General features: G+C 63.7%; 55 protein-coding genes and 1 tRNA gene (2 of these 56 only partly in view). 27 read left to right on the top strand and 29 right to left on the bottom strand.

Annotation, left to right across the window (positions count from 1 at the left end; all coding sequences use genetic code 11):
- Positions 1-204 carry the end of an Lrp/AsnC family transcriptional regulator gene (locus DES45_RS09440; protein ID WP_114769736.1) on the top strand. 234 nt of this gene lie to the left of the window's left edge, so 204 of the gene's 438 nt are visible here — the last part of the coding sequence; its start codon lies beyond the left edge, outside the window; the stop codon is at positions 202-204.
- A 279-nt stretch (positions 205-483) separates the two neighbouring features.
- Entirely contained in the window at positions 484-3,324 is a 2,841-nt protein-coding gene (locus DES45_RS09435) for a cytochrome P460 family protein (RefSeq protein WP_245571643.1), read from the top strand.
- 140 nt (positions 3,325-3,464) lie between these two features.
- On the opposite strand, the gene DES45_RS09430 is transcribed toward DES45_RS09435, so the two are convergent.
- From DES45_RS09430 to DES45_RS09365, 14 genes are all read right to left on the bottom strand, one after another.
- On the bottom strand, positions 3,465-4,589 hold the full coding sequence (locus DES45_RS09430; protein ID WP_114769734.1) for a DUF2778 domain-containing protein: 1,125 nt from the start codon (positions 4,587-4,589) through the stop codon (positions 3,465-3,467).
- A 221-nt stretch (positions 4,590-4,810) separates the two neighbouring features.
- A complete protein-coding gene (locus tag DES45_RS09425) occupies positions 4,811-5,686 on the bottom strand; it encodes a class I SAM-dependent methyltransferase (RefSeq protein WP_114769733.1) in 876 nt (291 codons plus the stop codon).
- The gene (locus DES45_RS09420) at positions 5,679-6,686 is read right to left on the bottom strand and encodes a GNAT family N-acetyltransferase (RefSeq protein WP_114769732.1); all 1,008 of its coding nucleotides are present in this window, start codon (positions 6,684-6,686) and stop codon (positions 5,679-5,681) included. The genes DES45_RS09425 and DES45_RS09420 overlap by 8 nt, the downstream gene beginning before the upstream one ends.
- Positions 6,683-7,735, bottom strand: a complete 1,053-nt coding sequence (locus tag DES45_RS09415; protein ID WP_114769731.1) for a glycosyltransferase — start codon at positions 7,733-7,735, stop codon at positions 6,683-6,685. The genes DES45_RS09420 and DES45_RS09415 overlap by 4 nt, the downstream gene beginning before the upstream one ends.
- Positions 7,726-8,640, bottom strand: coding sequence for a PIG-L deacetylase family protein (locus tag DES45_RS09410; protein ID WP_114769978.1), 915 nt, complete (start codon positions 8,638-8,640; stop codon positions 7,726-7,728). Before DES45_RS09410 ends, DES45_RS09415 begins: the two co-directional genes overlap by 10 nt.
- 239 nt (positions 8,641-8,879) lie before the next feature.
- On the bottom strand, positions 8,880-9,701 hold the full coding sequence (locus tag DES45_RS09405) for an alpha/beta fold hydrolase (protein ID WP_114769730.1): 822 nt from the start codon (positions 9,699-9,701) through the stop codon (positions 8,880-8,882).
- 163 nt (positions 9,702-9,864) lie between these two features.
- Positions 9,865-11,496 carry an MFS transporter gene (locus DES45_RS09400; protein WP_114769729.1) on the bottom strand — a complete coding sequence of 544 codons (1,632 nt, stop codon included), beginning with the start codon at positions 11,494-11,496 and terminating at the stop codon, positions 9,865-9,867.
- Positions 11,493-11,918, bottom strand: a complete 426-nt coding sequence (locus tag DES45_RS09395; protein ID WP_114769728.1) for a DoxX family protein — start codon at positions 11,916-11,918, stop codon at positions 11,493-11,495. Before DES45_RS09395 ends, DES45_RS09400 begins: the two co-directional genes overlap by 4 nt.
- Positions 11,919-11,929: 11 nt before the next feature.
- Positions 11,930-13,894, bottom strand: a complete 1,965-nt coding sequence (locus tag DES45_RS09390; protein ID WP_173949622.1) for an amidohydrolase — start codon at positions 13,892-13,894, stop codon at positions 11,930-11,932.
- 128 nt (positions 13,895-14,022) lie between these two features.
- On the bottom strand, positions 14,023-14,667 hold the full coding sequence (locus DES45_RS09385; RefSeq protein ID WP_114769727.1) for a hydrolase: 645 nt from the start codon (positions 14,665-14,667) through the stop codon (positions 14,023-14,025).
- A gap of 35 nt (positions 14,668-14,702) precedes the next feature.
- Positions 14,703-15,107 (bottom strand): response regulator transcription factor, encoded by a 405-nt coding sequence (locus tag DES45_RS09380; protein ID WP_114769976.1) that lies wholly within the window; start codon positions 15,105-15,107, stop codon positions 14,703-14,705.
- 126 nt (positions 15,108-15,233) lie between these two features.
- The gene (locus tag DES45_RS09375) at positions 15,234-15,860 is read right to left on the bottom strand and encodes a response regulator transcription factor (protein ID WP_114769726.1); all 627 of its coding nucleotides are present in this window, start codon (positions 15,858-15,860) and stop codon (positions 15,234-15,236) included.
- Complete coding sequence (locus DES45_RS09370; RefSeq protein ID WP_114769725.1) at positions 15,857-17,464, bottom strand: sensor histidine kinase; 1,608 nt, start codon at positions 17,462-17,464, stop codon at positions 15,857-15,859. The genes DES45_RS09375 and DES45_RS09370 overlap by 4 nt, the downstream gene beginning before the upstream one ends.
- A gap of 130 nt (positions 17,465-17,594) precedes the next feature.
- Positions 17,595-18,506 carry a LysR family transcriptional regulator gene (locus DES45_RS09365; protein ID WP_114769724.1) on the bottom strand — a complete coding sequence of 304 codons (912 nt, stop codon included), beginning with the start codon at positions 18,504-18,506 and terminating at the stop codon, positions 17,595-17,597.
- A 267-nt stretch (positions 18,507-18,773) separates the two neighbouring features.
- Between DES45_RS09365 and DES45_RS09360 the strand changes: the two genes are divergently transcribed.
- A complete protein-coding gene (locus tag DES45_RS09360; protein ID WP_114769723.1) occupies positions 18,774-19,706 on the top strand; it encodes a ring-cleaving dioxygenase in 933 nt (310 codons plus the stop codon).
- A gap of 105 nt (positions 19,707-19,811) precedes the next feature.
- Positions 19,812-20,423, top strand: a complete 612-nt coding sequence (locus DES45_RS09355; RefSeq protein ID WP_114769975.1) for an alpha/beta hydrolase — start codon at positions 19,812-19,814, stop codon at positions 20,421-20,423.
- Positions 20,424-20,480: 57 nt separating this feature from the next.
- On the opposite strand, the gene DES45_RS09350 is transcribed toward DES45_RS09355, so the two are convergent.
- From DES45_RS09350 to DES45_RS09340, 3 genes are all read right to left on the bottom strand, one after another.
- A complete protein-coding gene (locus DES45_RS09350; protein WP_114769722.1) occupies positions 20,481-20,864 on the bottom strand; it encodes a hypothetical protein in 384 nt (127 codons plus the stop codon).
- Between the two features lie 109 nt (positions 20,865-20,973).
- Positions 20,974-21,048 (bottom strand) — tRNA-Trp (locus DES45_RS09345).
- 132 nt (positions 21,049-21,180) lie between these two features.
- Complete coding sequence (locus DES45_RS09340; protein ID WP_147282376.1) at positions 21,181-22,209, bottom strand: carboxylate--amine ligase; 1,029 nt, start codon at positions 22,207-22,209, stop codon at positions 21,181-21,183.
- A 623-nt stretch (positions 22,210-22,832) separates the two neighbouring features.
- On the opposite strand from DES45_RS09340, the gene DES45_RS09335 reads away from it, so the two are divergent.
- A complete protein-coding gene (locus tag DES45_RS09335; RefSeq protein ID WP_147282375.1) occupies positions 22,833-24,101 on the top strand; it encodes a GNAT family N-acetyltransferase in 1,269 nt (422 codons plus the stop codon).
- Positions 24,102-24,143: 42 nt separating this feature from the next.
- Here DES45_RS09335 and DES45_RS09330 read toward each other — a convergent pair whose 3' ends face one another.
- The gene (locus DES45_RS09330; protein ID WP_114769719.1) at positions 24,144-25,478 is read right to left on the bottom strand and encodes a lipopolysaccharide biosynthesis protein; all 1,335 of its coding nucleotides are present in this window, start codon (positions 25,476-25,478) and stop codon (positions 24,144-24,146) included.
- A gap of 422 nt (positions 25,479-25,900) precedes the next feature.
- Between DES45_RS09330 and DES45_RS09325 the strand changes: the two genes are divergently transcribed.
- The 3 genes from DES45_RS09325 to DES45_RS09315 all read left to right on the top strand — a co-directional run bounded on the left by DES45_RS09325 (position 25,901) and on the right by DES45_RS09315 (position 27,398).
- Complete coding sequence (locus DES45_RS09325) at positions 25,901-26,125, top strand: hypothetical protein (RefSeq protein ID WP_114769718.1); 225 nt, start codon at positions 25,901-25,903, stop codon at positions 26,123-26,125.
- A gap of 141 nt (positions 26,126-26,266) precedes the next feature.
- Entirely contained in the window at positions 26,267-26,776 is a 510-nt protein-coding gene (locus tag DES45_RS09320; RefSeq protein ID WP_114769717.1) for a DUF2165 family protein, read from the top strand.
- 58 nt (positions 26,777-26,834) lie between these two features.
- Entirely contained in the window at positions 26,835-27,398 is a 564-nt protein-coding gene (locus tag DES45_RS09315) for a GNAT family N-acetyltransferase (RefSeq protein WP_114769716.1), read from the top strand.
- Positions 27,399-27,479: 81 nt separating this feature from the next.
- Here the strand turns inward: DES45_RS09315 and DES45_RS09310 are convergent, their stop codons facing one another.
- The 4 genes from DES45_RS09310 to argH are packed head-to-tail and all read right to left on the bottom strand — an operon-like array spanning position 27,480 to position 31,471.
- A complete protein-coding gene (locus DES45_RS09310) occupies positions 27,480-28,313 on the bottom strand; it encodes an ABC transporter substrate-binding protein (protein WP_114769715.1) in 834 nt (277 codons plus the stop codon).
- A 30-nt stretch (positions 28,314-28,343) separates the two neighbouring features.
- Complete coding sequence (locus DES45_RS09305) at positions 28,344-29,108, bottom strand: amino acid ABC transporter ATP-binding protein (RefSeq protein WP_114769714.1); 765 nt, start codon at positions 29,106-29,108, stop codon at positions 28,344-28,346.
- 3 nt (positions 29,109-29,111) lie between these two features.
- Positions 29,112-30,026: an amino acid ABC transporter permease gene (locus tag DES45_RS09300; RefSeq protein WP_114769713.1), complete on the bottom strand. Its 915-nt coding sequence runs from the start codon at positions 30,024-30,026 to the stop codon at positions 29,112-29,114.
- A 20-nt stretch (positions 30,027-30,046) separates the two neighbouring features.
- Complete coding sequence (gene argH / locus DES45_RS09295) at positions 30,047-31,471, bottom strand: argininosuccinate lyase (protein WP_114769712.1); 1,425 nt, start codon at positions 31,469-31,471, stop codon at positions 30,047-30,049.
- Positions 31,472-31,625: 154 nt separating this feature from the next.
- Between argH and DES45_RS09290 the strand changes: the two genes are divergently transcribed.
- On the top strand, positions 31,626-32,492 hold the full coding sequence (locus DES45_RS09290) for a LysR substrate-binding domain-containing protein (protein ID WP_245571642.1): 867 nt from the start codon (positions 31,626-31,628) through the stop codon (positions 32,490-32,492).
- A 19-nt stretch (positions 32,493-32,511) separates the two neighbouring features.
- Here the strand turns inward: DES45_RS09290 and DES45_RS09285 are convergent, their stop codons facing one another.
- Complete coding sequence (locus DES45_RS09285; protein ID WP_114769710.1) at positions 32,512-33,921, bottom strand: serine/threonine protein kinase; 1,410 nt, start codon at positions 33,919-33,921, stop codon at positions 32,512-32,514.
- Position 33,922: 1 nt separating this feature from the next.
- A complete protein-coding gene (locus tag DES45_RS09280; RefSeq protein WP_114769709.1) occupies positions 33,923-34,663 on the bottom strand; it encodes a metallophosphoesterase family protein in 741 nt (246 codons plus the stop codon).
- A gap of 265 nt (positions 34,664-34,928) precedes the next feature.
- On the opposite strand from DES45_RS09280, the gene DES45_RS09275 reads away from it, so the two are divergent.
- Positions 34,929-36,701, top strand: coding sequence for a chloride channel protein (locus tag DES45_RS09275; RefSeq protein ID WP_170151438.1), 1,773 nt, complete (start codon positions 34,929-34,931; stop codon positions 36,699-36,701).
- Positions 36,702-36,714: 13 nt separating this feature from the next.
- Here the strand turns inward: DES45_RS09275 and DES45_RS09270 are convergent, their stop codons facing one another.
- The 3 genes from DES45_RS09270 to DES45_RS24755 form a co-directional block, all read right to left on the bottom strand.
- A complete protein-coding gene (locus DES45_RS09270; protein ID WP_245571641.1) occupies positions 36,715-36,930 on the bottom strand; it encodes a DUF7696 family protein in 216 nt (71 codons plus the stop codon).
- A gap of 103 nt (positions 36,931-37,033) precedes the next feature.
- Entirely contained in the window at positions 37,034-37,336 is a 303-nt protein-coding gene (locus DES45_RS09265) for a hypothetical protein (protein ID WP_147282374.1), read from the bottom strand.
- Positions 37,337-37,408: 72 nt separating this feature from the next.
- Positions 37,409-37,618 carry a hypothetical protein gene (locus DES45_RS24755; RefSeq protein ID WP_147282373.1) on the bottom strand — a complete coding sequence of 70 codons (210 nt, stop codon included), beginning with the start codon at positions 37,616-37,618 and terminating at the stop codon, positions 37,409-37,411.
- A gap of 537 nt (positions 37,619-38,155) precedes the next feature.
- Between DES45_RS24755 and DES45_RS09260 the strand changes: the two genes are divergently transcribed.
- Positions 38,156-38,938: a helix-turn-helix domain-containing protein gene (locus tag DES45_RS09260; RefSeq protein WP_170151437.1), complete on the top strand. Its 783-nt coding sequence runs from the start codon at positions 38,156-38,158 to the stop codon at positions 38,936-38,938.
- Positions 38,939-39,040: 102 nt separating this feature from the next.
- Here DES45_RS09260 and DES45_RS09255 read toward each other — a convergent pair whose 3' ends face one another.
- Positions 39,041-39,499 (bottom strand): hypothetical protein, encoded by a 459-nt coding sequence (locus tag DES45_RS09255; RefSeq protein ID WP_114769704.1) that lies wholly within the window; start codon positions 39,497-39,499, stop codon positions 39,041-39,043.
- A gap of 127 nt (positions 39,500-39,626) precedes the next feature.
- On the opposite strand from DES45_RS09255, the gene DES45_RS09250 reads away from it, so the two are divergent.
- The 4 genes from DES45_RS09250 to DES45_RS09235 are packed head-to-tail and all read left to right on the top strand — an operon-like array spanning position 39,627 to position 41,815.
- Positions 39,627-39,962: an ArsR/SmtB family transcription factor gene (locus DES45_RS09250; protein WP_114769703.1), complete on the top strand. Its 336-nt coding sequence runs from the start codon at positions 39,627-39,629 to the stop codon at positions 39,960-39,962.
- Between the two features lie 34 nt (positions 39,963-39,996).
- Entirely contained in the window at positions 39,997-40,422 is a 426-nt protein-coding gene (locus tag DES45_RS09245; protein ID WP_114769702.1) for a YeeE/YedE family protein, read from the top strand.
- A gap of 3 nt (positions 40,423-40,425) precedes the next feature.
- On the top strand, positions 40,426-40,887 hold the full coding sequence (locus DES45_RS09240; RefSeq protein ID WP_114769701.1) for a YeeE/YedE family protein: 462 nt from the start codon (positions 40,426-40,428) through the stop codon (positions 40,885-40,887).
- 34 nt (positions 40,888-40,921) lie between these two features.
- Positions 40,922-41,815 carry an MBL fold metallo-hydrolase gene (locus tag DES45_RS09235; RefSeq protein WP_114769700.1) on the top strand — a complete coding sequence of 298 codons (894 nt, stop codon included), beginning with the start codon at positions 40,922-40,924 and terminating at the stop codon, positions 41,813-41,815.
- Between the two features lie 8 nt (positions 41,816-41,823).
- Here DES45_RS09235 and DES45_RS09230 read toward each other — a convergent pair whose 3' ends face one another.
- A complete protein-coding gene (locus tag DES45_RS09230; RefSeq protein WP_245571640.1) occupies positions 41,824-42,828 on the bottom strand; it encodes a LacI family DNA-binding transcriptional regulator in 1,005 nt (334 codons plus the stop codon).
- Positions 42,829-43,134: 306 nt separating this feature from the next.
- On the opposite strand from DES45_RS09230, the gene DES45_RS09225 reads away from it, so the two are divergent.
- The 12 genes from DES45_RS09225 to DES45_RS09170 form a co-directional block, all read left to right on the top strand.
- Complete coding sequence (locus DES45_RS09225) at positions 43,135-44,208, top strand: ABC transporter ATP-binding protein (RefSeq protein ID WP_114769699.1); 1,074 nt, start codon at positions 43,135-43,137, stop codon at positions 44,206-44,208.
- 68 nt (positions 44,209-44,276) lie between these two features.
- Positions 44,277-45,539 (top strand): ABC transporter substrate-binding protein, encoded by a 1,263-nt coding sequence (locus tag DES45_RS09220; RefSeq protein WP_114769698.1) that lies wholly within the window; start codon positions 44,277-44,279, stop codon positions 45,537-45,539.
- 77 nt (positions 45,540-45,616) lie between these two features.
- Positions 45,617-46,555, top strand: a complete 939-nt coding sequence (locus DES45_RS09215) for a carbohydrate ABC transporter permease (RefSeq protein ID WP_114769697.1) — start codon at positions 45,617-45,619, stop codon at positions 46,553-46,555.
- Between the two features lie 5 nt (positions 46,556-46,560).
- On the top strand, positions 46,561-47,412 hold the full coding sequence (locus DES45_RS09210; protein ID WP_114769696.1) for a carbohydrate ABC transporter permease: 852 nt from the start codon (positions 46,561-46,563) through the stop codon (positions 47,410-47,412).
- 11 nt (positions 47,413-47,423) lie between these two features.
- A complete protein-coding gene (gene araD, locus DES45_RS09205) occupies positions 47,424-49,157 on the top strand; it encodes an L-arabinonate dehydratase (RefSeq protein ID WP_114769695.1) in 1,734 nt (577 codons plus the stop codon).
- 7 nt (positions 49,158-49,164) lie between these two features.
- Positions 49,165-49,971 carry an HpcH/HpaI aldolase family protein gene (locus DES45_RS09200; RefSeq protein WP_114769694.1) on the top strand — a complete coding sequence of 269 codons (807 nt, stop codon included), beginning with the start codon at positions 49,165-49,167 and terminating at the stop codon, positions 49,969-49,971.
- Positions 49,972-49,981: 10 nt separating this feature from the next.
- On the top strand, positions 49,982-50,863 hold the full coding sequence (locus DES45_RS09195) for an SMP-30/gluconolactonase/LRE family protein (protein ID WP_114769693.1): 882 nt from the start codon (positions 49,982-49,984) through the stop codon (positions 50,861-50,863).
- A gap of 13 nt (positions 50,864-50,876) precedes the next feature.
- Positions 50,877-51,641 (top strand): SDR family NAD(P)-dependent oxidoreductase, encoded by a 765-nt coding sequence (locus DES45_RS09190; RefSeq protein WP_114769692.1) that lies wholly within the window; start codon positions 50,877-50,879, stop codon positions 51,639-51,641.
- Between the two features lie 8 nt (positions 51,642-51,649).
- Positions 51,650-53,665 carry an alpha-glucosidase gene (locus DES45_RS09185; RefSeq protein ID WP_114769691.1) on the top strand — a complete coding sequence of 672 codons (2,016 nt, stop codon included), beginning with the start codon at positions 51,650-51,652 and terminating at the stop codon, positions 53,663-53,665.
- A 3-nt stretch (positions 53,666-53,668) separates the two neighbouring features.
- Positions 53,669-54,439: a sulfite exporter TauE/SafE family protein gene (locus DES45_RS09180; protein WP_114769690.1), complete on the top strand. Its 771-nt coding sequence runs from the start codon at positions 53,669-53,671 to the stop codon at positions 54,437-54,439.
- 276 nt (positions 54,440-54,715) lie between these two features.
- The gene (locus tag DES45_RS09175) at positions 54,716-55,780 is read left to right on the top strand and encodes a hypothetical protein (RefSeq protein WP_147282372.1); all 1,065 of its coding nucleotides are present in this window, start codon (positions 54,716-54,718) and stop codon (positions 55,778-55,780) included.
- A 215-nt stretch (positions 55,781-55,995) separates the two neighbouring features.
- Positions 55,996-56,304, top strand: partial view of a type I secretion system permease/ATPase gene (locus DES45_RS09170; RefSeq protein WP_114769688.1) — the beginning only. The gene runs 1,521 nt beyond the window's last position; the window shows 309 of its 1,830 coding nt (coding positions 1-309); the start codon lies at positions 55,996-55,998; its stop codon lies beyond the right edge, outside the window.

Genomic DNA, 56,304 nt, shown 5'->3' with positions numbered 1-56,304 from the left:
GTTGTGGATGCGCTGGCCGGTTTCCCTGAGGTCAGCGCCATCCATACGACCAATGGCCGATGGGACCTTGTGATCGAACTCGGCGCCACCAGCCTCACCGAATTCGATGGGATCCTGAGGCGCATTCGCTTGATCACCGGCGTCATCGCGTCCGAGACCAATCTGCTGCTCGCGACACCGCGCTCCGCACGTGCTCGATTGTGAGATGGCCTCTCCGGGTATCGACCGAACCGACATCGGGCTGAGGCACTGAGACTGCGTGCATAGTGCCGCTTCGGGCGTCGATGACGCACCTACGCCGTACTTGCCAAAGTCTCACAATTTGCGAAAGAAGTCCTGTTCTCCGAGTCCAGGTCTCTCATGCGCCGTACGTTGATTGCCGCTGCAGCCCTCTGCCAAATCCTGCTTGCTTCACCCGCGGCATATGCGTCGGAACAATGCCCGGCAGAGCAGGAAGTCGCTCAGCTGCCCTTAGATCTGGCTTTGTGCGCCAGCCTCGAGGATGAGGTTCGAAAGCCGAGCGGGCTCTCCCTGGACGTCTACCAGCAGAAGCTAGGGGCGTATCTGCGCGCTTACTGCCATCGGAACCCCGGATCGGGATGGGCTGTCGACAAGGCCATTCGCGATACGGGACCGTTCACCGCCGCGCTAAAGGACGGAAAGTGGGTCGGGACCTACCATGGAACCCATGCTCCGGTCGTCATCTGGTATTCGCCGGAGATGTATGCCTGGCTGAAAGTGAACAGGCCCGCGGACGAGCATCTCACACCCGCCAGCACGGCTCCGGTTCCGGATGGCGCCATCATGGTCAAGGAGATGTATCCGGCACCCGCCGCTGCCTGCCGAGGCATCGACGTCAGCCGGTTGCAACCGACGAGCGGCGCCGCCGTGATGGTTCGCGACAGCAAGGGATCCCATGACGGCTGGTTCTGGGGCTGGTTCGGCTGGGAGGGTTGGGAGCCGGATTGGCCGGCTCAGGCCGGCAACGGCTATCCCAACATGGGTTTCGGTCAATACTGCGTGAACTGCCACGCCTCAGCGAAGGATAACTCGACGTTTGCGGCCCTGCGCAACATCAAGGGTGAACCCGGAAAACCTTTGACGTTTCTCAGCCAGCACTGGTTCCAGGGCCGGACGACGCAGCAGGACGACAACTTCGCCGCACTGCTCAACCATCTGCGCGTCGTTCAGGAATCGGACGATCGAACGCCTCAGGGGGCAGCGGCCTTGCCCGCATACAATCCTCACTTCGTGAAGTTCTATGGACTGCCGTTTACGAGGCCTGACCAGACGTCTCCTCTGGCCATGCCGTCGCAGACCTACGACAACGTCTGGGCAAAGGCGGGTACACCCAAGGCGCTGCAGCCGTTTCTGACATCGGACCAGTGCATCGGATGCCATGATGCGGGATCGACAGGCCTCCAGTTCGATATGACCGAGCCCGGCCCCGGTGGGAAGCTCCTGAACCTGTCTCCGTATGGGACGTGGAGCACGTCGCCGATGGGGCTTGCCGGACGCGACCCGGTGTTCTTTGCTCAATTGTCCAGCGAGACAGAGACGTTTCACCCTGAATCGTCCAAGCTCGTGGAGGACACCTGCCTTGGGTGCCACGGCGTGATGGGCCAGCGGCAATTCAAGATCGACCAGAAGGCAGCGGGGAACGGCTGCGAACTCTTCTCGCGGAGCGCGCTCAACGCCACGCCGTTTCCGGCAGGGCCTCATGCCAAGAACGCGACATACGGCGCGCTCGGCCGGGACGGGGTGTCCTGCACCACGTGCCACACGATGGCCCTGACTGAAGCAGAGCGGGCGAAGGCGGTACAGGAGGAGCAGAACAGCTGCGTCGCCGAGCGGCAGGCGCTGCTCAATCCCGCCAATAAGGGCTTTGCGAAAACCTTTACGGGAAGCTTTCTCACGGGCGCACCCGACAGGATTATCGGACCGTTCATGGATCCGAAGGCGAAGCCGATGGAAAACGCTCTCGGCCTAACGCCCACCCACAATGCCCATATCCAGTCTGCGGAAGTCTGCGGAAGCTGCCACACGGTCCATCTTCCCGTGCTGAACAAGGGCAAGGTGATCGGCCACACCTACGAGCAGACCACCTACGCCGAATGGGCGTTCAGCGATTATCGGACCGGCCGCACACCCGATGGACCGCTGCCAGCGGGGCAGGGCGCGGCGGTGGAAACCTGCCAGGGCTGCCACATGCCGAGCAAGGATGCCGAGGGCCGTCCTATCCGGAGCAAGATCGCGAGCATTCAGGAGCACAGCAATTTTCCGGAAGCCGATCATACCCTCGATCCGGAGGACATCGACCTCGAGGTTCGGGAAGGGTTCGCGAGCCACGTGCTGGTAGGGCTGAACACCTTCCTCATCAAGATGGCCCAGCAGTTTCCGGACATCATGGGCATTCGAACGCAGGACCCGATGCTCACCCGGAAGGGGCTCGACCCGCTTCTCTACACCGAGCAGGCAATCGCGCATCAGGCGGAGGCGAAGACGGCCGACATTCAAATCAATAGCCTCACGGTGACCGAAGGCGGACTTGAAGCCGATGTGCGCGTGACCAACAAGGCGGGGCACAAGTTCCCGTCCGGTGTCGGCTTCCGCCGCGCCTTCGTCGAGTTCCAGGTCGTCGATCGGGACGGCAGGATGCTTTGGTCCTCCGGTCGGACCAACGCCATGGGCGTGATCGTCGACGAGAAGGGACGGCCGATCGATGGAGAGGTGTGGTGGAATGAGGACTGCTCGGCGCGGGTCAATCCGCTCTCCCATCAGCCTCATCATCAGGTCGTCACCCGGCAAAATCAGGCTCAGATTTACCAGGAGCTCGTGTCCTCGCCGCCGGCGAACGGCCCGGCGCAATGCGGGCTGGGATCCAAGCCGTCAGGCCAGCTGACCACCAGTTTCCTGTCGATCTGCTCGAACGTGAAGGACAATCGCCTGCTTCCCAAAGGCTTCCTCAAGCGGGACGATCGCGTCGCCGTCGCGCAGGCGCTCGGCGCTGGTCCCGAACTCGCCGACGAGTCCGGCCCCGCCCAGGTCGGAGACGATCCCGACTACCAAGATGGCGGTGGCGACACGGTGCGCTACCGGATCGACCTATCGCAGATCGACGGCGCTCCTGCGGCCGTCCAGGCGACCCTCTACTACCAGGCAACTCCGCCGTTCTACCTCCAGGATCGCTTCTGCACGTCGAAAAGCAACGACACGAAGCGGCTGTACTTCATGACGGGTCATCTGGATCTCAAGGGATCCCGAGCCGAGGACTGGAAGCTCCGAACGGTCAGCACGGGACGTGTGGCGATACCTCAACCGTAAGGGCGCCCCACGTCTCGTAAATCAGACGCACGGGAGGGGTGTCCCGCCAGACGGTACTGATGTGGTCCGTTTCAGGGCGCTACCAGCCTTGTACGATGCGCTCAGCCCGGCTTGGATCGAGATTCGACTAACTGCTTTCCTTAGGACCTGTGGGGCATGCTGCTGCCATCATTGACCATGCGAGGCAAAAAATCCTGCTTGCGGCCAGCAACCACCACCATGCGTTTCACGTCGCCTCGTAAGAAGGCCTGAAGGAACCGGTCGTAGTTCTTGAAGGAGACGCAGCCGTTTGAATCCCCATTGGGTCCAAGCATGTAGGTATGGGCCAGCAATCCGTCACGACCATGGATGGCTGCGCTGCCGCCGACCGGATTGAGGCGGATGGCGCGCACGCCGTGGAAGAGATGCTCCCGTTCGGTGAGGGTATAGGTGCCAGGTGGCGTCGCGCCGCGCATCCGCACGTGCACATAGCGTGGATCATCGAGCATGCCGCCCAGGCCTGAATGGGCCTCCAGCCGTTCGCCGTTCGGCATGTAGACGACCTGAGCGCTGATGTCGTAGACGGCCGTTGCGGAATCTGCCGACGGGATCGAGCCGAGCCCGGAGCGGGCACCCGGCGCCGGAATGCCAGGGCTCTCCAAGGCAGCGTAGCTCAGGGCCGAAGGTGGCGGCGTTGTGCGCTGAATTCCGAAGAGCTTCTCGATGAAGGAGCGGTCGTCCGCCGGTGTGATCGCCGCAACTGTTCTCGTCACCGGCTTCATCGCTGGTGCGGCTGCCGTCCTCGGAACTTCTGCCGACTTCACGGCCCGGAACTCCGGCGGGCGCGGTACCGGCAGCGGCACCAGCTGCGCGACCTCGGCGGCCTTCACCGTCTGCGGAGGCTGTGGTGGCGCATCGGGCTCCGGCTGTGGTGAGACAACGGGTGGCTCAGCTTTCGCTTCCAGCTGCCTCGGCGATGACTTGAACGCTGTCGCAGGCAGGACATGGCTCACCGGGGAGAATGTGCTCGGCTGTACGACCGGTGACGGGTCGACCATCGACCTGTCGTAGGTCACGGCCGGTGTGATCCCCGCGACCTGCTGCATCTGCGCCCGGTCCGATGAGACGCTTGCCGAAACAAGGGGCGGCCCGTCGCTACGGTCTATGCCGCCGACAAAGAACAGGGCCGGGCTCAGCGACGCGGCTGCCAGTGCAGCCGTGAGAATAAGATTGCGCCGGCCTGGGCGCTTGGCGCGACGGCCGGACGATACGCGATTCTGCACCATGAGAAACTCGACGCAACACTCGCCCACGCACGCTGTAGCCCGGCCGGTTCAGGAAATCGGGAGCTGACACCGGCAACCGGGAAAGCCGTGCGTAACGGACATTTTCACTGCGTCCGATTAAAGCAGCAGCTTGGTTAATTTCAGGATAAAGGCCGGGGAGGATCATCGTTTCGACGTTCGTGAGGCGGACCCAAGGCCTCGCCCAGTACGCCGCCGTCTTTTCAGCCCTTCACGAGATGAAAGGCCGGAGCATCCCAGAGGCGGCAGAGCCGTTCATTCGCACGCCGAACGGTCAATCCCGATGCAGCGCCGAACCGTGCGAGATCGGCGAGATCCTCCGTCGGGTCGTCTCTGTAGGACAAGTTGAAAATGACGAGGTCGCCTTGAGGCCGGAGCACGCGCGCTGCTTCGGCCACGTGCCGAGCGGCCAGATCACCACCCGAGAGAACGAGGTATGGGAACGTATCCACGAAAAGCACAAGGTCCACGCTTGCATCTTCGACCATGACCAAGTCTCGCCCGGAGCCGAGGATGAAGGACACGTTGAACAGTTCTGCGCAGCGTTGCCGTGCCTGCTCGATCATGGCCGGTGCGATGTCGACACCGACGATCGACCCGACCCGTCCCGCGAGCACCGAATCGAGCCGACCAATACCGCACCCGACGTCGAGAACCGCCCGTCCTGGACCCAGCACGTTCCAACGGTCGAGCACGCCGACAAGCTCGTCGGTGACCTTTGTGAGGAGCTCCGGGCTGCCAAGGGAGTAAAGAGCAACGCTGCCCTCAGGCGAAACCTGGACGGCGTTGTCGAAGAGGCGCGCCCAATGTTCGACCGGGTCGTCAGACGGAGTCTCGTGCCGTACGGCCGCGCCGATCGCATGAATTGTGCTCCATGCACTCGGGTGCTTCGCGACGAGGCGCGCAACGTTCCTGATGCGTGGGTTGGCGCCCAATTCCACGTCGGCGCGGGCAAGGGCTGCCTCTGCGCTTCCGAGGCTTTTCGCCTCCATGAGGAGGCGCATGGCGGCAACTGGCGGGGGCAGGGTGCCGGTCGCACATTCTGCGAGAATCGAATCCAACCGCTCCTCATCACGCATGGACGGCCTCCCGCGTCAGGGTGCGGCGGAGCGACCATCGGTCGATTGCACCCCATTCGTACTTGTACGGCTCTCTTCCGCGCAGGAAATGCAATTCGCTGCAGCCCTCGGCTATTGCAGCCTCGATCGCTTGTCCCATCAGGATCGTGCCGGGACTCTCGAACGCGAACTCCGGGTCGAAACCCCCGAGATAAGCAAATGCCTTATCACGATGGCTGAAGCCGTAATAGGCGCCGGCGATCCGTCCTTCGAGCGACATGAGCAACATCCGGGCGAGCCCGGCGCGAGCAAGCGCAGGGGCTGCGGCTTCATGAAAGCTTCGGACGCAATGCTCCGCCAGCACCCCGGTCTCTCCCTGCTGTTGCCAGCGTGCCCCGTGAAGTCGAAAGAGCTCGTCAAGGAAAGTCCTGGTCCCAGAAGGGTCGACGGCCGAGATCGAAAAGCCTTTCCGGCGGGCAGCGCGGTTGCGTGCCATGCGAAGCTTCCTCAACTTGCGCGCGGGCACGCACTCTCCCAGATGCTCGACCACGTCGGGCAGCACCAGGACAGGGCAGGCGCTCTGACGCATCGTCTTGTCATTGACGTTCGCTATCGGGAAACGTGAGAGGAGCGCCGAGCCCGGGGCAAGTTCCTCGAAACTGCAGCTGTCCCAGACGATGTCGGCCTGAATGGTCTCCAGGATAGCCTCGGCGGCGCCGGGATGGGCAGGGTCGACAGGAGCGTCGAGATAATCGCTGAGAGAGATCCCAACCGGCAGGAGCCTCAGTCCCCATCGCCCGTCCTCAAGGTAGAGCGGCGCCAGAGCCACAAGGCGCTCGCGATCATGAATCGCCACTGCTCTGAGGGTGCCGGGATGAAAAACCCGCCACCAGGACAGGACCCATGCCGGGGACTGGAACGGCGTTGCGCTTGGCGTGCGGCGCCACAAGTCCCACCAGGCTGGCTCGAGCCGGAGGAGGTCATCATCATCGTGGATGACGCTGCTTGCGTATGCCGTCATGCCCTGTCCCCACCAGATCGTCCGCAGAGCCGGTGATAGATCTCGAGATAACGTGCGCTCATGATGTCCTCGGAGAAATGGTCCCGGGCCGCCTGGCAACAAACCGCCGGATCGATCATGCCTACATGCTGTATTGCGGACGCCATGTCGTCCACATCGGACACCAGGAATCCGGTCCGACCATGTTCGATCGCTTCGGGGAGAGCTCCCCGGTCGAACGCGATCACAGGTGTTCCGCATGCCAGAGCCTCGCGTGCCACGAGCGAACTCGTCTCAGGAACGAGGCTTGTCAGAAGGAGGCAGCGGGCTGCCGTGAGCAGAAGCGTCTTCCGCAGGAAGTCTGCCGGCCCGATATAGCGGCGTTGCTCGTCGAGACGCGGCAGAATTTGCTCTTCGAGATAGGTTTGGTGGCGCTCGTATGGGAAAACTTCGCCCGCAATGACGAGCGGGACACCTGCCATCCTGGATGCTTCGATGGCCAGATGCTGACCTTTCTCCGGGCAGATCCTGCCGAGGGACAGGAGGAACTCCTGCTTGGGGCAGGAGGCCTGAAGTGCGTCGACCGGCACGCCGTTTTCGATCGGACCCAATAGGGTCCGGCTCTTTGGGCAGTGCAGATGTTGGTCGTGCGAGACCGTGTTGAACCAAGTGTCTGGACGGGACGGAAACAGCGCCTGCCGAGGATACCAATTGGGGGGCATGTGAAGCGTGATCAGGGTTGGCGGCCCCGGCGGCGGCAAGTAGGCGTGAAAGTCGATCCCGTGCATATGAATGAGATCGACCGGGCAGCGGGCGAGGGTCTCCTGAATGGCAGCCCGCTGTCGGCGATGCATCTCCCTTTGCTTGTCGGCATCCAACTGTCCGGCCGGAACGGGTAGTCCGATCAACTTCCCGGAAATATGGGAATCCTCGCGCGCGATCACGACGGAGCGATGACCGCCGGCGACCAGCGCATGATCGAGAGCAGCCAGGATCTGTTCCGCACCGCCTGCGGTATTGCGGCTCACCGGTGCCATGGAATAGGCCACGCTGAGGACCGTCAGGGGCACGGCTCTTCCTCCTGGCCCAGGATGTTTAACGCCGTCCGGATCGCGTCGAGCCATCTTGCCCCCGTCATGCCCCAGTTCTGGTCCTCATAGAGAAGCAGTCCACTATTGGGCAGCCGGGTGAAATCGTAGGACGGGGAGCAACGGAAGCGCTCGACCTGGATGGGGAACAGGGAGAGCACGGCTGCCTGCGACGAATGAGCCGCGAGCATCGCCCTCTTGAGACGTTGCTCGTGAGATCGAAGCTCGATCACTGTCTCGGACGAGCGTGCATCGTCGAAACGCTGCACGCGCCAGCCGTTCCGACCGAGCGTGTAGTAGGGCATCTCGATCAGACACGGGGGCTCAAGTCCTCTCGCTCTTAGGATCCCACACGCAAGATGGACTGCGGCGGCGCAGGCGTCATGGTCGGGGTGGCCGCCTTCGAATGCGTGGGTGAGGACGTGCCTGATCGACCGTTCGTGAAACAGCACCGTGAGCCGCCGCGCAATCTCTGCGATTCGGTCCGTTGCTTCCTGATCGGGGATGTCAAAGGACACAAGCGCATCGGCTGGCACGCGGGCGAGAGCCATCGCGGTGACGAGTTCTTGTCGGCGGGCATCGGCATAGTCCCGCCATGATGCGTATCCCCGATCCGCGACGTCATGGCCGGAACGTGGAGCACCATCCGTCACATGCACGATGGTGATCCCATCGAGCCTCGGAAGCTGCGCACCGAGACCGATCGTCTCGTCATCCGGGTGTGCGACCACGACGGCGACGCGAGACGCTTCGAGTTGACCGCATTCGGGATCCGACAGATCGCGGAGGAAGGAGGCGCAGGGATCGGGATTTGTGGCCTTTGGAGGGCAACCCGGCACATTGGGCTGAACGATCCGGCTCGCGATCGGCTCCTCTCCGCTCGGCATCTTGAGGGGCGCAGCTTCGTCAGGCCTGCCGTCGATGTTTCGAACGCCTCTGAGAGGGGCTTCGCTAAGGACCTCCGGGGCGTTGTCATTCAAACTGGCCATAGCGGCCATCAACGGAAGCTGCTGCAGGTTTGTTCCAGCCGGAGCTTGCGGCCTTGGGCCACGGGCGCCGCGACGGACCGGTGAAAGGCCGGCCCGTCGCAGAGCGTCCGCTCAGGAACCCGCGCTCCGGCTAGTGCTTAAGCTCGGATGAACGCCAGCACGTCCGCATTGAATTTATCCCCTTCGACCTGTGCGAGGCCATGCGCGCCACCGGGATAGACCTTGAGCTCGGCACCCTTGACGATCTTGGCGGTTTTCTCGGCCGATGCCTTGATCGGCACGATCTGGTCGTCGTCGCCATGGATGACGAGGGTTGGCTTGTCGATCCTCTGGAGATCAGCGGTGTAGTCGACTTCCGAGAATTCCCGCACGCAGTCGTACTCTCCCTTGACACCGCCCATCATGCCCTGGAGCCAGAACGACTCGCGCAGGCCTTCGTTGACCTTGGCGCTGTCGCGATTGAAGCCATAGAACGGCATGGTCAGATCCTTAAAGAACTGCGAGCGATCGGCGGCGGTGTTCTTGCGGATGCCGTCGAACACCTCCATCGGAGTTCCCTCCGGATTGGCTTCCGTCTTGAGCATCAGGGGCGGCACCGCGCCGACCAGGACCACCTTCGCGACCCGATCGGTGCCGTGGCGGCCGATATAGTGCGCGACTTCGCCGCCGCCCGTGGAGTGGCCGATCATGACGATGTTGCGAAGGTCGAGCTTCTCGATCAGTTCGGCGAGATCGTCAGCGTACTGATCCATATTGTTGCCGTTCCAGGTCTGGTCGGACCGTCCGTGGCTGCGCCGGTCATGGGCGACGACGCGATAGCCCCGCTGACCGAAGAACAGCATCTGGTAGTCCCAGGCATCCGCCGTCAACGGCCATCCGTGCGAGAACAGGATCGGCTGTCCCGTTCCCCAGTCCTTGTAGAAGATCCTCGTCCCGTCTTTCGTCGTAATCATGCCCATCGGGGCTTCTCCTCTTGCTCGAGTCAGTGTCGTGGCCGCGTGGGACGGCCTGGGGAAGACTGACGAGGCTGCCAGAGCCGTCGTCGCCAGTAACGTGTCGCGGCGCGTCGAAAACATGGCAAATGTCGGCAACGGCGCCATCATCATGGCCCCGTTGCGGACTTCAATGACGCTTCCGGCGAGGTCGCTCGACTGCGAGAAAGTGCTGGACCGTGGGAGGCTCCGTACCTTGATGGTATCGGCGCGCCTCGGCTTGGATATCCGCATCCGCCTTCGATACCCGCTTGTGCTGTCGCAGATGCTCGGCCCAGGACTCGACGAAGAACCATTCGACGACATGCTCCGGATCTGCCGCGTTTTCGGATATGCCCCACGCATAGGCACCATCCCGCCAACGCTCCTCCGAAAGCCGCTCGAGAGCTGCGAGAAAGGTAGGTCGATCGGCTTGTGGAACCCGGTAGGTCACCATCACCATCACGGGGCCGCGATCGTGCGCGACGGGTTCGGCCATGGCAGGCTCGGGCCAGTGCAGCGACGGCGTCAGATCGCCCTCTCCGCCAGGCAGCGGAGCCCGGTGAGCCACCAAGGCGACGAGGACGAGACCGATGCCGGACAGGATCAGCGTGGCGTCCGTCCCAATCTCTTGGGCGAGAAAACCCCATCCAAGGCTGCCGGCCGCCATCGCTCCGTTGAACGCTGTGAGGTAGATCGCCAGTCCGCGTCCCCGGATCCAGTTGGGCAGGATCGCCTGCATGGTGCTGTTGAGGGTGGTCAGCATCGCGATCCAGGCGATGCCGAGCACGAAGGTTGCGGCAATCGCCACGATTTCCGAGTTCGTCAGGGCGAGCAGGGTTGTCGCACCGGCGGTCACGAGTGACATCAGGAGAACGAGCCGATCCTGCCCGAGCCGGGTACGGAGCCGAGGCAGCACGACGGCACCCGAGATTGCACCTGCCCCGACGCTGCCGAGCATCAGGCCGTAGAACCCCGGCCCTCCACCGATCTCCTGCCGCGCTACGATCGGAAGGAGCGCCCAGACGGCGCTGGCGAACGCGAAGAAGAGGACGGCTCGCCAGATAATGCGGTGGAGGTCACGACTGGCACGTGCGTAGCGAAGGCCTGCCCGCAGCGCTCCTCCAAACCGTTCGCGCAGGCCGTCGTCCGCATCGGGTTCACGCCGCCACCACAGCAGGGCGACGGTGACCACGACGTAGCTCAGCACGTCGAGCCCATAGACGGCCGCGGCGCCGAGGGCCGCGAGGAGGAAGCCACCCAAAGCCGGGCCGATCGACCGCGCGATGTTGATGCCGAGCGAGTTGAGCGCCACAGCCCCCTTGAGGTCGGACCGGGGGACGAGTTCCGGCGTGATTGCCTGCCAAGCCGGCGTTGCAAGCGCGGCACCAACCCCCCCGAGGAAGGTCAGCAGGACCAGGCCCTCCACAGTGACGGAGCCCGTCAGTGCCAGAAAAGCCAGGAGGGAACTGACGGTTCCGAGGCCGATCTGAATGAGGACCAAAAAGCGGCGGCGGTCGAGGATGTCCGACAGAACCCCTGCTGGAATCGCCAGGAGAAAGATCGGCAGAGTTCCAGCTGTCTGGATCAGGGCAACGGACGCAGGCGAGGCGGAGATCTCCGTCACCAGCCAGGAGGACGCCACGTCGCGCATGAAGGTGCCGATGTTGCCGAGCACCGTCGCCATCCAGATAACTGCGAAGAGGCTGTGGTGCAGCGGCGCAAAAGTGCCGGGCGAGGGAGAGGCCGCCCCTTCGGTGACAGTGTTCTGGGCTCTGGTCATGACTCCTCACTTCGGCCGTTGACGAACAGGGCCGCGAGGGCCAGTCCGCCCACGAGCGCGACATGCTCGAAGAAGGTAGCTGCCTGGCGGGCGCGATCGGCAGCGTCGAACGTCCAGAAGGGGTGGGCGAGAAGAGTGGCGAATGCCGTGAAGACCGCGAGGGTGCCTGCGCCGAGCCAGCAATAGCGTCGCGTGAGGAACAGAATGGATCCGCCGAGCTGGATGAGGATGACGGCGACAGCGGTCGGCGCCGCCGGCCGAAGTCCGAGGGCTGCGACCTCGTTCATAGCCTCACCGAAGTCGACGAGCTTCATGACTGCGCTGATCAGGAACGGCGAGGCCAGCGCAAGGCGCGCTGCCATATGGAGGCGGGGCAGAGCGAGAATATCGGCGATGGGGCGGGGAGCGGCGAGGTTGGTCATGGCTCTCTCCGTCAGAAGGCCCAGCACGAGCAGCCGAGCACGCCCCAGAACGAACGCGCGTCCGAGGTCGGCAGGTTGGCGCCCCAGGCACCGGCATGGGAATGGCCATGCACGCCGCAGGCGTTGGCGCAGGCACAGGCGGCCGACGCGAACGCATATTTGCGATCGTCGCTCGCCTCTGCCCGCTGCTGATACCCGCCATAGTGGCGCACCGGCGACCAATCGGGCATCGCTGCAGGAAGGGGCGGCGCCAGATTCTTGAACTCTGCATCGCCATGGACGGGGTTCCCGCCCAGGAGGGTGAGCACGGACGTGATATCCTGAATCGCGGGCTCAGCAACGGCGAAATAGTCGTCGGAGAGCACCGCCACATCCGCGAGCTGCCCCTCCTTAATCAGTCCCTTCTTGTCGGTATCGTTGGAGAACCACGTGTTGGCCTCGGTCCACAGCCGTAGGGCCGCTTCGCGGTCCAGGCGGTTCGCCGCCGGGTAAAGGGTCAGTCCTCCGACGGTCTTGCCGGTGACGAGCCAGGACAGCGAGACCCATGGGTTGTAGGAGGCGACACGTGTGGCGTCGGTGCCCGCGCCGACTGGGAGGCCTGCTTCGAGCATGCGGCGGATCGGCGGGGTTCGCTCCGCTGCCCTGTTGCCGTAGCGCCCGACGAAATCCTCGCCCTGGAACGCCATGCGGTGCTGAACCGCGATGCCGCCGCCGAGGGCAGCGATGCGATCGATGTTGCGGTCGTCGATGGTTTCGGCGTGATCGAAGAACCAATTCAGCCCGTCGAAGGGAATGTCCCTGTTCACCTTCTCGAAAACGTCGAGCGCACGGCTGATGGTCTCGTTGTAGGTGGCGTGCAGGCGCCAGGGCCAGCGGTTCTCAGCCAGCAGACGAACGACAGGCTCGAGATCGGTCTCCATCGAGGCCGGCATTTCGGGACGTTCAACCTTGAAGTCTTCGAAGTCCGCAGCGGCATAGACCAGCATCTCGCCCGCGCCGTTGTGCCGATAGAGATCGTCGCCCTGGCCGGGCCGAACCTGCTTCGCCCAGGTATCGAAATCCTTCAGCTCCTCCTTCGGCTTCTGGGTGAACAGGTTGTAGGCCAGTCGCAGCGTGAGCAGTCCCTCCCGATGCAACTCCTCGATGATCGCGTAATCGTCAGGGTAGTTCTGAAAGCCGCCGCCGGCATCGATCACCCCGGTCACACCGAGCCGGTTGACCTCCCGCATGAAGTGTCGCGACGAGTTCTTCTGGTACTCCGGCGGAAGCTTCGGCCCTCTCGCCAATGTGGCGTAGAGGATGGTGGCGTTGGGTTTCGCAATCAGCAGTCCAGTCGGGTTGCCTTGTCCGTCACGCTGGATTTCGCCACCCGGCGGGCTCGGCGTGTCCTTGGTATAGCCTGCTGCACGCAATGCCGCAGCATTCAAGAGGGCCCTATCGTACAGGTGCAGGATGAAGACTGGGGTGTCGGGAGCAACAGCATTGATCTCGTCAAGCGTTGGAAGCCGTTTCTCGGCGAACTGGTGCTCCGTGAAGCCGCCGACCACGCGCACCCATTGCGGGGCAGGGGTGCGGTCCACCTGCTCCTTAAGCATGCGCATGGCGTCGGCGAGGGAGCGGACCCCGTCCCAGCGCAATTCCATGTTGTAGTTGAGGCCACCGCGGATGATGTGCATGTGGCTGTCGATCAGGCCGGGAATAACCCGACGGCCATTGAGGTCGATGCGCTGCGTGTTGGGAGCCGCAAGCGCCATGACCTCTCGCTCGTCGCCCACGGCCATGAACCGGCCGTCTCGGATCGCGGTCGCGGAGGCTTCCGGCTTCTGTCGATCGAGGGTCGTGATCTTGCCGTTGAACAGGATGAGGTCGGCAGAGGTGTTCATAGGCTGCGCCTCCAAGGCATGAGGTAGAGCAAGCCCGGCGGCGAGCGCCCCGAGCCCGCCGACGACGGTGCGGCGGTCATGGGTCTTTGACATGATCGTTGTCTCCGCGTCCTGCTCAAGCGGCTCGGCCGTCATCCACGGATCTGCAGGGGCAGGCGCACCGGCGCCTGCCCCTGAGAATTCTACTCGGCGGCAACGGACGTGTTCGATCCGTGGGCGCCTTAGCTCGCTCCAAACATGGTCTTGGCGTAGATGATCCCAAGGCCGTAGGCGCCGCCGAACTTCTTGGCGATGCCGGTCGTCATGTCATAGGTCTCGGTACGCGCCCAATCGCGCTGAAGCTCCAGCATGTATTGCAGGGACGTCATCGGCCGGACGCCTGCCTGGACCATGCGGTCCATGGCCCGCTCGTGCGCCTCTTCCGAGACGTCTCCACAGGCATCGGCAATGACGTAGACCTCGAAGCCCTGGTCGAGTGCCGAAAGGGTCGGCCCGACGATGCAGACGGAGGTCCAAAGGCCGCAGAACACGAGGCGCTTCTTGCCGATTGCATTGACCTCATTGATGACTGCGCCGTCTTCCCATGTGTTCATCGATGTCCGGTCGAGGAGGGGTTGCCTCGGAAACGCCTCCGTGATTTCGTTGAACATTGGACCTGAGAACGTCTTCTCGGCGACCGTCGTCAAGATGGTCGAGACGCCAAATCCGGCCGCCGCATGGGCGACCAAAGCAGCGTTGTTGCGCAGCAGAACCGCGTCGATCGACTTCGTCGCAAATGCCATCTGGGACTGGAAGTCGATCATGATCAGCGCATGGTCTTGCGGCGAGATGAGCAGCGAACCGGGGGTCGGCCTGGCCTGTGTCATGGGGTGCTTCCTGTTCTTCGTAGAGAGTTTCTGTTTCAATGAGGCCGCGGACCTTGCCGGGCCGGTTCGTCGCGATGCTCGATTGCAGACCGGACGCAGGCGAGCAACTGGTCGGCCTCGAGCGGCTTTTCGAGGTAAAAATCGACCCCTGCCTCCACAGCACGCTCGCGCATGGCCTCGTCCCTGTAAGCGGTCATGAGCACGGTAGGGGGCGGCGTGCCGGACGCGGAGAGCTGAAGGTAGAGGTCGAGGCCGTTCATTCCCGGCATCTGCACATCCGCAATCAGGCAGGTCATCCGTCCTCGCTCCTCCGATTTCAAAAGATCGGCCGCAGAGCAGAATTCCACCGCCTGAAACCCCAACGCTCTCACCAAGTCTCCAGTGGCTTCACGAGCCGACTGGTCGTCGTCCACGATCACGATGAGCAGGTCGTCCGACATTCCGAGAGCTTCCATGGCCCGGCCTATCATGAGACCAGGCCGAGATGCCGGCACAGGACGTCCGACCTCCTCGAGAAGGTGGCAGGGAGCGACGGGGCGGATCAATTGAACTGTGGTGTCGTTCGCCTACGCCCTTGTGGTAGCGCTGCTCAAATGGTCGGCAATCCGCACCAGTTCAGGCAGAGATTTTGCATTCATTTTGCGCATGACCTGAGCGCGATGCACCTTCACGGTCATTTCGCTTAGGCCCAGTTCGCCTGCGATCTGCTTGTTGATCTGGCCGGCGACGACCAAATCCATGATTTCGCGCTCGCGGGATGTCAGGGAGGCGTAGCGCTCCTTCATGCCTGCGAGGATCGCGAGTTCGGTGCGGCGGCGGCGGTCGAGTGCAATTCCCCTATGCACGGCATCGAGCAGGTCCTGGTCACGGAACGGCTTTGTCAAAAACTCGATAGCTCCCGCCTTCATGGCCGCCACGGACATGGGAATGTCGCCATGGCCGGTGATGAACACGGTCGGCAGGTGAAAGCCGGACTCTGCCTGTTCGCGCTGGAACTCGAGCCCACTTGTGTTCGGGAGCCTGACATCGAGAATCAGGCAGCCGGGAAGATCAACTCTGGGCGCCTGGAGAAACGCGTCGGTCGTCCCGAACGCCTGAACGTCATGTCCGACCGACCGGAACAGATCCTCGATGGCCTCACGAACATAAACGTCATCATCGACAATGAAGACGATCGATTGATCTCTGGTCATTGTCGAAGCTCCGTGTCCGATGCTCCCGTCCAATCGCTGCAGGGGAGCGTGAACCTAAATATCGCTCCAGAAGTAACCGTATCTTCTACCCAGAGCTTGCCGCCGTGGCTTTCGACGACCGATCGGCTGAACATCAGTCCCATTCCCATTCCGTCCGGCTTCGTGCTGAAGAACGGCTCAAAGATCCTGTCCTTCAGGGTGTCTGCGATCCCTGGGCCGCTGTCCTCCACCGAGACGAGGATCTCCCGAGAGGCCCGAAGGCGTGTGATGATACGCACGATCCGCGGCCGGCCTGTGACAGCGCTCGTCGCATCGACGGCGTTTGCGACCAAATTCGAGATGACTTGTTGAAGTTGCAGCGGGCTTCCTGTGGCGAGCGGTAGATTCGGGTCGAGATCCGATTCGACCGACACGCGACCGAACCTAGCTTCGTCGGCACTGCGTCTCAAAACGTCCTTGATGAGGCTGTTCATATCGACCGATGTCCGATCCTGTGTTCCCTTTCTGAAAAGCTGCCTGATCCCGTCGACCACATCGCGCGCACGATGACCGTCGCGCACGACACGCTCCAGTGCGGCTTGCGCCTCCACGATTCGCGGAATCTCCTTGTCGAGCCAGCGCAGGCCGGCATTGGCGTTGGTGACCATGCTCGCCAGCGGCTGGCTGATCTCGTGAGCGATGGAGGCAGACAATGCTTCCATGGCTGTCAGTCGGCTCTCCCGCGCAAGACGTTCCGAATGGATCGACCGGGCAAGCCTCGCCTGCAACGTAGCCGTTTCGGAGAGAAGGACCAGCAGAACCATGCTCGCGGAAGCCAGCCCGTAGAGCCTTCCGGCCCACCACCCGACGCTCAGGCGGGCGCCTCCTCCGAGATAGGAAAGGAGCGCAATCTCGATGACGAGCGTGCAGAGGACGATCATCAGCCACAAGTCGAGTGTCGATTGGCGACGGAGCCAGAGAACGACGAGACCGACGAGGTAGAGACCTATTGCTGCAGCCGGAACGTATCGCCAGAGCGGCGCGACATCTCTCGCGTCCACCATGAACGTGGGGAGTTGGTCCGCTTGGATGATCGTCCAGGTAAGTCCGGCAGCAAGTCCGGCTATCAGGAGGACCTGAGCGGCGATCACTGTCCGAATGGATGCACGAGGCCAGAGAGCGAGGTCCTCTTGATCCTTCAGGGCGGCATAAGCAAGGACGAACACGGGAAAGCTCAACCGCCGGACGGCTGCGATCGCGGCCGTGCTCTGCAAGCCGGCATCCAGCCCGAAGGCGGTGAAAATGCCGGGAAAGGTGAGGGCCCAGGGGATGACCAGGAGTCCCGAGAAGAGATAGCCGGCGGACAGCACAAGGACGGCACGGGACTTCTGGATGGCGAACAGGGACAGGAGGAGTGCAGCGGTGAGCACTTCCACGAAGAGAACGGCGGCTGCATAAGCCAGGAGCAGGGGGGCTGTTTCAGCCAACCGTATGCGGGAAAACGGAGCGGTGACCACCAGCGCGATGACGAGGATCGCCAATACCCAGCCCGCCAGTCGCCGCTGGCTGCGGTTGGGCGGGATCGTCGATAGCAAAAGCGGAACGTTACCCTGTTTATCGATCATGGGTGTATCTCGGCCTAGGGGCCTCGGTCGAGGTTAGGGCCGTTTCGGGCTCAGCGAAATACTTCGCCGTCGCGCAGCCGAATGACGGTATGTTCACTCGCTGCAAAGCACTCAGGCGCGGCGAACGATGTTACTCTGCGCCTTCAATGAACTTGCGCTGCTTTCCGATCTCCGTAGCCAAAAAATCGAGAAAGATACGAACGCGCGGTGAATGGCGCAGATCCGGATGGGTAAGAAGCCACAGGTCGGTGGCGAAATCGGGATCAGGCTTGCTGAGCCGGGCGAGGCCGGGGCGTGTGTCGCCGATGAAGCATGGAAGATGCCCGATGCCGAGCCCTTGTTCGATCGCTTCCGCCAGTCCCAGAACGGTGTTGACCTTATAACCGATCCGCTGGGGCACGACATGCTCATGGACGAACTTCACCGCCTTGAGCGTCGCGAGATTGTCACCGAGGGATACCCAGTCACGCTCGTAGAGGCCTTCCAGATTGATTCCTGACGGCTCCGGGAAATCCTCGCCTCGGCCGTAAAGAGCCCAGGCGATCGTGGCAACCCGCCTGCCGACGAGGTTTTCGGGCGGGTGATCGGTGGCACGGATCGCCACGTCGGCATCGCGCCTCGACAGGTTCAACTCCTGGTTCGCCAGGACGATGTCGAGGCGCACGTCGCGACATTGCCTGCGGAATTTCACGAATAGCGGCGTAAGCAGATGGACCAGAAGGGAATCGTTCGTGGTGATGCGCAACTCGCCTGCAGGCGCAATCTCTCGCCCGGCCATCTTCCGGGTGAAGGTCGTGATGTCCTCATCCACGCGCTGCGCGAGAGACACCATCTCCTCGCCGGGAGTCGTGAGGGCATAGCCGCTGCGATGACGCTCGAACAGCTTGGCGCCGAGAGCCTCCTCAATCTGGCCGAGACGGCGGAAGACGGTTGAGTGGTTCACCCCCAGGAGAGCGGCGGCCGCAGGCAGGCTGCGCACTTCGGCGACCACTTTGACGAGGCGGAAATCGTCCCATGCCAAGTTCTTGAAGGGTTCGCCCACGCTGCTCTCCCGGAGATATGTCGCCTGCCCGGCGCAGCTTCGGCGCCGGCAGTTGCGAGGCGACACCGCTTAGCCGATCTGCAGGCGGCAGCGCCATACTTGCTTCGATGTCCGCAAGGCTGATCCTGCCCCTGATGCAATGCAATCGAGCTTTCGACAATTATGAGATTGCATCAGTGCAATCAAAATGACGTGGCGCCAATGACGAACCGGCTTATCTCTTGGACAGCACCGGGGCGCTGGCTGCCCCTTCAAAGGACGACGACAATGCGTCAGAACGGCATTCACCACATCACCGCCATTGCCGGCCCCGCGCGCCGCAACCTCGACTTCTACACCCAGACCCTTGGGCTGCGCCTGGTGAAGAAGACCGTCAACTTCGACGACCCGAGCACTTACCACTTCTACTATGGCGACGAGGCCGGCCAGCCCGGCACGATCCTGACCTTCTTCCCTTGGGAGCATGCAGCTCCTGGCCGGCTCGGCGTGGGCGAGACGCAGGAAACGGTCTTCCGGGTGCCGGAGGGCTCGCTCGGCTACTGGATGCATCGCCTTGTCGAGAAGGGCGTGCCGCACGAGGTGCCCGCAAAGCGCTTCGGCGAGACCGTGCTTGCCTTCAAGGATCCCGACGGCATGCGTCTGGCGATCGTCGCCGTACCTGCCATCGGGAACGAGCCCGCGTGGAGCGACGGTGAAATTCCGGCCGAGCATGCAATCCGTGGCTTTCACAGCGCCAGTCTTCTCCTGGCCAGGGCCGCTCCGACGGGAGCGATCCTGACCGATGTCTTCGGCTTCACCGAGGTGGCGCGTGAGGGATCGGTCGTACGCTACAAGGCGGGCGACACGGCGCTCGGCGGCATCGTCGATCTGCGTGAAGCAGGCGATTTCCTGCACGGCCGCCCCGGGGCAGGAACGGTCCACCATATTGCCTTCCGGGCCGCGAGCGATGCGGTCCAGGCGGAGATGGTCGACAAGCTGCTGCGCAACCACGGCATCCGGACGACGGAGCAGAAGGACCGCGACTACTTCCGGGCGGTTTACTTCCGCGAGCCTGGAGGTCTGCTGTTCGAGATCGCTACCGACGACCCTGGCTTCGAGGTCGATGAGCCCTCCACTTCGCTGGGCCAATCCTTGAAGCTTCCGCGCTTTCTGGAGCCGAGCCGGGGCGAGATTGAAGCCGTACTGCCGAAGGTCGCCTGACCTGTCGACATGCGCCCCGTCGCCTGATTTAGGCAGGCGGCGGGGCCTTTCATCTTGGTTCGAATTGTGGGCTGCACTGCCCGTCCTGAGGTTTCGATGAACGCCATGACCGAACTCTCATTCATCCACCGCTTCAAGCCAGCTACGGAGTCGGGGCGTCCACCGCTCCTGCTGCTGCACGGAACGGGCGGCAATGAAGATGATCTGCTCCCTCTCAGCAACATGATTGCGCCGGGCTCCGCGCTGCTCTCGCCGCGAGGCAAGGTGCTTGAGGGCGGCATGCCGCGCTTCTTCCGCCGTTTGCAGGAGGGCGTCTTCGACGAGGAAGACGTGCGCCGGCGCGCCCAGGAACTCGCCGACTTTATTGCACAGGCCCGAGAGGCCTATGGCCTGTCTGCTCCGGTCGCGGTCGGCTTCTCCAACGGTGCTAACATTGCCGCCGCCGTGCTTCAGCTCCGTCCCGACGCTCTCGCGGGAGCGGTTCTGCTCCGGGCCATGGTGCCGCTCCAGGACCCGCCGGCCGTCGATCTGGCCGGAAAGCCGGTCTTGATTGTGTCTGGCGCCTCGGACCCGATCGTGCCGGCGGAGAACGCCAAGCGGCTCGCATCGCTGCTGACCGGGGCAGGAGCCGTGGTCAGGCACCAGATGCTCCCGACAGGTCACGGCTTGTCGCAAGCCGACCTGACCGTCACCAGGGCATGGATCGACCAGCTCTGATCAGCGCGGCGGGCGGCTCGCCCCATCCGCCGCGCGCGTCGCTTGGAACCGAACCGGTCACGCTTTGGTGGACGGCGACGTGAAGGTCATGATGAGCATTCGGCCCGCGACCGCGCCTCCTAGCGCTGGCGTGAGGTTGACCGGGGTGCAGGCATCGAGCGAGGCGAGGATCCGGTCCATGATGATCCTTTGCTCCTCGTCGGTCCCATTGAAGGTCGAGTAGGTGATCATCGGCTTGCCAAGAACTTCGCCGCTGCGCTTTAAGCTGAAGCGGATCGTAACCTGGAAATTCTGCGTATCCGGCGGCGGGGTCCAGCAGGACCAAAGCGCAGTGCCCATCTCCTGAAGCGTATTGACGGGCGGCCCGACCGGCGCCTGTTGTGCAACGGCTGCGGTCGATGCCAGCAAAACGGCCGTAAGGCCGAAAGCGAGCTGTTTCATTGTTCTCCCCCCGCGGGGAAATTAGCAGCAGCGCTTCAAGAGTCCAGTCCAGGCCAACCGGCCGTGGGTCAACCGCCAGACAGCGGCTTCCAGGACCGGATTCCGGAATTGGCAGGGGAGGCAAGACTTGAACTTGCACCATCCGGCGTTGGATACCGGTGCTCTGGCCTTGAGCTACCCCCCTATCGGCGCAGATGGCGTCACGGCTCGTTCACCAGCGCCCGCAATGCGAGCTGCCGTTCACGGCGCCAGTTGCCGATCTGCTCCTCGACGACCTCCATTCACCTCGTTGATAGACCACCCCGATCGCCCACGCTTACGAGATCCGTTGGTACGACGGGAGCTGATTCAATGGCCACAAGCCTCCGGCAGCACGACCCAGGCGCCGGAAGCCACGGCCCGCGAAATCGGATGCAGCCGAAAGCGCTGGAAACGGGTCGTCCCAGCGCCAGAAGGCATTGTGAATGCGATGTCTTGGCGGATAGGCGCAATCCGTCCCCAGCATACGGGCCGCGAGGGCGTCCGTAAATTCGTCCCGCCACACATGGGTCGGGTCGAGCCGCAGGGGCGGTCGTGGAAGTCCGGCCAAATCGCAATAGGCGACGTGGCAGAGATTGATGCCGCAGAGAGCGGAGATCTCGATCTGACCGTTGGTTCGTCCGACCGTAGGCTCCACCATCAGGAACCGGCCATCACGCTGGTCGCGCTTGAACTCCATGCTGCAGAAGCCGTGCGTGAAACCGACATGGCGGAAGTAGCGGACCGTCAGATCCTCCAGCTCCTCCGCTGCTTCCGGTGCGGCCCAGCAGCTAGCCGTGACGCCGATCTGAGGGGGCCATGAGCGGCCCTTGCGCCCGGTGAAGACCACGGGCTTTGAGCGCGTCATGTAGCAGAGCGAGAAATAGATCGAGTCATTCGTGCCCTCGATCCACTCCTGAACAAGGACTTCGCCGGTGACGTCCAGGATACGCGCGCAAAGCGCCTGCGCCTCGGCGTGGCTCTCGACCCGATAGGCCTTCTTGAACGTTCTTTCGTAGATCTTGGAGTGCCCGTTCTGCTTGACGCACAGTGGAAGACGCAACTGGCTGATCCCGCTCAGGTCGCCGTGGCTGCGCACGAGAAGCGTCGACGGAACGGGAAACCGACCCTCCTGAGCCACCTGAAAGAACCGGTCTTTATGGCCAAGCTCTACCAGCTTCTCATGGGGCGGAAAGTCCTGAAACTTGAAGTGAGGCGCCAAACGTTCCCGGTACTTCGAGATGGCGAGCAGAGGCGCATCCTGCGCGCAGATCAGCACAGGCCCAAAGGCCAGTTCCTGCCGGAGCCGCAACAACTCGTCGACCAAGGTTTCATTGTACTCTGGAACGAGATGGGGGCGAACGTATCGCGATCTCGTCGCCAGATCACGATCATTGCTCACCAGGATGGGCCGAATTCCAGCCTTCGCAAGGCTCCTGACGACGCTCAGTCCGTTGACCAACCCGCCCAGAACGATGGCTTCGGGCCGCCCAGTTTGTACTGCTCCTGTCCCGGCGTGACGTGCAACTCGCATCCTGGCAGTCCTGCTTTGTCTCGGTGCGTTCTCGTCGACGCTGTCAAGCCGGATTCAGCTCACGAGCGACGGTCAGGCAGAGATTAGATCCACCGCTTCTGGGCGAGAAAGTGGTCTTTGCGGATAATAGCAGGATTTTGTCTGGCCACATGAGGTAGCCATTCTTATCGATGGTTCTTATGTCGTGGAACACGCCTGGAAACCTCGGTCGGTCGGCGTTTTCTGCGTATATTCGGTATTACGATGAGCAGTTCTCAAGAGAGTAACTTGAACAGCTCTGCTCATAATGTAATCTTATCTTGTCGCTGGCGTATAAGCTCAAAACAGACCTGCAGGAATGTTAGCGGCCTATCGGCCGATTGCCTCGCAGATTAGGGCGTGAGTAGCGACTTCAACCAGAGGGAGTGCGCTCAATCTTGCAGGGAGCCAATGTAGACGCCGCAGATGTTCTCGAACATTTTCGAGAACATGCTCACCCTCCGCCGTATCGCGACCTTGAGTTGCGAGCGGTTACCGTTCAGGACTTCGAGGGGCTGCTGCCCCACATTGCCGCGTGGAACGATCTTGCCGTGCGCGTTCCTCAGGCTGTTGCCGGTGCCTTGCCTGCCTGGGTGAGTGCCTTCATGTGCCACCGGCTTCGGCCTGGGGACCGATGGCTCTGCACCTTCGCCTATAGGGGCGATCGGCTTGTGGGTGTCCTCCCCCTGGTCTGGCGATCGAACGGAATTTTCAGCCAGAGTTTGCCCGTCCTGGAGACGCCTTTCGATCAGCATACACCATCCGGCGACATCCTGCTGGAACCCGACATCGGCGCTGCAGCGCTGGATACGCTTCTCATGGATGTCGATCGCTGCATACCGAATCATATCGGAATCGACTTCAAGGCGATTCGTCGAAGTTCGGCTCTGTGGCGTGCAGCCGGGAAGAACTCGAGCGGCTACTTGGTGCGTACCGGGCTGAGCACGATGTATTCCTACCTCGATGCTCGCGGCAGCTTCGACGGGTACATGGCCGAGCTCGGCAGTATCCGCAAGAACGTCAGGCGCTATCGCAGGAAGCTGGATCAGCGCGGCACGGCTTCCTTCGAAGTGAGGCGAGGGGACATCGGCAATGACGGCTTGTTGGCCGAATATATGGCCCTCGAGGCGGCCGGTTGGAAGGGTCGTTCGGGCTCCGCAATGGTGCACGATCAAAAGACGGTCGAGTTCTACTCCGAGCTTATCGGCGGGCTCTCCCGTCACAACCAATGGGAATGGCATACGATCCGCGTGGACGGACGCCTCGTCGCGGCTCAGATGGGCGTCGTCTGCGGGCGGACCCTGATCCTGCCCAAATATACCTTCGACGAGGATTTCGCCGAATGCAGACTCGGCAGTCTTCTAACGGAGGAGGTCTATAGGGATGCCTTCTCGCGGCCGGGCATCGACGAGATCAATCACATGAGCCTGTCGGGTCCTGACCAGCACTGGAGAATGTCTCAGGACGAATACGCGGACCTTCATCTCGTACGGCGCGAGGCTCTTCCCATCCTCATTCGGACGCCTGGCATCGTCGCAAAGGCGGTCTACCAGGATGTGATCCGCCCGCGAATTCCGGCGGCGCTGAAGGAGCTTTACCGCAGCTTCCGGCGTCGTGGTGACCGCAAGCCGCGCCGGGCCGCTGCGAACCTGCAAGGGCAATCCTGACGAACAACGCGCTTGGCCAAGGATCGGCGACGTTCCGCCTGATCAAACGGCCTGTCGAAGTTGAGCGAGGTCGTCCCGGGAGCGGACGTCGCAGCTCGCCGCGCACCAGATGATCTGCGTTCCGTTGACCACGGCGCCGACGATCGACAGCAGAGCGATCGCGAGGACGTCGTTCCCGAAGTAGATTGCGCCTGCCGCCAACGCTCCGGCGCGCAACGCGAGCACCGCGATCTGGTACACCAGAAAATGTCCTTGCAGGCCGAGGACAGGAATGGCGTGGAAGGACGGCGCCGCAATGAAAGCGAAATAGAACCAGAGACACAGCCACCGTGCATATTCACCGGCCGGCTCCCATCCGGCGCCGAAAACGAGGCTGAACAGCCACGGCCCGAAGGCGACGATGATCCCGAAAGGCACCAGACCGGCTGCCGCGAGCGCCGCCGTTCCCTTCAGCAGAAGCGGCCTCAGCCGTTCCGAACCATGAGTGGCTTCGACGAAGCGCGTCAGGAATATCGGGCCGATCGCGCCGGAGATGACGGTGATCGGGAGCACGACGACCCGGCGCGCCAGGAGGTAGAACCCCGCCGGAACGGGTCCTAGAGCCGCGGCAAGGATGAGCGGTGGGATGCTGTTCGAAATCATGTTGAGCCAGTCGTTTGGCGCCTTGAACAGCGGAAAGTCACGGAAGCGGCGAGCGACGTCCCTCAGTGCAGGCGAAGGGGTCGTGCGCTTCGTTGACTGATCCGGAGCGGCGCAGCCCATCAGCGTGTGCCGCGCACTCGCCCAAAGCAGCGACACCTGGAGCGCGGATGCGAAAACCGATGTGGCAAGGAGCGCAGGCACCGTTGCCGCCATGGTTCCGATCCCGACCTTGGCCAAGCCGTTTGCCGCGGCTTCGATCACGGCTGCCCGCGAAATGACCCCGAACTTCTTCATCCGATAGAGCCAATGGTGGAGCGGCTCGGCGACGGCAGACAGCATCACCATGACAGGTGCGATCAGAAGCAGGTGCGGATCGGCGGTGAAGCCGATCGCTTCCGCGATCTCGGCGCCGAAAGCTGCAACGACGATGAACGAGAGGATGGCCATGATCAGGCCGATCAGCGCAGCGAGCTTGAAAAGTGTCCTGGCTTCGTCGTCCGATTCCGGCAGCACGATCGCGGCGCCGTAGGACAGGTTGGCAAGCGGCGTGACAAGAGCCAGGGCGGCCGTGAACACCCCGAAGACCCCGAAGATCTCCGGCCCATACAGCCGAGTGATGAGGGGCGACACGGCAATCGTAATGGCCTGGGCAGCAGCGGTTCCGCCCACAACGACGGCGACCCGGCGGAGAAAAGGATGCGACCTCAGGTGGCGTATCAGGTCCGGTGCCGTCAAGAATGTCTCTCCGCCAGCAAGGCGTCAGGTTGATAGATGCGCTTGCTCTGTTCCGTTCCAAACATGTCGAGCATGCTTCTTGTTGGCCTTATGGCGCCGCAAAATTTGAACACCTTTCCACTCCGCTCGTCGGGGGCGGTAGAGGTCAGAGCCCGTCAGGATTTATAACTGTCCGGCAGGAGGATCGTGTCATCTTAAAAGGGGCTACTCCTCATTGTGATCACTCGGTCCCGGCCCCGGCGCTGATCTGTCTCGCCGCTAAAGTTCCAATGTTATTACATACGAAGTGCCGCCTTCATCGCTAATCACAACGTTGTGCGCCGCCGCACCCCACGGGTTGCCCGCGTGCAACCGCTCGTCTCCAGCCGGGTTGGCTTGGTAGAACGCATCGGACCGATGCATGAACGCACAGGAATTTCCTCATGCTGACCGCTGGCGGATCGCACGATGGGCTGCGGATCCCGAACACGCTCACTCTCACGCCCAACCATGCTGCTGCCGTCATCGGTCAGATCCTAAAGAGGATCTATACGGTGGAGCTTCAGAACGAGCCCGATTACCCGGCGCACCTGAAGCCGTTGATCGACCGGCTTCAGAGCCTGGACCCCCGTCCGGCTGGCCATAACGGCTGTGCTGATGTCTCGTGACGGCAAAGTCGAGCCATGAGCGGATAATCTCCGACTCGCCAGTGATTGCAGAACCGGCTATCTCATCCTGAACGTGAGCGCCGGAGAGATCCTCCGTCTTTAAGGCAGTCTCGCAAGACACCTTTCAGGGCCGGGGGCAGAATGGTCATCGTCAGGGCGTCCAAGACGGCTATGGTGGCGGCCATCGCGCTATGGGCAAGCCTCGTCGCATTCGGCAACATCACCGACTACGGCACCAACCTGGCGTTTGTGCAGCACGTGCTGACCATGGACACCGTGTTTCCCGACACGACGATTCGCTATCGCGCCGTTGCCAGTCCTGCCCTGCACCATGCCGCCTACATCCTGATCATCGCAGCCGAGAGCCTCACCGCCATTCTTTGCTGGATCGGCGCCGCCCGGATGCTTCGGGGCCACAGGCTCTCCGCTGCTGCCTTCAACGGTTCGAAGGGCTATGCGGTCGCTGGCCTAACGCTCGGCTTTCTTGTCTGGCAGGTCGGGTTCATGGCGATTGGCGGCGAGTGGTTTGGGATGTGGATGTCTCAGCAATGGAACGGCGTCCCGTCCGCTTTCCGATTCGTCATAACGATCGTCGCAGTTCTGATCTATCTGGTCCTGCCGGATGTGGACGAAAGGGGACGCAGACCGTGAGGATCATCCAAGCCTGCAGCCACAGGAACTATCCGGCAGTTGTTTGGAACGGCGCGTCATGAACGTCACGATTCGTCCGGCACGACCCGCGGACGGGCCGGCCATTGCAGCACTGCATTTCCGGATGTGGCGCGAGACCTATCGGGATCTTGCTCCGGAGGACGCTCATCGGGTTCTGACCGAGCCGGTCAGGGCATCCCGCTGGCAGGCTATGCTGGCAGGGGACGGTCTCGGACATACGATTCTCGTGGCGGAAGGCGAAGGGCGCCTAGCGGGCTTCGGAGCCGCAGGACCGTCCTCGCACGACGCGTTCGAAGGACGAGCGGAAGTGAAGTTCCTCTACGTGGATCGCGCTTTCAAGCGGCGGGGCATAGGTCGCATCCTGCTCGGCGCGCTTGCGAGCGACATGATGGGCTTCGGCTACCACGGCATAGCCCTCGGTGTCGTGGCAGGCAACGATCCGGCGATCGCCTTCTACGAGTCCATGGGCGGCCGCAGGGTCGGGGCTTATACCGATCCCGGTCCTGTCTGGCGGTCTGAGAACTTCGTTTATGCCTGGGACGATCTGGAGGCGCTCGTCGCGAGGAGCCCGACAATCAACCGGGTGCCGAAGGAAGCGTGAGCGAAATGTGAATGTGCGGCGGGCCCACGAGATCCCCCATGGGCCCGCCGCCGAAGTGTGATCGGCAGGACTGACCCGTCGTCAGTCCTGACCCTGGTTGATCCCGATCGGCGAGAGCTTGTTCGCCTGCAGGCCGTACTTCTTCAGGATTTCGTCGTAGGTGCCCTTCTGCTGCAGTCGCTCGAGGCCCTCCTTCACGGCGTCCCGGAGCTGCGTCTCGGTCTTCAGGACCGGAATGCCCGAGAGCGACGTCGTGAAGGCCTCGCCGATCAGCACATAGGTGTTGGGCTCCTGCTGCTGGAAATAGGGCAGGGTCTCGTTGCCCTGGACCGCCGCATCAAGGCGCTGGGTCTTCAGCTGAGTACGTGCATCGGCCGAGCCTTCGGTGCCGATCGCTTCGATCGCGGGCTTGCCCTTGGCGACGCAGTTCGCCTGGCTCCACTCGGCGATCTGGCGGGGCCAGTTGGTCGAACGGCTCGCGCCGACCTTCTTGCCGCAGAGATCCTCGGGCGTCTTGATCGTCGCCGCCATGGCCGGCGAGGTATAGAACTGGGCGCCTGACTTCATGTAGTCGACGAAGTCGACTATCTCGCGCCGGGCCGGGAGGTCGCTCATGCCGGCGAGCGCCAGATCCACGCGTGCGGTCTGGAGCGAGGGGATCATCTGAGCGAAGGCGATCTCCTGCCATTCAATGCCGACGCCGAGCTCCTTCGCGAGGGCCTCGCCGAGATCGATATCGAAGCCCGTGAGCTTGTTCGTGGCCGGGTCCTTGAACGTGATCGGGGCGTAGTTCGGCATCGTCGCCACGACGATCTTGCCCGCCTTCTTGATCCTGTCCGGAAGTTCCGCAGCGTTCGACGCCGTGGCGAAGCTAAGGGCGAGGGCGCTCGCCAGCAATCCTGCAATCAATTTCATGTTCGTCGGTCCTTTCCTGGGAACGGATTTTCACGCAAGAACCGCGGCGATGAAGTCGCGGGTGCGCTGTTGTTGCGGATGCACGAGCACCTCCTGCGGCGAGCCCCGTTCCACGATGGCTCCCCGATCCATGAACACCACCTCGTTCGCCACCTCGCGGGCGAAGCCGAGCTCATGCGTGACGACAATCATCGTCATGCCGGAACTCGCCAGATCCCTCATCACCGACAGAACCTCGCCCACCAGCTCCGGGTCGAGGGCGGAGGTCGGCTCGTCGAACAACATCAGCTTCGGCTTCATGGCGAGCGCCCGAGCGATCGCGACCCGCTGTTGCTGGCCGCCCGAGAGCTCGGACGGATAGGAATCGCGCTTGGCGCCTAGGCCCACACGCTCGAGCAGCGCCACGGCCTCGTCGACCGCATCCCTTCGGCGGCGCTTCTGCACCGTCACAGGCCCTTCGATGATGTTCTCGAGCGCCGTCATGTGCTGGAACAGGTTGAAGCGCTGGAAGACCATGCCGCTCGTCAGGCGCTGGCGCGCGATCTCGGCATCGGTGAGCTCATAGAGCTTATCGCCGACGCGGCGATAGCCGATCAGCTCTCCGTCGACCCAGATCGCGCCGGAATCGATGCGCTCCAGCTGGTTGATGCAGCGCAGGAGGGTGCTCTTGCCCGACCCGGACGGGCCGACGATGCACATGACCTGTCCGGCGGGAATTTCGATCGAAACCCCATCCAGAGCCTGGACGGAGCCGAAGGCCTTGCGGACGTCCGCAGCGACGACGATCGGAATCATGGCTCAGCTCTCCAGGGTCGGCCGGGCGGCCGGCCGCGTCTTACGCCGGCTTTGCCCCTTGGCGAAATAGCGTTCGAGAAAATGCTGCCCGACGCTGAGCACGGTCACGATCATCAGGTACCACGCCGCCGCGACGATCAGGAGCTCGATCACCCGTGCATTGGCGTAGTAGATCGTCTGGGCGTTGCGCAGCACCTCGGCGTAGCCGATCACGCTTGCGATCGAGGTCAGCTTCACCATGCTGATCACCTCGTTCCCAACTGGCGGAATGATGACCCGCATGGCCTGCGGAAGGATGATGCGGCGCAGGGTGGTGAGGCGCGTCATCCCAATGGATTTCGCCGCTTCCGTCTGGCCGACATCGACAGACAGGATGCCCGAACGCACCACCTCCGCCGTGTAGGCACCCTGGTTAATTCCGAGGCCGAGCAGGGTCGCCACGAAGGGCGTCATAACGTCAACCATGCGGGCCTCGAACAGTCCCGGAATTCCGATACGTGGGAAGACGAGGGCGAGATTGAACCAGATCAGGAGCTGCAGGAGCAGGGGCGTTCCCCGGAAGAACCAGATGTAGAATACGGCGACGCCTTTGAGCACGGGGTTCGGCGACATGACCATGATGGCGAACAGGACGCCCAGAGCGATGCCCAGCGCCATAGCGCAAATGGTCATGATGATCGTGTTGCCGAGGCCGCTCAGAATGGACTGCGCCGTAAAGAACTGGCCGACGACCTTCCAGTCGATCTGCCCCTCTGCGAAGGCCTTCGCAACATAGGCGAAGACGATCAGGATCAGAAGACTGGCGATCCAGCGTCCGTAATGTCGGCGCGGCACATGCGTCAGATGGGCGATGGACGGATCGAACCTTTCGGCCTTTGGGCCCGAGCCCGATGCGGATTGCGCGGCGGCGCTGCTCATCCGGAAACTCCTTCGCTCATTCAGGTCCGCGGGCCGTCATAACGTATCGCCCATTCCCTTTGGTCGTCGGAGAGTGAGCGAAGGCGCGCGAGTTGCTCGGTCACGCGCTCAGGCGCGGTGCCGCCATAGGCATCGCGGGCCGTGACCGCTGCCTCGGGCGTCAAGCAGGATTTGACCGTTGCGTCAAGGCGTGGATCGACCGCCACGAGATCGGCGTCGGTCACATCCTCGAGCCCGATGCCGCGATCCTCGCAATGCCGAACGAGGAGACCCGTGATCTCATGGGCTTCCGAGAACGGCACGCCACGGCGCGCAAGCCAGTCGGCGACCTCCGTCGCCAGGGTGAACCCTTCCGTCGCCTGCCGCCGCAGGGTTTCGGTGTTGACGCGCAAGGTGCGCACCATCCCGGTCATCGCCGGCAGGACGGCGGCGAGGGTGTCGATCGCCTCGAACGCGGCGCGCTTGTCCTCGGCAAGGTCGCGGTTGTAGGCGAATGGAAGCCCCTTGAGAGCCGTGAGCATCGTCGAAAGCGCGCCGATGAGCCGTGCAGCACGCCCGCGCGTGAGCTCGGCAATGTCGGCATTCTTCTTCTGCGGCATGATCGACGAGCCTGTCGCGTAGGCGTCGTCGAGCTCGACCCAGCGGAACTGCCGCGACGACCAGAGAAAGATTTCCTCTGCAAGTCGCGACAGGTTCACGCCCAGCATGGCGGTCGCGAACAGGAATTCTGCGACATGATCGCGGCTGCCGACCGCATCGATCGAATTCTCGCATGGCCCGTCATATCCGAGCTCGCGCGCGGACAGGTCGGGGTTCTTCGCAATGGCCGAGCCGGCGAGCGCCGCCGCGCCGAGGGGGGAACGGGCCGCGCGGCGATCCCAGTCCCGCAGCCGCTCGATGTCGCGTGCGAAACCCTGGGCATGAGCGAGAAGCTGGTGTGCGAAACTCACCGGCTGGGCGGGCTGGAGATGCGTGAAGCCCGGCGCAAGAGTCTGGAGATGTTCCTCGGCCTGACCGGCGACCGCATCCTGAAGGGACAGCAGGTCCAGGGCGATGCGCCTCGCCTTGTCCCGCAGATAGAGCTTGAGGTCGTTTGCGGCTTGATCGTTCCGCGAGCGCCCCGCCCGCAGCTTGCCGCCCAGCGGGCCGAGCCGCTCCATGAGCACGCGCTCCAGGAACGTATGGACATCCTCGTCACCCTCAGATGGGATTACGGCCCCCGCTTCGAGGTCGGCCGCGATATCCGCAAGGGCTGCCTGGACGCGCTCGCCTTCATCCTCATCGAGAAGGCCCACCCGGACGAGTTCGCGGGCATGGGACGACGAGGCGGCGAGGTCGTAGGCGGCCAGTCGGAAATGGCTCGGATCGGATCGGGAGAGGTTCATCAGCTCCGGGGCGGGGCCCGACCTGAAACGTGACGCCCAGAGGACTTTCGGCTCTGTCATGAGAACTTCCCTTTTCTCCTATGTCCCAAGGGAAAGTTACGGTGACAAATGAAAATTCGTCGCTTTTCTATTCCATTTCGGAATAGAAGTGGCCCCTATTCCATTTCGTCGAACCCGTCGATCACGCATGAGCGTTTATCGCCTTCCAAGCTCCATGACATCATTGCGCGTGCTCCTTGCCGTCGCTGAGCACGGAACCGCCTCAGGCGCGGCCGAGGCCGTGAACCTGACGCAGAGCGCCGTCAGCAAGCACCTTCGCGCGCTCGAAGAGACCATGGGCGCCACCTTCTTCACCCGTGGAAGCCGAGGACTCGTGCCCACGGAGGCGGGACGCATCTACATCAAACATGCCCGAACAGCCCTAGCGGAACTCGAAACGGCGGGGGTACGGATATCGGCCCTGAAGGCGTCACCCTGGTCCGTGCGCCTTCATGTGCTGCCGATCATCGGAGATCGGTGGCTCCTCCCTCGCTTCTCGCGCTTCGCGGAGCAATATCCGGACATCGATGTGCAGTTCACGAGCTTCGTAACGGCAGACACAACGGAAGCCGCCGACGGGACTTTTCGCTTCGGCGAGGGGCACTGGCCGGGACAGAGAGCTGATTATCTCTTCGGGCGCGACGTGGCCCTCGTCGGTGCGGCGCCCCTCCTGGCCCGCATGGGCGGGCTGGAGACCGCTGCGGATGTCGGGCGCTATACCGTGCTCGACCACTTCCAGACGCCTCTGCGTTGGAGCGAGTTCGGGGCCGCTCACGGGATCGACGGCTTTGAGCCGGCTCACACCATCCGCTTCGGCTTCTATTCCCTGGTCATCAGAGCCGCAATTTCCGGTCAGGGCCTCGCCCTGGTGCCGCGGCGCCTGGTGCAGGAGGAACTCGTCAGCGGTCGCCTCGTCAACCCTGCCGGCCTCGGGTTCAAGAGCCGTAACGCTTACTGGTTCACGGTTCCCGAGGACCGACCCGTGCGCCCGGGGCTCGAAGCGTTCCACCGTTGGCTGCTGGAGGAGATCAAGGCGTCCTGACCAACTCCTCCACGACCGGTCAGGCTTCGGTCGGGCGGCGGTCACGTGAGGTCCGAACGACCGTTACGGAGCAGGGGGCCTCGGCGACCACCTGGGAGGAGACGCTTCCAAGATAGCGCCGGAATGCCGACGAAGCGCGGGCGCCAATCACGATGTGATCCACGTTGTTGTGTCTCGCATAGCCGATCAGGGCACCCGCCGGGTCGGGCGCTTCCAGGACGCTGTAGGTGACGCGTTCCTTCGGCAGATCGAGGGTTGCAGCCCAGTGCCTGAGCTGGATGAGGCGCAGCACATGGAGGTTGCGGCCTTCCTCGTCCTCCAGGATGTCGACGGCAATGCGCGAGGTCTTCAGAACGTTGACGCAGGCGATGCGGGCGCCGTCCTCGATGGAGAGGATGCGCCTGACCAGGGCCCGCTGGGCATCGGCGAGATCCTCATTCCCCGGTGAAAGGTCGACGGCGGCCAGGATGATCGGCGCCCGCGACAGCTGACCCGCGATGTTCGGCGTCTCGAGCGGCTGCGCCCTTCGGGCCTTCAGCCACCGCTTGAACGTTTTCATGCCGCTGTCGCGCTCGAGCCGCTCCGCACGTTCGGTGAGCTGGATCTGCTCCGGGTTTTCGAGATCGAGCGCGAGCTGGGCCGCCGTCGCGTAGCGGTCGTTCGGATCGACCTCCAGGCAGCGGAGGATGACCTCCTGCAGCCAGGGCGGGCATTCCGAGTTCCTGGCCCGGGGCGGCGCCGGGTCCCGCCAGAGGCGGCGGCGGATCTGGCTGCCGCGCGGATTTCCGAAGGGCCGCTCCCCGGTGACGAAGAAGTACATCATCACCCCGAGGGCGAAAAGGTCGCTGCGTGGATCGCACCGGTCCTGAAGCACCTGTTCCGGGGCCATGTAGGGCGTGGTGCCGAACGGCTCGCGAAACTCCTCATCGAGGAGGTCGGGCAGCATTTCATGACGCGAGAAGCCGAAATCGATCAGCACCGCCTCGCCGGTTTCCCGGAACATGACGTTGCTCGGCTTCACGTCGAGGTGGATCACGTGCTGGCGGTGCAGGTCGTGAAGGGCATGCGCCACCTTCACGCCGATCTCCACCACCTCCGGCCAGGGCAGGGGCACTTCGGGCAGTCTCGCCTTGAGGGATGGGCCCGGAATTCGCTCCATGACGATATAGGGTTGGGCTTCCAGAGCGCCGGTCGCGACGAAGCGCGGCACGTGCGGCCCGGTCAGGCGCGGCATGATCATCTGCTCGGTCTCGAAGGAGACGATCGGCAGCGGATCGTCGCTGTCGCGCAGGAGCGGGATCTTCATGATGAGCGGCATCGGGTCGTCCAGCCTGGAAACGGCCCAGAGCAGGGCGGTCCCTCCGGTGCTCAGGTGCTCCGTCAGCTCGAAACCGTCGATCACCATGCCGGTATTCAGCCGCAGGCGCATGTTAGCGGCCCTGTTCGAGCCGGAGAGCAAGTCTCTCGGGAAGCCCGGCTTCGCGCACCTTGCTCGCGGCGGCGGCCGAATCGTACGGCACGCGCAGGAAGCGTAAGTTCTGGTGCGCCGCATCGAAAATCGCATAGTTCGCCGCCGGAGTTCCGTCCCTCGGCTGGCCTACGGCGCCGACCACCGCGAGCCAGGAACGGGTCGGCAGGAGCGGGATGTCGGTGTTGGGCACCGGCGTGAAGGCCCCGACCTTGGCCGTGGTGCTCATGTGATAGAGCATCGATATATGGACGTGGCCACAGAAGGTGATGTGCGCATCGACCCGGCCGAAATGGCGCACGGCGTCGAGGGGCCCCGACATGTAGTCCCACTCCGCCGGAGCGTAGCCGTTGGCGTGGACATAGAGGACGCTTCCCTCCTCGTGCCGGAGTGGGAGCCGGGACAGGAACCTTCGGTGATCGGGGCCGAGCTGCGCCCGGGTCCAGCGGATCGCCTCCTGGGCGGTGGCGTTCATATCCTCGTCCGACCCGTCAATTGCCGCATCGTGGTTTCCCTGGAGGGCGACCGCCCCTTCCGATACGAGCCTTGCGACGGTCTCCACCGTCCAGACCGGGTCGGCTCCGTAGCCGACATAATCGCCGAGGAGGATCAGGCGGTCGACCCCGACCAGCCGGGCATGGTCAAGACAGGCCGAGAAGGCCTCCCGGTTGCTGTGGATGTCGGTCATGATCCCGATACGCATGCGGCTACTACACCCCAGAACACCGCTCCGCGGCAACGGGGGCGTCAGGTCTTGACAGGTAAAATCTGTTCACCTGCGGTTCCTTCGCCGATCCCCAGGCCCTTGCATGCGGCGTTCCCGAGGCCTATTGAGGCCTGTACCAACCCATTCCGGAACGACGACATGGCTCCTCGCATCACTGGATGCGAAGGTGAAACGAGGCTTGGCTCACCATGAGTGGTCGCGCTTTCAGAGCAGACGATCGACGGCCCCCCAGGGGCTGGCCGTGATTGGGCTCCGCACGCGCTTCTCCGCCTTCTCGCATCTGCGCAAGCCTTCCGGCTCCTTCCGGCTCGTCGGGCTTTCGATCCTGATCGGAGTCGCAACCGGGCTGATGGTCGCCGGCATCCAACAGTTCGTCGTCTTCGCACAGCGGGCCATGCTGGGCTTCGCGGCCGAGCGGAGGATCGCCCTCCCGGACCATGCATCCTATGTCCGGATCGCCCTTGCGCTCGTCTGCAGCGCCATTCTGGTCACCGTCCTCTCGCGCCTGACCGCCTACTGGCGGACGAAGGACCCGATCGACGCCGTGGAGGCCAATGCCCTGAGCGGTGGCCGGATGAGCTGGTACGATGCGACCGCGGTCGTGATCCCGATCCTCGCGTCGGTGTCCTTCGGGGCTTCCGTGGGGATCGAGGCTGCCGTCACGCAGCTCGGCGCGGTCCTTGCAAGCCGCCTCGGGCGACGGCTTAACAAACCTCGATCGGACCTGCGTCTCCTGGTCGGCGTCGGATCCGCTGCCGCCATCGCGGCGGCTTACAGAGCGCCGATCGCCGGGATGCTCTACGCCTATGAACTCGTGCTGGGGACCTATTCGAAGCGTACCCTCGCTCCGATCGGCATCGGGGCGATTTCCGCCGTCCTGATGATCTGGCTCGTATCGGGGCCGACGAAGCCATTCAGCCTCGAGGTCGGCACGAACGCGTTGTGGTCCGACTACCCGCTTGCCGTGCTGATCGGCGGGGCCTCCGCCTTCATGGGGATCGCCGTGATGCTTCTGGTCTCCGCAACGGAGCGCATCCTCAAGCGGTTCGTCGGGGACGAAACCCTGCGCCGCGTAGCGGCAGGCCTGCTTCTCACCCTGCTCTCAATGCGGTTCCCGGCGGTTCTCGGCAGCGGCCATGCGGCGATCGAGCATGCGGTCAACGGAGACATTGCCGGTCGCCAAGCGCTAGGGCTGCTCGCCGCGAAAGGCTTGGCCTCCGCTGCGAGCCTCGGAGCTGGGTTCCGCGGTGGTCTGTTCAGCGCATCGCTCATGATGGGCGCGCTGTTGGGACAGGTTTTCGCGTGGCTCCTGCCGTTCGTGCCCGGTGCCCCGCCGCTGAGCCCCGCGCTCGGCGCCGTCATCGGCATGGCGTCGGTGGGCGCCAGCGTCATCGGCAGCCCCCTCGCAATGATCTTCCTGGTCCTGGAGACGACGGGAGACTTCGATGCAACGATCGTCGTGGCGATCGGGGCGATCTCGGCTTCGTTCCTCACGGACCGGCTGTTCGGATATTCCTTCGCGACATGGCGTTTCCAGCAGCGCGGCCTTGCCATCGAAGGCGGGCATGACGTCTCTCGCCTCGAGACGACCGCCATCAGCGATATCATCAGGCCGCCCAAGCGTGCGGTCGCAGTCAATGCCGGCCTCGAAGACGTCCGCCGGGCTGTGTCGACCGCCGGTGCGCGTGGGACTGCCGTCTACAGCCTCAACGGCAGTTTCGCCGGCTTGATCGATCCGCAACTCGTGGAGGCGCTCGACGCCGAAGCCGAGGATCTGCCGGTGGTTGCGGCCGAGCTGGTCTATGAGACGGCTCCGATCATCACGCCCCGGACCACCCTGGCGGAGGTTGTGGACATCTTCCGGACGGATGACCGTCCGACCCTGGCGGTCGTTGCGCCCGACGACCGCAACAACCTGATCGGCTGCATTCGTGCGCGCGACGCCTTCGCGCTAGCGTCATCCCTGCTCGACCAGCAGCGCCGTGAAGATCTCGGCATCGGTGCCCTGAAATAACCTGACGTCGTGCTTAGGTCCTTCGGCTCCGGGCCTCGATGATGCGCTCCATGTAGCCGCGCAGCGCTTCGGCCGCCTTCGGACCCCGAATGGCAATGATTCCGCGCTCCTTGCGCTTGCCGTCCTCGTCCTTGGAGCCGTTGAAAAACGACTCGCGGTCGCTCTTGGAAAGGGCGAGCACGGTCCGCGCTTCGCATTCGTGCTGCCATTCCTCGGACCAGGTGCTCACCGGCTCGCCGGTGATTTCGGAAATGGCGGTAGTGTCACGGGAGTAGGACGCGTTCGACATGCCGGGTGGATGGCACGATTCCCGTTAACAAGTCGATCCTAGTCTACTTGATGGCGTCGAAGAGATAGCCGGAAAACCAATACACGAGCGTAAGCAGGATGATCCCGATGAGCCAGAGAGGGCTGGTCGGCTGCCGCGGAGGAGGTGGCGAGGGCGGCCGGAACTGCTCGGAGCTTCGTTTGGGAGTGGTTGGAAGGCGCTCCATGAGCTCGATCAGGTTGGCCGTCACGATATCTCGTGACCCGATCAGGCGCGCGTGCACGGGAATTCCACCGCGGAAAGTCACCTCGGCGGGCTGGACCTCGTCGCTGTAGGTGACCCACCAATATTCCACGTGATCACTCAACGGATGCTTCCTCGAATCGGTGTCAGCGTCATTGGGCAATGCCGGTGATGCGGTGGCCCCCGGCGCTATCCCTCAGGCCGTCGGCGCTGCGCCTTGGCCTGGCATGCGGCCATTCGGCTTTTCTGCCGAAAGTTCCTCTCGCAAACGTTCTATCTCCTCAGCCGCTTCGGCAAGCACTTGTGCGGCGTCATCGCTCAGACGGGTAAATCCTGTGGTGGAAGGGAGGGCCGTGTCGGCCGTGGAGCGCAGCCGCTCGACAATATCCTTGGAGTCGTCGTTCATTCGACATGGATAGCACATCGAGCGTAGCAGGGAAGTTTTTGGGCCGATCATTGGTCCGACCGATGCTTCCGGTTCGAACCTGTGTCCCGGACGGCGTCATTGGTTCGGCATCTGAATGGCATCACCTCGAAGATCCCCCGAAAGAGTTAGGTGCAGCAATGGCTTGTCCCGAACGGGCGTGCGCGTGAGCACATAAAGTCCCAGGTCGCCGGAATAGCGTGGCGGTATCGAGTGTCTGTTCCCTTTGGACCGTCGGAGTTGGCCTCATGACGCAAAGCACCAAGGACCCCAAGCGCGAGGATGCCGGCGATCGGGTCGTGAGGGAGCATGTGAAGGCGATTATCCGGAAGCTGGCGCCTCGATCGGCCGGCCCTGGCAAGGACCATCTTTCCACTCGCCCCTGATCGAACGGGAGCACGGTGCGACATCTCCCGCCGCGACGGGGTCGACTTGGGGCTGGATACCTTTGGTTGAGTCCGATATTCAACAGGAACGTTGGTTCCTTCCAAAGTCCGTCTCCCGCTAATGACCTTTCCGATGCCACCGAACGAGGTGGAGCGCCTGCAGGCGCTGCGCCGCCTGAAAATTCTCGACGGAGCTCTCCCGGCCGGCCTGGATCGCATCTGCGCCGCTGCCCAGGGGCTCTTTCAGGTACCGGTCGTGCTGATGGTCTTCCTCGATAAGGATGTGGCGTGGATCAAAAGCGGGACCAAGCCGGGACTGGTCGAGGCACCGCGGCACCTCTCGTTCTGTAATTACACCGTGATGCACGACGAGGTCTTCGTGGTTCCCGACACGGGGAGAGACGGCCGCTTCGTCTCGCATCCCTATGTCAATGCCGATCCGCCGCTGCGCTTCTATGCCGGTGCGCCCTTCGTCACCGAGCCCGGGATCCGCATCGGATCCATCTGCATAGTCGATCACGTGCCCCGTGACTTCACGCCCCGGCAGATGAACCTGCTCAGCAATCTGGCACGCATCACGGTGGACGAGCTGTGGCTCCACCATGTGGAGGAGACCGGGTTGGCACCGTCGAGCCAGCCACTGCCGCCACTGCGCTCCCCGCTGCTCGATTTCCAGATCGAGCCGTCGATCACGAGCCAGCAGGTCCGTGCGGCGCGGGGACTGGTCAACTGGTCGGTCCGCGAACTGGCCGAGGCGGCTGGCGTGTCGCCGATGACCGTCAAGCGCATCGAAGCGAGCGACGGGACGCTCTCGGTACGCGACAGGAGCGCCAAGTCGGTACGGGCGGCCCTGGAACAGGCCGGTGTCGAGTTCGTGTTCGCGGCTGGCAGCGAGCCGGGCGTCAGGCCGCGCTGACGGAGCCGGTATGGCAGGTGACGGCGAAGTTTTCGATGCGCTCCGGCGTGCGCTCGGCAGAATCGATCCGTCGCCAGACAATGCAGTGCCGAATTTCCGGGTCTAGAGCCGGGCAGCCTGAAGCGCATGACTCGCGCGCGTGTCCCGGTTGTGCGGTCCAGGTCCAATGGGTCCGAAGTCTCCGCGCAGGGCCTTGAGCGCGTAGCGCTCCGTATCGATCTCGTGCTCGGTGCGGAAGCCCCAATTGCGCAGGATCGGCAGGGGAGGGCACCACCCCTGGATCGCATGCTGGAACAGGAATGCGGTCACAAGGGCTGGGAGAGCGAGCCAGCGCCGGTCCAGCGTGGCGCCGAGCGCAACGCCGATGAAGGCGAGTGTCGAGGCGTTGGCCTGCAGCATCCGCTCGATATCCCATTCCTCGTCGAGCTCCTGCAGGCGCTGGTCGATCCCTTCAGGGTGAGCCGCATGCCAGCGGACGCTCTCGGCGATCTGCGCTTCGATCCTGCGGTTGGCCTCTGCACTCGTATGGAGCGGCACCCGCGCGACGCTGCTTGCAACCATAGGATCTTCTCCTTCTTTATCGTGAAGGAACGACCCCGCGAGCGACACAGTTCCGTGACCATCTTGCAGTCGAGAGACTTGCCATTATATTAGAAAGGTCTAATTTTGTGTCCGGCAGGATGGCGTGATGACAACCCTACGTTTCGATCTGGAGAGCTTTGAGGAGAATGCGACGGAGGTCGCAAACATCCTGCGCGCGCTCGCCAACGAGAGGCGCCTGATGATCCTCTGCAAGCTGGTGGAATGGGGTGAGGCGAATGTCACCACCCTTGCGGAAGCCGTCGGCCTGTCGCAATCGGCCCTGTCTCAGCATCTTGCCAAGATGCGGGACGAGGGGGTCGTCACCTTCCGGCGCGAGAGCCAGACGATCTGGTACCGCATCGCCGATCCGCGGATCGAGCAACTCTTCGCGACCCTGCATGCCCTCTATTGCCGACAGCAGCAGATTGCCAAGGAGTCGTGAACGTCAGAAGATTTACGACCGGCGGGAGATCGAGATGGACCATTTCACGCCTGTTTCCGCACTTGTCGGCGGCATGCTCATCGGCGGTTCCGCGGCTCTTATTCTGATCCTGAACGGCCGTGTCGCCGGCATCAGCGGCATTCTCGGCGGACTCCTCCCGCCCTCGCGCGGCGACGTCTCGTGGCGCATCGCCTTCCTGGCCGGACTGCTGCTGGCCCCTGTCATCTATCGCGCTTTCGGAGGAGCAATCCCGCCCATCACCGTCGAAGCTTCGGTTCCAGTCCTTGCTATTGCAGGTTTCCTGGTCGGCTTCGGCACGCGCCTCGGCGCCGGCTGCACGAGCGGTCACGGGGTGTGTGGGGTCGGCCGCGGCTCGCCCCGATCGATCGTAGCGACGGCGGTGTTCACGGCAACTGCGATCGTCACGGTTCTCGTGACCCGTCACCTGCTGGGAGCATAGGCCATGGCGATCATCCTGTCCGCTTTCGCATCTGGCCTCATTTTCGGTTTGGGGCTCGTGATTTCCCAGATGATCAATCCGGCGAAGGTGCTGGCGTTTCTCGATATATTCGGCCGCTGGGACCCGAGTCTCGCCTTCGTCATGGGCGGAGCCGTAGCGGTTTCCGCGCTCGGCTACGCCTATTCACGAAGCCGTGGGGCGCCGGTTCTTGCGCCGAGGCTCGACGTCCCGTCCCGTCGTGACGTCGATCCGCGTCTGCTCACGGGCGCGGCAATCTTCGGGCTCGGCTGGGGCTTGGTCGGACTGTGCCCGGGCCCGGCGCTCGTCGATCTCGTCGCAGGTCCCTGGACGATCTTCGTTTTCGTCACAGCGATGGTTGCGGGGCTCCTGCTGGCGCGCATCTCCTTGCCGTCCGGACCTCCGCAGCAGCTTCTCGGGGAGACCGCCCCCGCTGCCGACGGCTGATTTCCCCTTCGTCCATGCTCCCGGAGTCATTCCCATGGCCTCATCGCCGCCGTCCCCGATCGTGAAAGGTTTCTACGACAAGCGCACCGGCAGCATCCAGTACGTGGTTGCGGACCCGGAGACGAAGCGCTGCGCGATCATCGATCCGGTCCTCGACTTCGACCCGAAGTCCGGCTGCACCGCCACGCGCTCCGCAGACGAACTTCTCGCCTATGTGGAGCGCGAGGGGTGCGACCTGGAATGGATCCTCGACACCCATCCGCATGCTGACCATTTCTCTGCCGCAGCGTACCTGAAGCAGAGGACGGGCGCGCGCACAGGCATTGGGGAGAAGATCACCGAGGTCCAGAAGCTCTGGAAGGACCTCTACAACCTACCTGAGGACTTTCCGGCCGACGGCTCGCAGTGGGACCGCACCTTCGCCGACGGTGAGCGTTTCAAGATCGGCAACATGGACGTGGAGGTGATGTTCACGCCCGGGCATACGCTTGCCTCCATTGCCTATCGGACCGGAGACGCCGCGTTCATCCATGATACGCTGTTCATGCCGGACAGCGGGACAGCCCGTGCGGACTTCCCCGGCGGTTCTGCGCGGGCGCTGTGGAGGAGCATCCGGCGCATCCTGGAGTTGCCCGACGATACGCGACTGTTCACGGGGCACGATTACCGGCCTGAGGGACGGGAGCCGGCCTGGGAAAGCACCGTCGCACAGCAGAGGGCTCACAACATCCATCTGACGAAGGCGAGGACGGAAGAAGAATATGTGGCCTTGCGTGAGGCCCGCGATCGGACGCTGCCCATGCCGGTTCTGATCCTGCAGGCGCTCCAGGTGAATATTCGAGCCGGAAGGCTGCCGGAGCCGGAGACGAACGGGCGGCGCTACCTCAAGATTCCCCTCGACGCCCTGAGCGGAGCGGCCTGGGAGTAGGGCGCAAATCAGGTGCTCCGCCGTTCGATCAGCACGTGGCTGGTGTCGACGATGCGACGTGCGCCTTCAGGACGTGATCCGTGGATGCTGTCGAGGATCAGGCGCGCCACCTCCTTGCCGATGAGGTCGCCCGACGGTCGGATCGTCGTGAGCGAAGGAACGCAGGACGCGCTGAAGTCGAGGTCGCCGAAGCCGATCAGGGCGATCTTTTCGGGAATGGCGATGCCTGTCCGCTGGCATTCGAACAGAACGCCGAGCGCAATGAGATCGTTGGAACAGGCGACGCCGTCGAGGTCCGGCACCTGCTGGAGCGCCCGATTCAGGAGAAGGGCTCCCGCCTCGACCGTCGCGGCACCGGGATGGTTGACGATCTCGCAGATGGAGGCATCGCCGGCTTTTCCAGCCTCTGCGAAGCCGGCGGCACGCTGCTCGGCGCGGTGATCCTCATGCATGCGGGCGCCCAGAAAGGCGAGGTTGCGGCGCCCCTTCGAGAGCAGGTGCCTGGCCGCAGACGCGCCGACCTGGGGATGGGAGAACCCCACCGCCATGTCCAGCGGCTCGCCGCCGAGTTCCCACATTTCGATGACCGGAACCCGGCTGGCCTTGAGAAGCTTGCTTGTGCCCAGGCTATGGCTCAGCCCCGTGAGAACGATTGCGGCCGGCGCCCAGGAAAGGGCGGTCCGGACAAGCGCTTCTTCCTGATTTTCTCCGTAGTCGGTATGGCCCAAGAGCACCTGAAGGCCTTCCGATGCCAGTTCGGCCTGAAGCGTCGCTACGGTCTCGGCGAAGAATGCGTTGCGGATCGACGGTACGATGATGCTCACGACCTTTGACGAAGCGGCCGCGAGGCCGCCGGCCACCAAGTTCGGCACATAGCCCAGGTCATCGATCGCGCGGGCGATGTCCTGACCGGCGGAGGGGGAGACTGCCTCCGGTTTCCGGAGATAGAGGGAGACCGTTGAAGGAGAGACCTGGGCCAGCTTGGCCACGTCCATCATGGTGACGCGCTGCATTTTCCGCCGCTTGCGCGTCAGGCGAACCTGCGCTGAGCTGCCGCCTGTATCCACGAGAACCTCTCTAAAATTCGCAGCGCTCTGAAATGAGCTAATAGCATTTATAGAACGGATTCGACGACATTCCAATAGGATAGCATCCGAGGCTTATTCTGCAGGCTGAAATTATGCCTTCAATTTCCGCTCTTGCGGCCAATTCATCGTAGCGCTATGATAACCTTAATCGATCAGTGATAGGCGCTCCGGTTGCCTTCTCGGTGAATCGAACCGCGCCGGATCACGGCCCGCCAGGAACAGGTGAGGAACATGTCTTCAGTCAGCTTTCGCAAGCTTGAGAAGAGCTATGGCGCCCTTCGCATCGTGAAGGGCATCGACTTGGAGATCGCCGACCGCGAGTTCGTGGTTCTCGTCGGGCCGTCCGGCTGCGGAAAATCCACGACCCTGCGCATGCTGGCCGGCCTCGAGAGCATCAGCGGCGGCGAAATTCGCATCGGCGAGCGGGTAGTGAACAAGCTGCCTCCGCGGGAACGGGACATCGCCATGGTGTTCCAGGATTACGCGCTCTACCCGCACAAGACCGTCTACGAGAACATGGCCTTCAGCCTGAAGGTACGCGGCGTGCCGGCGGCGGAGATCAAGCCTCGCATCGCCCAGGCCGCCGAGATGCTCGGAATCGGCCAGCTTCTCGAGCGCAAGCCCAGCCAGCTCTCGGGCGGGCAGCGCCAGCGCGTCGCCATGGGCCGAGCCATCGTGCGCCGCCCCCAGGTCTTCCTGTTCGACGAGCCGCTCTCCAACCTCGACGCCAAGCTGCGCGGGCAGGTCCGGACCGAGATCAAGCGGCTGCACCAGGCGATCGGTACCACCATCATCTACGTGACCCACGACCAGGTCGAGGCCATGACCCTCGCCGATCGGATCGTGATCCTGAAGGGTGGCGAGATCGAGCAGGTCGGCACGCCGGACGAGGTCTACAACAGCCCGGCTAGCGTCTTCGTCGGCGGTTTCATCGGATCTCCCGCGATGAACTTCGCTAAAGGCACCGTCCGCGGCGGCCGGATCGCGTTCGACGGCGGCGCCGAGATCGCGCTCGACGGCCGCGTCAACGGCAAGGCGACAGCTCTCGAGGGGCGTGACATCATTGTCGGGATTCGTCCCGAGCATTTCGGTGCGGCCGAGGAGGGTCGTCAGCTTTCCGGTCGCGTGCAGGTCGTCGAGCCGCTTGGTTCCGACACGCTCATCCATTTCGCCCTCGGCTCGTCCACGCTCACCGCGCGCGTCGCGCCGGAGATGCGACCCCAGCCCGGCGAGATCCTGTCCATCGGTGTCGATCCTTCGCGGATCCATCTGTTCGATGCGGCGACGGAGCGGGCGCTGAACTGAGCGGCCCTGAGTGAAAAGCGAGATGTCGGCAAGGAACCGGCATCCTTAAGAACCCAACGGAGGAAACGATGAGCCTACCCAAGACCCTGACATGGCTGCTCGCCGGCGCAGCCCTCAGCCTGACGGCATCCGCCGCCATGGCGCAGCAGACGAACCTGCGCGTGTTCGTCTCCAGCCAGCACCGCCCCGATGTGTGGCGCAAGGCCTTCGACATGTATGAGGCCAAGAACCCGAACGTGAAGGTGACCATCGAGACCGGCGGCAACACGTCCGAGGCTCAGGCCCAGTATCTCAACACGGTCATGACCGCGAAGGATACCTCCCTCGACGTCATGATCCTCGACGTGATCCGCCCGGCGCAGTACGCGGCCGCGGGCTGGACCGTTCCGTTCAACGACGTGCTCGGCAACAACGCCGAGGCGGCGATGAAGCAGTATCTTCCAGCCTATGCCGAGGCGAACACCGTTGACGGCAAGGTCGTGGCGCTGCCCGCCTTCGCCGATGCCATGTTCCTCTACTACCGCAAGGACCTGCTCGAGAAGCACGGCGTCAAGCCGCCCACGACTTGGGACGAGCTGACCGCCGCCGCCAAGAAGGTGATGGACGCCGAGAAGGACCCGAACCTGCAGGGCCTCTCGTTTCAGGGCAAAGCCATCGAGGGCGCTGTCTGCACCTTCCTGCTGCCGTACTGGAGCATGGGCAAGAACCTCGTCTCCAACGGCAAGCTGTCCTTCGACAAGGACGCGGCGGTGAAGTCGTTCAAGCTGTGGAAGGACTTCGTCGACCAGGGCGTCGCCAAGAAAAACATCGCCGAGGTCGCCACCGACGACACCCGCAAAGAGTTCCAGGCCGGCAACGTGCTGTTCGCCGTCAATTGGTCCTATGCCTGGGGTCAGTTCCAAGGTGGAGAATCCGCCGTGAAGGACAAGGTCGGCGTCGTGAAGCTTCCGGCGGTTGCGGGTGGCCAGCCGGCCTCTTGCCTCGGCGGCTGGGAGTGGGGCGTGTCAGCTTACTCCAACAACAAGACCGAAGCGCAGAAATTCGTGCAGTACCTGTCGAGCCCCGAGACCTCGGAGTTCATGGCGATCAACGCCGCCTTGCTGCCGGCCTTCGCCGACAAGTACACCGATCCGGACGTGACCAAGGCGGTGCCGTGGTTCGCGGAGGCGAAGCCCGTGGTCGAGACCGCGAAGGCTCGCCCCGTCACGCCGCGCTACAACGAGGTCAGTGAGATCATCCGCACCTCGGTCAACGCAGTCCTCGCCGGCACGACCACGCCGGAACAGGCCGCCGACCAGATGGAAGGACGGCTGCGGCGCGTCCTGCGCTGATCGCGCTCATCATCCTCTAAGGGCGGACGCGATGCCGCGTCCGTCCCCACACGTTGCACCCCGGCAGGAACACGACGATGGCAACGGCCAGCGAAACGAGCGTCGTCCCGACGCACAACGAGAGCGCCACCAAGTGGTGGACGCGGTTCCTCGATCCGAGCGAGCGCACCCTTGCGGTGCTCCTCCTGGCGCCGGCGGCGCTCCTGCTCGCCCTTATCATCGTCTACCCGGTGTGTCGCCTGGTCTGGACGAGCTTCCAGAATCTGTCCCTGACCTCCGGTGTTCCGGCGGAGTTCGCCGGTCTCGAGAACTACCGTCTGATGCTCGATGATCCGGTGTTCTGGGAAACGACTTGGAACACGGTGCTCATCACCCTCATCACCGTGCCGGGCGCATTGTTCGTCGGCCTCGCCATGGCGCTCATGGCGAATCTTCCCTTCAAGACGAAGTGGCCGGTCCGCCTGTCGCTCCTCATCCCGTGGGCGCTGCCGCTCTCCTTCGCGGGCCTGATCTTCGCCTGGTTCTTCCACTCCGAATACGGTGTGGTGAACGACGTGCTGCGCCGGCTCGGCTTCGAAGGGGTCATCTGGTTCAACTCGGCCAATTGGGCTTTCGCGGCGATCTGCCTGACGATCATCTGGAAGACCTCGTCCTTTATGGCGCTCATCATCCTAGCGGGCCTTCAGACCATTCCGCGCTCGCTCTATGAGGCGGCCGAGGTCGATGGGGCAGGGCGCATGCGCCAGTTCTTCGAGATCACCCTGCCGCTCCTGAAGCCCGCCATCGTCGTGGCGCTCATCTTCCGCACCATCACGGCGCTGCAGACCTTCGACATTCCCTTCACCATGACGCGCGGCGGCCCCGGCACCTCCACCGCAACGCTCGCCATGTACATCCACCAGAACACCGTCGATTTCCTCGATCTCGGCTACGGCTCGGCGCTCGCGGTCGTCATGTTCGCGCTCTCCATGTGCGTGACGGCGGTCTATCTGCGCATGATCCGTGCCAAGGGGTGACAGCCATGAACGCCGAAGCGCCCACCCAACATTCCTTCCTTTCCGGAACGCCGCTGCGGATCCTGGTCGGCCTCATCCTGGTCGTGAACGGCATGTTCCCCGCCCTGTGGATCCTGTTCACCTCCCTTAAGACCGAGGCCGAGTTGACGGCCAAGCCGATCACCTGGCTGCCTCATGCGCCGACCATCGCGAACTACCTGCGGGCCTTTACGGACCAGCCGCTGCTGCTGTTCCTGTTCAACAGCTTCATGGTGGCGATCCTCTCGACGGCGCTCACCCTGTTCATATCGGTGCTCGCCGCCTATGCCCTGGCGCGGCTTCAGCTCCGGGCCCGGGACCTGATCCTCTCGGCGATCATCGCGGTCTCGACCTTCCCGCTCGTGACCCTGCTGGTGCCGCTCTTCGAGATCATGCGGGCGTTGAACCTCCTCAACACCTGGGTGGCGCTGATCCTGCCCTATACGGTGCTGAGCCTGCCGGTCTGCACCCTGATCCTGGTGTCGTTCTTCGAGGGCATCCCGCGCGATCTCGAGAATTCCGCCATGATCGACGGCTGCACCCGCATCGGCGCCCTGTTTAAGGTGGTGGTGCCGCTCTCGGCGCCCGGAGTCTTCACCGCCGGCATTCTCGCCTTCGTCAACGCCTGGGACGAGTTCCTGCTCGCCCTGTCGTTCAACTCCAATCCGATGCTGCGCACCCTGCCGGTGGGCATCACGCTCTATCAGGGCGAGTTCGCCTTCCCGTGGCCCGTCATTTCGGCGGCGCTCGTGGTCGGGATCGTGCCTGTGGCGGTTCTGATCGTGATCTTCCAGGAGCGCGTCGTGTCCGGCCTGACCTCCGGCGGCATCAAGGGATAAGGATTTCAGCCATGACACGCCGATCTCTCGCGGAACTGCGGAGCCAGCGCTGGTTCGCGTCCGACGACATGCGCGGCTTCGCTCACCGCCAGCGAACCCAGCAAATGGGCATGCGGCGCGAGGAATTCTTGGGAAAGCCCGTCGTCGCGATCCTCAACACGTGGAGCGATATGAGCCCCTGCCATTCGCACCTGCGTGACCGGGCCGAGGCGGTGAAACGCGGCGTGTGGCAGGCGGGGGGCTATCCGGTCGAATTGCCTGCGCTCTCAGTCGGCGAGGTGATGGTGAAGCCCACCACCATGCTCTACCGCAACTTCCTGGCCATGGAGACCGAGGAGCTCCTGCGCTCCCATCCGGTCGACGGCGCCGTGCTGCTCGGCGGGTGCGACAAGTCCACGCCCGGATTGCTCATGGGCGCCATCAGCATGGACATTCCGGTCATCTTCTGCCCGGCCGGTCCGATGTCGAACGGGCAATGGCGAGGCGTGAAGACCGGAGCGGGAACGCACACCAAGAAATACTGGGACGAGCTGCGCGCCGGCAACATCACGCAAGGAGACTGGGTCGACCTGGAAAGCCGCATGACGCGCTCCATCGGCACCTGCAATACCATGGGCACAGCCTCGACCATGACGTCCATCGTCGACGCCATGGGCCTGACCCTGCCGGGCGCGTCTTCGATTCCGGCCGCGGACAGCGGCCATCCGCGCATGGCCTCGGCCTGCGGCGAGCGCATCATGGAGATGATCTGGGAGGATCTGAAGCCCTCCCGCATCCTCGACGCGAGAAGCTTCCGGAACGGCCTCGTGGCCTATATGGCGCTCGGCGGCTCGACCAATGCGGCCGTCCACCTCATCGCCATGGCGCGCCGGGCGGGCGTGGACCTGACCCTCGACGACATGTCGGAGATGGCCGGGAAGGTTCCGGTCTGTGCCAACCTGTTCCCGTCGGGCGAGTACCTGATGGAGGACTTCTATTTCGCCGGCGGACTCCTGGCGATGCTCCGGAAGCTGGAGGCGCATCTCGATCCCGACGCCCGGACCGTCAACGGTCGTACGCTGGGCGAGAACATCGCCGAGGCCGATTGCTGGAACGACGACGTGATCCGCGGTCCCGACAACCCGGTCGTGCCGCTCTCCAAGGGCAAGACGCTCGCGGTGCTGCGCGGCAATCTCGCACCCAACGGCGCCGTCATGAAGTCCTCGGCCGCCAATCCGAGGTTCCTCAAGCATGTGGGCCCGGCCATCGTCTTCGACAGCCCGGCCGAGATGAACAAGGCCATCGACGACCCGGATCTCGACGTGACCGAGGACAGCGTCATCGTCTTGCGCAATGCGGGCCCGGTCGGCGCACCCGGTATGCCCGAATGGGGCAACCTGCCGATTCCGAAGAAGCTCCTGAAGCAGGGTGTGCGCGACATGGTGCGCATCTGCGACGGGCGCATGAGCGGCACCCATTACGGCACCTGCATTCTCCACGTTGCGCCGGAGGCCGCGGTAGGTGGACCCCTCGGTCTTCTGAAGACCGGCGACCTCATCGAGCTCGATGTGGAGGCCGGGCGGATCGACATGCGCGTTGATCCAGCCGAGCTGGAGAGACGCAGGGCCGAGTGGAGGCCCACGGCGCCGGTCTATGGCCGCTCCTTCGCGGCACTCTACCAGCGCCATGTCTCGCAGGCGGATGAAGGCTGCGACTTCGATTTCCTGAGCGCGCCCGGCCCTGTGGCCGAGCCCGTGATCTTCTGAGGCTGCCATGATCGACATCGAGAATCGTTTCAAGCGCTGGCTCCAGGGCGCCGGTCCCAAGCCGCCGCTCGGCACCTGGCTCATGGCGGCGGCGCCCGCCACCGCGGAGGCCATGGGCTACACGGGCTTCGACTTCCTGGTGGTCGACATGGAGCACGTGCCGATCGAGGTCTCCGATCTAACTCATATCCTGCGCGCCATCGGATGCACCCCGGCAGACGCGGTGGTGCGTATGGCATGGAACGATCAGGTTCTCGTGAAGCGCGTTCTCGATGCGGGTGCGCAGACCATCATGGTGCCGTTCGTTCAGAATGCCGAGGAGGCCCGTCAGGCTGTCGCGTTCGCCAAGTATCCGCCGCAGGGCGTGCGCGGCGTCGCGGCGGTCCATCGCGGCTCCCGCTTCGGTCGGGCCTCCGACTATCTGAAGCGCGCCAACGACGAGATCGCGGTGATCGTGCAGCTCGAGACGCCAGAGGCGATCGAACGCCTGCCGGAGATCGCGGCCGTGCCGGGTGTCGATGCCCTCTTCGTCGGACCTGGCGATCTCTCGGCCGCCATGGGTCATATCGGCAACATCGCCCATCCCGAGGTGCAGGCGCTTATCGAGAAGGCAGCGCAGGATTCGCACCGGGCCGGCAAACCGGTCGGGATTGTCGGTCCCAATCCCGAAATGGTCCGGCGCTTCATCGGCTACGGTTACGATTTCGCGGCGATTGCGTCCGATATTGCCATGATGGCGGGACGCGCCACCGATTGGCTCGGTGCTCTGCGCGACCAGCCTGTGCAGCAAACTGCTCCGGCTGCGGCCTATTGAGGAACGTGAGATGACCCTGTCCGTCGCGCTCGATGTGCGGGCGCAGCTCGGTGAATGCCCGATCTGGTCGGAGGAGGAGCAGGCGCTGTTCTTCGTCGACATCAAGGGCAGGGCGATCCATCGTTTCGAGCCCGAGAGCGGGCGGCATGTGGCGTATCCGGTGCCGGAGGACATCGGCTGCATCGGGTTCCGAAAGGGTGGCGGCTTCATCGCGGGCCTGCGGTCTGGGCTTTGGCTGCTGGACGGGCAGGGGCGCCCTGAGCGCAAGCTCGCCGACAATCCTGAAGATCAGGGCACGAGCCGCTTCAATGACGGCCGCGTCGATCCGGCTGGACGCTTCCTCGCCGGCACCATCGACGAGCCGAAGGCGGGTGCGAAAGCCCATCTCTACAGGTATGACCGGCGGGGCCTCGCGCCCCTTGCAAGAGGGCTGCTGACCTCGAACGGGGTCGCGTTCTCACCGGACGGGCATACGCTCTACCACGCCGACACGCCAACCTTCACGGTCTGGCGCTACGCTTACGATCCGGCAACGGGGGAGGCGACGGACCCGCAGGTCTTTATCCGCCTGACCCCGACCGAAACCGACCGCGGCCGCCCGGACGGCGCCGCCGTCGACGCCGAGGGCTGCTATTGGACCGCGTTGTTCGAGGGCGGGCGCATCCGGCGCTATTCGCCGGACGGCAGCCTGCTCGCGGAGCACCCTGTCCCGGCCCGCTGTCCGACGATGGTGGCCTTCGGCGGCCCCGACCGGAAGACGCTCTTCGTCACCTCCGCGCGTCACGAGCGCCCTGAGGCGGAGCTTGCGGCCATGCCGCATTCCGGCAGCCTGTTTTCCATGCGGGTCGACGTGCCAGGCCTTCCTGAGTATCGCTTCGATCCTGCCGTCTGACCCCGAGGTTTCGATGAGCTTCGATTACGCGACCGTCCAGTACCGCTCTCTCGAGAGCCGATCCGTGGTCATTACCGGAGGGGCATCCGGCATCGGCGAGGAAATGGTGAAGGCCTTCGCGGCCCAGGGCGCATGGGTTTCGTTTCTCGATATCGACGCGGAGCGGGGAGGGGCGTTGGCCACCGCGACGGGCGCGGCCTTCCACGCCTGCGACGTCACGGACACCGCGCGACTTCGCGAGGTGCTGGCGCGGATCGAGGCCGAGAGCGGCGGCATTGAGGTTCTCGTCAACAATGCGGGCAAGGACGACCGGCATGCCTTGGGTGAGGTCGAGCCGGAGTACTGGCGCCGGGCGCTGGCACTCAACCTCGACCACCAGTTCTTCGCCACCCAGGCCGTCTCGAAGGGCATGGCCGAGCGAGGGCGCGGTTCGGTCATCATGCTGGGTTCGATCTCGTGGATGCGCGGTCGGCCGGGCATGGTCGGCTACACCACCGCCAAGGCGGCGATCAACGGCATGACGAAGACCCTTGCGCGCGAGCTCGGCCCCTCCGGAATCCGCGTCAACTGCATCGTGCCGGGGGCCATTCTCACGGAGCGGCAGGAAAAACTCTGGCTGACGCCTGAATTGAACCAGCAATTTCTCGATCTCCAGGCTCTGAAGTTCCGCCTCAACGCCAGCCATGTGGCGAAGCTCGCCCTTTTCGTCGCCTCCGACGAGAGTGCCGGCTGCACCGGTTCGAACTTCATCGTCGATGCCGGCCTGACCCAGAACTGAGACCTTCCATGCAGATCCAGACCCAGCCCAACGGCTTCGATCTCCTCCTCGACGGCAGGCTCGTCCTCCATCACCACAGCGATGCGCCGTGTCTGTTCGTCGGCCACGGAGACGCACGCATGGACATGTACCGGGGCAACTTCGACATCGAGGATTACGTGGTCGAGCGCACTCCGCTTCGGCACGCGGAGGTAACGGAAACCTCGGACGGGATCGAGATCGCCTTCTCCGCGGCCGAGGGCCAGCCAGCCAGGATGGTGCTCACGGTTTCCGGCGACGAGCGCAACGCGGTGGTGTTCTTCAACGCCCATGACCTCTCGGTCAACCGCGTGTGGTTGCGGGTCCAGGCCGATGCGGATGAGCATGTCTGGGGCGGCGGCGAGCAGATGTCCTATTTCGACATGCGCGGCCGCCGCTTTCCCCTGTGGACGTCGGAGCCCGGCGTGGGGCGCGACAAGACCTCGGAGATCACCTTCAAGGCGGACGTGACCGGCAAGTCCGGCGGCGATTACTGGAACACGAACTATCCGCAGCCGACCTATGTCTCCTCGCGGCGTTATGCACTGCATGTGGAGACCACCGCCTATTCGGCCTTCGACTTTCGCCGTGACGGCTTCCATGAGATCGAGGTCTGGGCCGTGCCGGAGCGGATCGAACTGGCCGCCCGGCCGAGCTTCGTCTCCCTCGTCGAAGCGCTCTCCGAGCGCTTCGGGCGTCAGCCGCCGCTGCCCGAATGGGTCTATGGCGGCGCCATCATCGGCCTGAAGGACGGGGCGCGCTCGTACCAGCGCCTCGAGAATATCATCGCGGCCGGCACCAAAGTCTCGGGTCTTTGGTGTGAGGATTGGGTGGGTCTGCGCAACACATCGTTCGGCGCCCGACTGTTCTGGGACTGGAAGGCCAACGAGGAGCGCTATCCGGGTCTGCGCCAGCGCCTGGCCGAGATGGCGGATCGTGGTATCCGCTTCCTCGGCTACGTCAATCCCTATCTCGCCGTCGACGGCTCGCTTTTCCCAGAGGCTGACGCGGCCGGTTACTTTGCGAAGAACGAGGCGGGCGAGACAGCCCTCGTCGATTTCGGCGAGTTCGATTGTGGCGTGGTGGATTTCACCAATCCGGATGCTGTGGAGTGGTTCGCCGAGCGCGTGATCGGTCAGAACATGATCGATTTCGGGCTCTCCGGCTGGATGGCCGATTTTGGCGAGTACCTGCCCATCGATGTGCACCTGACAAACGGCGTCGATGCCAGGCTCATGCATAACGCCTGGCCGACCCTCTGGGCGGAGGTCAACGCGCGGGCCGTGGAGAGCCGCGGCAAGACCGGCGAGATCCTGTTCTTCATGCGCGCCGGTTATACGGGTGTGCAGAGGTACTGCCCGCTGCTCTGGGCGGGCGACCAGTCGGTCGACTTCACCCGGCACGACGGCCTCGTAACCGTGATCTCCGGGGCGCTTTCATCGGGTCTTCTCGGCAACGCCTATCACCACTCGGACATCGGAGGATACACCAGCCTCTTCGGCAATGTCCGCACCGCGGAACTGATCATCCGCTGGGCCGAGATGGGCGCCTTCACGCCGGTCATGCGGACCCATGAAGGCAACCGCCCGCGCGACAACCTGCAGATCGATCAGGATCCCGAGGTGCTGCGCCACTTCGCCCGCATGACGCAGGTCTACGTGCATCTGGTGCCGTATCTGAAATCCCTCGTGGCCGAGGCCTCGTCGCGCGGCCTGCCGGTTCAGCGGCCCTTGTTCCTGCATTTCGAGGATGATGCCCGCACCTACGCGATCCAGGACGCCTATCTCTACGGACCGGACCTGCTCGTCGCTCCCGTCTGGCAGGCGGGAGGGACGGAGTGGACCACCTATCTTCCGGCAGGAGCCGAGTGGGTGCATGTCTGGTCCGGCGAGACATACCCTGGCGGAGCGGACGTCACCGTGGCGGCCCCCTACGGCAAGCCGCCCGTCTTCCATCGGGCCGGATCCCGGTTCTCGGAGCTGTTCGCCGGCCTGAGGAACCTCTGAGGCATGTCCGCTGCCGAGCTTTTGGGCTTCCTGCTGCTCACCGGCGCTGCCGCATACCTCCAGACGCTGACCGGGTTCGCCTTCGGGCTGATCACCATGGGAGGCGTCGGCCTTACGGGGCTTCTGTCCCTGCCGGACGCAGCGATGATCGTGAGCGTGCTGAGCTTGGTGAATGCCGCCCAGATGCTCGCCAAGGGGTGGCGTGACGTGGCATGGCGGGAGTTCTGGCTCGTCATGGCAGCCAGCATCCCGCTTCTCTTCGTGGGCTATTGGCTGCTGGAATGGCTGGCGGATACGCGCGCCGATCTCCTACGGCTGCTCCTCGGCTTCGCCATCGTCGTCTCGAGCCTTCAGCTCGCCCGCAAGCCCGAGCCGCTGGCATGGAAGTCGGGCGACCCGTCCTTCCTCTTCTTCGGGGGAATCGCGGGCCTGATGGGCGGCATGTTCTCCACGGCCGGTCCGCCTCTCGTCTACCACTTCTATCGTCAGCCGATGCCGATGGTGAAGGTCCGTGAAACATTGGTGACGGTGTTTGCGCTCAATGCGGTCTTTCGCATCGGGCTCGTGGCGGCCTCGGGGAGCTTGCCGTCAGGCTCCACGTGGTCGGGCCTTCTCGCGATCCCTGCCGTGATGGGCGCCACATACGCGGCACGACGCTGGCCGCCGCCGCTTTCGCCGAAAACCATGCGCCGTATGGTTTTCGGGCTCTTGTTCCTTTCGGGCGTTTCGTTGGCCGCGCCGGCTCTCGCTCCGGTGGTGCGGGGCTATCTCTGACGAAACCATGGCGTGCGATATCGCACATCGGATTCACGCTCTGCGCGTCCTCCGGACGGATGAGACCTCAACCTTTTGTAGGTGCCCAGCCACCGAAGGCATGATCCACTTTCGGTGATGCGGGGTGACGCGCGGCCGCGACAGGGAAATGCTCCTGTCCGGTAGCCCGCACCGCCCTGTCGGATCACATCCTCGCCAAAGCGGGTGACGCTCGCTTGCGCCGCTAAACCCTTCGGGCCGGATGCGAATTGGCAACTGTTTCCCATCCGCCAGAACATGGATCGTCAAGCGCGCCGACGGGATGCGCCGGAAATCGCAGGATTTTCCATCACGGTCGGCCCGTTCCGGCGCGTGTTCCAGAAGGAGCGGCCCGGTCAACAATGGGAGAGCGCTATGGAAGACGAAGATGCCACCCACACGGGTAGCTACAACACTTTCACGTTCGATTTCGACTTCGATCAGGATCTCGATCAGGATCAGAACGCTGACGTCGATACGAATACTGATCAAACTGCTGATATTGATCAGGACAATGATCAGACGGCTGATGCAGATGCCGATTCCGACAACGATGCCGATACCGACGTCTACACCGACAACGACGCCGATACCGACAACGACGCGGACGGCGATGCGGTGAACGATGTCACCAGCGACACCGATGCCGGCGACGGAGATGGCGGCGACGGCGGTGACGGTGACGGCGGAGACTCGGTCGGAGCGGGTGGCGACGGCGGCAGCACCGATAATGATGGCGGCGACGGCGGTGACGGTGGCGACACGAATGCCGACGGCGGCGACGGTGGTGACGGCGACGGCGGTGATGGTGGCGACGGTGGTGACGGCGGTGACGGCATTGGCGGCGACGGCACCAGCGGCGGCAGCAGCGGCGGCTCCTCCGGCGGCGATGGCACGGCTGGTTATGGTGGTGACGGCGGTGACGGCGGCGATGGCACCGGCGGCTATGGCGGTGCTGGAACGTCGGGCGACGGCGGCGCTGGCGGCGCCGGTGGCTATGCCGACGGCGATGCGGGCGATGGCGGCGATGCCGGTGACGGCGATGGCGGCGACGGTGGCGATGGCGACGGCGGCGACGGCGGTGACGCGACCGAAACCGTGACGGCGGATGCCGCAAGCGACAACGATGCCGACGGCGATGCCGCTGCCGACGGTGATGCTTCGGCGAACGTCGATCAGGCGTCCGATGCTCGTGCTGGCATCGATCAGGACACCGGTGACGTCGATGTCGACCAGGATCAGGATGTCGACGTCGACGTGACGCAGGATCAGGATGCCGATCAGGACATCACGGTCGACTTCGACTTTGGTGACTTCGGCTGATGCCGCTTCTTTGAGGCCGAGCGCCCGCGTGCGTCTGTAAGGCCTCCTGGCCGACGCAGCTCTAAACCCCTCCGGCTGCGTCGGCCGCTCGATCGTTCCACGGCTGTCGGGATTCCATGCCGTAGCCGATCGAGCCGCAGGAACGTGAAAGACTCCGCCGGCGAGCGGCGACGCCCGCCGGGACCCGTGTTCACCGAACGGGAGAGACGCCGCCCATGGCTCTGACTTGGACGAAGACCCGGCCACGGACCGAAATCGAGACTGCCTTCAGGCTCTGCCGCGCCTCGCTGCTGATGGTTTTTGGATTGAGCTTCTTCCTGAATCTCCTGGCCCTGACGGTTCCACTCTACCTGCTCCAGGTCTACGATCACGTTCTGTCCAGCCACAGCATCGACACGCTGGTGATGCTGACGGGCATCGCGGTCGTCGCGCTCGCCGTCAACGCCATGCTGGACGGACTCCGTCGGGAAATGCTCTCCCGGATCGGCATATGGCTCGACGACCGGATCCAGGCCTCCGTCCTG

This window comes from Microvirga subterranea (assembly GCF_003350535.1).
Taxonomy (GTDB): domain Bacteria; phylum Pseudomonadota; class Alphaproteobacteria; order Rhizobiales; family Beijerinckiaceae; genus Microvirga; species Microvirga subterranea.
This window is presented reverse-complemented; position numbering and strand designations above follow the sequence as displayed.

What these genes read in the sequence shown, in the direction of transcription:
- DES45_RS09280 (WP_114769709.1), bottom strand. Translation starts at nt 34,663, where the DNA reads ATGCGTATCGGGATCATGACCGACATCCACAGCAACCGGGAGGCCTTC.
- DES45_RS09420 (WP_114769732.1), bottom strand. Translation starts at nt 6,686, where the DNA reads ATGACGGCATACGCAAGCAGCGTCATCCACGATGATGATGACCTCCTC.
- DES45_RS09195 (WP_114769693.1), top strand. Translation starts at nt 49,982, where the DNA reads ATGACCCTGTCCGTCGCGCTCGATGTGCGGGCGCAGCTCGGTGAATGC.
- DES45_RS09180 (WP_114769690.1), top strand. Translation starts at nt 53,669, where the DNA reads ATGTCCGCTGCCGAGCTTTTGGGCTTCCTGCTGCTCACCGGCGCTGCC.
- DES45_RS09320 (WP_114769717.1), top strand. Translation starts at nt 26,267, where the DNA reads ATGGTCATCGTCAGGGCGTCCAAGACGGCTATGGTGGCGGCCATCGCG.
- DES45_RS09185 (WP_114769691.1), top strand. Translation starts at nt 51,650, where the DNA reads ATGCAGATCCAGACCCAGCCCAACGGCTTCGATCTCCTCCTCGACGGC.
- DES45_RS09395 (WP_114769728.1), bottom strand. Translation starts at nt 11,918, where the DNA reads ATGACCAACCTCGCCGCTCCCCGCCCCATCGCCGATATTCTCGCTCTG.
- DES45_RS09300 (WP_114769713.1), bottom strand. Translation starts at nt 30,026, where the DNA reads ATGAGCAGCGCCGCCGCGCAATCCGCATCGGGCTCGGGCCCAAAGGCC.
- DES45_RS24755 (WP_147282373.1), bottom strand. Translation starts at nt 37,618, where the DNA reads ATGAACGACGACTCCAAGGATATTGTCGAGCGGCTGCGCTCCACGGCC.
- DES45_RS09235 (WP_114769700.1), top strand. Translation starts at nt 40,922, where the DNA reads ATGGCCTCATCGCCGCCGTCCCCGATCGTGAAAGGTTTCTACGACAAG.
- DES45_RS09430 (WP_114769734.1), bottom strand. Translation starts at nt 4,589, where the DNA reads ATGGTGCAGAATCGCGTATCGTCCGGCCGTCGCGCCAAGCGCCCAGGC.
- DES45_RS09215 (WP_114769697.1), top strand. Translation starts at nt 45,617, where the DNA reads ATGGCAACGGCCAGCGAAACGAGCGTCGTCCCGACGCACAACGAGAGC.
- DES45_RS09175 (WP_147282372.1), top strand. Translation starts at nt 54,716, where the DNA reads ATGGATCGTCAAGCGCGCCGACGGGATGCGCCGGAAATCGCAGGATTT.
- DES45_RS09250 (WP_114769703.1), top strand. Translation starts at nt 39,627, where the DNA reads ATGACAACCCTACGTTTCGATCTGGAGAGCTTTGAGGAGAATGCGACG.
- DES45_RS09225 (WP_114769699.1), top strand. Translation starts at nt 43,135, where the DNA reads ATGTCTTCAGTCAGCTTTCGCAAGCTTGAGAAGAGCTATGGCGCCCTT.
- DES45_RS09380 (WP_114769976.1), bottom strand. Translation starts at nt 15,107, where the DNA reads ATGTCGGACGACCTGCTCATCGTGATCGTGGACGACGACCAGTCGGCT.
- DES45_RS09410 (WP_114769978.1), bottom strand. Translation starts at nt 8,640, where the DNA reads ATGCCGAGCGGAGAGGAGCCGATCGCGAGCCGGATCGTTCAGCCCAAT.
- DES45_RS09200 (WP_114769694.1), top strand. Translation starts at nt 49,165, where the DNA reads ATGATCGACATCGAGAATCGTTTCAAGCGCTGGCTCCAGGGCGCCGGT.
- DES45_RS09210 (WP_114769696.1), top strand. Translation starts at nt 46,561, where the DNA reads ATGAACGCCGAAGCGCCCACCCAACATTCCTTCCTTTCCGGAACGCCG.
- DES45_RS09325 (WP_114769718.1), top strand. Translation starts at nt 25,901, where the DNA reads ATGCTGACCGCTGGCGGATCGCACGATGGGCTGCGGATCCCGAACACG.
- DES45_RS09315 (WP_114769716.1), top strand. Translation starts at nt 26,835, where the DNA reads ATGAACGTCACGATTCGTCCGGCACGACCCGCGGACGGGCCGGCCATT.
- DES45_RS09400 (WP_114769729.1), bottom strand. Translation starts at nt 11,496, where the DNA reads ATGACCAGAGCCCAGAACACTGTCACCGAAGGGGCGGCCTCTCCCTCG.
- DES45_RS09290 (WP_245571642.1), top strand. Translation starts at nt 31,626, where the DNA reads ATGACATCATTGCGCGTGCTCCTTGCCGTCGCTGAGCACGGAACCGCC.
- DES45_RS09375 (WP_114769726.1), bottom strand. Translation starts at nt 15,860, where the DNA reads ATGACCAGAGATCAATCGATCGTCTTCATTGTCGATGATGACGTTTAT.
- DES45_RS09260 (WP_170151437.1), top strand. Translation starts at nt 38,156, where the DNA reads ATGCCACCGAACGAGGTGGAGCGCCTGCAGGCGCTGCGCCGCCTGAAA.
- DES45_RS09390 (WP_173949622.1), bottom strand. Translation starts at nt 13,894, where the DNA reads ATGTCAAAGACCCATGACCGCCGCACCGTCGTCGGCGGGCTCGGGGCG.
- DES45_RS09245 (WP_114769702.1), top strand. Translation starts at nt 39,997, where the DNA reads ATGGACCATTTCACGCCTGTTTCCGCACTTGTCGGCGGCATGCTCATC.
- DES45_RS09370 (WP_114769725.1), bottom strand. Translation starts at nt 17,464, where the DNA reads ATGATCGATAAACAGGGTAACGTTCCGCTTTTGCTATCGACGATCCCG.
- DES45_RS09355 (WP_114769975.1), top strand. Translation starts at nt 19,812, where the DNA reads ATGACCGAACTCTCATTCATCCACCGCTTCAAGCCAGCTACGGAGTCG.
- DES45_RS09230 (WP_245571640.1), bottom strand. Translation starts at nt 42,828, where the DNA reads ATGCAGCGCGTCACCATGATGGACGTGGCCAAGCTGGCCCAGGTCTCT.
- DES45_RS09350 (WP_114769722.1), bottom strand. Translation starts at nt 20,864, where the DNA reads ATGAAACAGCTCGCTTTCGGCCTTACGGCCGTTTTGCTGGCATCGACC.
- araD (WP_114769695.1), top strand. Translation starts at nt 47,424, where the DNA reads ATGACACGCCGATCTCTCGCGGAACTGCGGAGCCAGCGCTGGTTCGCG.
- DES45_RS09405 (WP_114769730.1), bottom strand. Translation starts at nt 9,701, where the DNA reads ATGGGCATGATTACGACGAAAGACGGGACGAGGATCTTCTACAAGGAC.
- DES45_RS09305 (WP_114769714.1), bottom strand. Translation starts at nt 29,108, where the DNA reads ATGATTCCGATCGTCGTCGCTGCGGACGTCCGCAAGGCCTTCGGCTCC.
- DES45_RS09385 (WP_114769727.1), bottom strand. Translation starts at nt 14,667, where the DNA reads ATGACACAGGCCAGGCCGACCCCCGGTTCGCTGCTCATCTCGCCGCAA.
- DES45_RS09310 (WP_114769715.1), bottom strand. Translation starts at nt 28,313, where the DNA reads ATGAAATTGATTGCAGGATTGCTGGCGAGCGCCCTCGCCCTTAGCTTC.
- argH (WP_114769712.1), bottom strand. Translation starts at nt 31,471, where the DNA reads ATGACAGAGCCGAAAGTCCTCTGGGCGTCACGTTTCAGGTCGGGCCCC.
- DES45_RS09255 (WP_114769704.1), bottom strand. Translation starts at nt 39,499, where the DNA reads ATGGTTGCAAGCAGCGTCGCGCGGGTGCCGCTCCATACGAGTGCAGAG.
- DES45_RS09285 (WP_114769710.1), bottom strand. Translation starts at nt 33,921, where the DNA reads ATGCGCCTGCGGCTGAATACCGGCATGGTGATCGACGGTTTCGAGCTG.
- DES45_RS09425 (WP_114769733.1), bottom strand. Translation starts at nt 5,686, where the DNA reads ATGCGTGATGAGGAGCGGTTGGATTCGATTCTCGCAGAATGTGCGACC.
- DES45_RS09240 (WP_114769701.1), top strand. Translation starts at nt 40,426, where the DNA reads ATGGCGATCATCCTGTCCGCTTTCGCATCTGGCCTCATTTTCGGTTTG.
- DES45_RS09190 (WP_114769692.1), top strand. Translation starts at nt 50,877, where the DNA reads ATGAGCTTCGATTACGCGACCGTCCAGTACCGCTCTCTCGAGAGCCGA.
- DES45_RS09360 (WP_114769723.1), top strand. Translation starts at nt 18,774, where the DNA reads ATGCGTCAGAACGGCATTCACCACATCACCGCCATTGCCGGCCCCGCG.
- DES45_RS09220 (WP_114769698.1), top strand. Translation starts at nt 44,277, where the DNA reads ATGAGCCTACCCAAGACCCTGACATGGCTGCTCGCCGGCGCAGCCCTC.